At 62.7% G+C, this 57383-nt stretch carries 49 protein-coding genes and 3 pseudogenes (2 of these 52 cut by a window edge); 29 read left to right on the top strand and 23 right to left on the bottom strand.

The features are described 5' to 3' along the window. Both NKH97_RS00560 and NKH97_RS00555 read right to left on the bottom strand, forming a co-directional pair. Positions 1–628, bottom strand: partial view of a dimethylarginine dimethylaminohydrolase family protein gene (locus tag NKH97_RS00560; protein ID WP_352795218.1) — the 5' portion only. Its footprint begins 305 nt before the window's first position; 628 of the gene's 933 nt are visible here — the first part of the coding sequence; its start codon is at positions 626–628; its stop codon lies beyond the left edge, outside the window. Further along, a complete protein-coding gene (locus tag NKH97_RS00555) occupies positions 625–2244 on the bottom strand; it encodes a zinc-binding metallopeptidase family protein (protein WP_352795217.1) in 1620 nt (539 codons plus the stop codon). The genes NKH97_RS00560 and NKH97_RS00555 overlap by 4 nt, the downstream gene beginning before the upstream one ends. 84 nt (positions 2245–2328) lie before the next feature. On the opposite strand from NKH97_RS00555, the gene NKH97_RS00550 reads away from it, so the two are divergent. From NKH97_RS00550 to NKH97_RS00530, 5 genes are all read left to right on the top strand, one after another. After that, entirely contained in the window at positions 2329–3225 is an 897-nt protein-coding gene (locus NKH97_RS00550) for a LysR substrate-binding domain-containing protein (RefSeq protein WP_352609861.1), read from the top strand. Between the two features lie 119 nt (positions 3226–3344). Then, complete coding sequence (locus tag NKH97_RS00545) at positions 3345–4439, top strand: ABC transporter ATP-binding protein (protein ID WP_352795216.1); 1095 nt, start codon at positions 3345–3347, stop codon at positions 4437–4439. A 68-nt stretch (positions 4440–4507) separates the two neighbouring features. After that, a complete protein-coding gene (locus NKH97_RS00540) occupies positions 4508–5623 on the top strand; it encodes an ABC transporter substrate-binding protein (protein WP_023812803.1) in 1116 nt (371 codons plus the stop codon). A gap of 25 nt (positions 5624–5648) precedes the next feature. Further along, a complete protein-coding gene (locus NKH97_RS00535; protein ID WP_352795215.1) occupies positions 5649–6482 on the top strand; it encodes an ABC transporter permease in 834 nt (277 codons plus the stop codon). Beyond that, positions 6482–7288, top strand: a complete 807-nt coding sequence (locus tag NKH97_RS00530; RefSeq protein WP_023812805.1) for an ABC transporter permease — start codon at positions 6482–6484, stop codon at positions 7286–7288. The genes NKH97_RS00535 and NKH97_RS00530 overlap by 1 nt, the downstream gene beginning before the upstream one ends. Here NKH97_RS00530 and NKH97_RS00525 read toward each other — a convergent pair. Continuing rightward, positions 7285–8070: a 2-keto-4-pentenoate hydratase gene (locus tag NKH97_RS00525; RefSeq protein WP_128302998.1), complete on the bottom strand. Its 786-nt coding sequence runs from the start codon at positions 8068–8070 to the stop codon at positions 7285–7287. The genes NKH97_RS00530 and NKH97_RS00525 overlap by 4 nt on opposite strands. Positions 8071–8360: 290 nt before the next feature. Here NKH97_RS00525 and NKH97_RS00520 point away from each other — a divergent pair, with 290 nt between their 5' ends. From NKH97_RS00520 to NKH97_RS00480, 9 genes are all read left to right on the top strand, one after another. Further along, positions 8361–8768, top strand: coding sequence for a DUF3168 domain-containing protein (locus tag NKH97_RS00520; protein WP_352774673.1), 408 nt, complete (start codon positions 8361–8363; stop codon positions 8766–8768). Between the two features lie 175 nt (positions 8769–8943). Continuing rightward, positions 8944–9246 (top strand): hypothetical protein, encoded by a 303-nt coding sequence (locus NKH97_RS00515; RefSeq protein ID WP_013532640.1) that lies wholly within the window; start codon positions 8944–8946, stop codon positions 9244–9246. A 118-nt stretch (positions 9247–9364) separates the two neighbouring features. Beyond that, entirely contained in the window at positions 9365–10030 is a 666-nt protein-coding gene (locus NKH97_RS00510) for a response regulator transcription factor (RefSeq protein WP_023812809.1), read from the top strand. Continuing rightward, the gene (locus NKH97_RS00505) at positions 10014–11447 is read left to right on the top strand and encodes an ATP-binding protein (RefSeq protein WP_352795214.1); all 1434 of its coding nucleotides are present in this window, start codon (positions 10014–10016) and stop codon (positions 11445–11447) included. The genes NKH97_RS00510 and NKH97_RS00505 overlap by 17 nt, the downstream gene beginning before the upstream one ends. Before the next feature lie 186 nt (positions 11448–11633). Next, positions 11634–12071, top strand: a complete 438-nt coding sequence (locus tag NKH97_RS00500) for an RT0821/Lpp0805 family surface protein (RefSeq protein ID WP_352795213.1) — start codon at positions 11634–11636, stop codon at positions 12069–12071. A 93-nt stretch (positions 12072–12164) separates the two neighbouring features. Beyond that, complete coding sequence (gene ccmI / locus NKH97_RS00495) at positions 12165–13304, top strand: c-type cytochrome biogenesis protein CcmI (RefSeq protein WP_352730674.1); 1140 nt, start codon at positions 12165–12167, stop codon at positions 13302–13304. Positions 13305–13312: 8 nt separating this feature from the next. Beyond that, on the top strand, positions 13313–13756 hold the full coding sequence (gene ccmE / locus NKH97_RS00490; RefSeq protein WP_127292579.1) for a cytochrome c maturation protein CcmE: 444 nt from the start codon (positions 13313–13315) through the stop codon (positions 13754–13756). A gap of 32 nt (positions 13757–13788) precedes the next feature. Beyond that, positions 13789–15780 carry a heme lyase CcmF/NrfE family subunit gene (locus NKH97_RS00485; protein ID WP_352795212.1) on the top strand — a complete coding sequence of 664 codons (1992 nt, stop codon included), beginning with the start codon at positions 13789–13791 and terminating at the stop codon, positions 15778–15780. Beyond that, on the top strand, positions 15777–16241 hold the full coding sequence (locus tag NKH97_RS00480) for a cytochrome c-type biogenesis protein (protein ID WP_352795211.1): 465 nt from the start codon (positions 15777–15779) through the stop codon (positions 16239–16241). The genes NKH97_RS00485 and NKH97_RS00480 overlap by 4 nt, the downstream gene beginning before the upstream one ends. Here the strand turns inward: NKH97_RS00480 and NKH97_RS00475 are convergent. Together NKH97_RS00475 and NKH97_RS00470 are read right to left on the bottom strand one after the other, a co-directional pair. Further along, complete coding sequence (locus tag NKH97_RS00475; protein ID WP_352441298.1) at positions 16238–16546, bottom strand: type II toxin-antitoxin system RelE/ParE family toxin; 309 nt, start codon at positions 16544–16546, stop codon at positions 16238–16240. The genes NKH97_RS00480 and NKH97_RS00475 overlap by 4 nt on opposite strands. Further along, positions 16543–16812, bottom strand: coding sequence for a CopG family ribbon-helix-helix protein (locus tag NKH97_RS00470; RefSeq protein WP_352550655.1), 270 nt, complete (start codon positions 16810–16812; stop codon positions 16543–16545). The genes NKH97_RS00475 and NKH97_RS00470 overlap by 4 nt, the downstream gene beginning before the upstream one ends. Positions 16813–17009: 197 nt before the next feature. Here NKH97_RS00470 and NKH97_RS00465 point away from each other — a divergent pair, with 197 nt between their 5' ends. From NKH97_RS00465 to NKH97_RS00450, 4 genes are all read left to right on the top strand, one after another. Beyond that, positions 17010–18563, top strand: a complete 1554-nt coding sequence (locus NKH97_RS00465; protein ID WP_352795210.1) for a Do family serine endopeptidase — start codon at positions 17010–17012, stop codon at positions 18561–18563. 350 nt (positions 18564–18913) lie between these two features. Then, positions 18914–19588: a response regulator transcription factor gene (locus NKH97_RS00460; RefSeq protein WP_023812818.1), complete on the top strand. Its 675-nt coding sequence runs from the start codon at positions 18914–18916 to the stop codon at positions 19586–19588. 7 nt (positions 19589–19595) lie between these two features. Then, positions 19596–21074, top strand: a complete 1479-nt coding sequence (locus tag NKH97_RS00455) for a sensor histidine kinase (RefSeq protein ID WP_352795209.1) — start codon at positions 19596–19598, stop codon at positions 21072–21074. Continuing rightward, the gene (locus NKH97_RS00450; protein WP_352795208.1) at positions 21074–24034 is read left to right on the top strand and encodes a bifunctional [glutamine synthetase] adenylyltransferase/[glutamine synthetase]-adenylyl-L-tyrosine phosphorylase; all 2961 of its coding nucleotides are present in this window, start codon (positions 21074–21076) and stop codon (positions 24032–24034) included. The genes NKH97_RS00455 and NKH97_RS00450 overlap by 1 nt, the downstream gene beginning before the upstream one ends. 484 nt (positions 24035–24518) lie before the next feature. Here NKH97_RS00450 and NKH97_RS00445 read toward each other — a convergent pair whose 3' ends face one another. The 3 genes from NKH97_RS00445 to pepN form a co-directional block, all read right to left on the bottom strand. Then, entirely contained in the window at positions 24519–24779 is a 261-nt protein-coding gene (locus NKH97_RS00445) for a type II toxin-antitoxin system prevent-host-death family antitoxin (protein ID WP_023812822.1), read from the bottom strand. 108 nt (positions 24780–24887) lie between these two features. Continuing rightward, complete coding sequence (locus tag NKH97_RS00440; RefSeq protein WP_352793813.1) at positions 24888–27209, bottom strand: PAS domain-containing sensor histidine kinase; 2322 nt, start codon at positions 27207–27209, stop codon at positions 24888–24890. Positions 27210–27384: 175 nt separating this feature from the next. Next, positions 27385–30030 carry an aminopeptidase N gene (gene pepN, locus NKH97_RS00435; RefSeq protein ID WP_352795207.1) on the bottom strand — a complete coding sequence of 882 codons (2646 nt, stop codon included), beginning with the start codon at positions 30028–30030 and terminating at the stop codon, positions 27385–27387. A 156-nt stretch (positions 30031–30186) separates the two neighbouring features. Here pepN and NKH97_RS00430 point away from each other — a divergent pair, with 156 nt between their 5' ends. Both NKH97_RS00430 and NKH97_RS00425 read left to right on the top strand, forming a co-directional pair. Next, on the top strand, positions 30187–32493 hold the full coding sequence (locus NKH97_RS00430; protein WP_352795206.1) for a xanthine dehydrogenase family protein molybdopterin-binding subunit: 2307 nt from the start codon (positions 30187–30189) through the stop codon (positions 32491–32493). Beyond that, a complete protein-coding gene (locus NKH97_RS00425) occupies positions 32490–33467 on the top strand; it encodes a DMT family transporter (protein ID WP_352441290.1) in 978 nt (325 codons plus the stop codon). The genes NKH97_RS00430 and NKH97_RS00425 overlap by 4 nt, the downstream gene beginning before the upstream one ends. Here the strand turns inward: NKH97_RS00425 and NKH97_RS00420 are convergent, their stop codons facing one another. Then, a complete protein-coding gene (locus NKH97_RS00420) occupies positions 33468–34280 on the bottom strand; it encodes a helix-turn-helix domain-containing protein (protein WP_023812827.1) in 813 nt (270 codons plus the stop codon). A 92-nt stretch (positions 34281–34372) separates the two neighbouring features. After that, positions 34373–35242: a uracil-DNA glycosylase gene (locus tag NKH97_RS00415; protein ID WP_352630804.1), complete on the bottom strand. Its 870-nt coding sequence runs from the start codon at positions 35240–35242 to the stop codon at positions 34373–34375. Positions 35243–35428: 186 nt separating this feature from the next. Here NKH97_RS00415 and NKH97_RS00410 point away from each other — a divergent pair. Next, positions 35429–36775, top strand: a pseudogene (locus NKH97_RS00410) (IS3 family transposase). 114 nt (positions 36776–36889) lie between these two features. Here the strand turns inward: NKH97_RS00410 and NKH97_RS00405 are convergent. After that, positions 36890–37534, bottom strand: coding sequence for a hypothetical protein (locus NKH97_RS00405; RefSeq protein ID WP_352441286.1), 645 nt, complete (start codon positions 37532–37534; stop codon positions 36890–36892). Between the two features lie 10 nt (positions 37535–37544). On the opposite strand from NKH97_RS00405, the gene NKH97_RS00400 reads away from it, so the two are divergent. The 3 genes from NKH97_RS00400 (at position 37545) to NKH97_RS00390 (ending at position 40163) form a co-directional block, all read left to right on the top strand. Beyond that, a complete protein-coding gene (locus tag NKH97_RS00400) occupies positions 37545–37691 on the top strand; it encodes a hypothetical protein (protein WP_155930595.1) in 147 nt (48 codons plus the stop codon). Between the two features lie 63 nt (positions 37692–37754). Continuing rightward, on the top strand, positions 37755–39434 hold the full coding sequence (locus NKH97_RS00395; RefSeq protein WP_352441285.1) for an electron transfer flavoprotein-ubiquinone oxidoreductase: 1680 nt from the start codon (positions 37755–37757) through the stop codon (positions 39432–39434). Between the two features lie 129 nt (positions 39435–39563). Continuing rightward, positions 39564–40163, top strand: a complete 600-nt coding sequence (locus NKH97_RS00390; RefSeq protein WP_023812834.1) for a DUF922 domain-containing protein — start codon at positions 39564–39566, stop codon at positions 40161–40163. Positions 40164–40167: 4 nt separating this feature from the next. On the opposite strand, the gene NKH97_RS00385 is transcribed toward NKH97_RS00390, so the two are convergent. The 5 genes from NKH97_RS00385 to NKH97_RS00365 all read right to left on the bottom strand — a co-directional run bounded on the left by NKH97_RS00385 (position 40168) and on the right by NKH97_RS00365 (position 43825). Next, entirely contained in the window at positions 40168–41214 is a 1047-nt protein-coding gene (locus NKH97_RS00385) for an endonuclease/exonuclease/phosphatase family protein (RefSeq protein ID WP_352441284.1), read from the bottom strand. A 70-nt stretch (positions 41215–41284) separates the two neighbouring features. Then, the gene (locus NKH97_RS00380; protein WP_245273264.1) at positions 41285–42748 is read right to left on the bottom strand and encodes an AMP nucleosidase; all 1464 of its coding nucleotides are present in this window, start codon (positions 42746–42748) and stop codon (positions 41285–41287) included. 116 nt (positions 42749–42864) lie between these two features. Further along, positions 42865–43059 (bottom strand): hypothetical protein, encoded by a 195-nt coding sequence (locus NKH97_RS00375; RefSeq protein WP_127292634.1) that lies wholly within the window; start codon positions 43057–43059, stop codon positions 42865–42867. 40 nt (positions 43060–43099) lie between these two features. Then, positions 43100–43258: a hypothetical protein gene (locus NKH97_RS00370; RefSeq protein ID WP_352441283.1), complete on the bottom strand. Its 159-nt coding sequence runs from the start codon at positions 43256–43258 to the stop codon at positions 43100–43102. A gap of 225 nt (positions 43259–43483) precedes the next feature. Beyond that, positions 43484–43825, bottom strand: a complete 342-nt coding sequence (locus NKH97_RS00365; protein ID WP_352441282.1) for a DUF2147 domain-containing protein — start codon at positions 43823–43825, stop codon at positions 43484–43486. Between the two features lie 448 nt (positions 43826–44273). On the opposite strand from NKH97_RS00365, the gene NKH97_RS00360 reads away from it, so the two are divergent. Continuing rightward, positions 44274–44540 (top strand): SEL1-like repeat protein, encoded by a 267-nt coding sequence (locus NKH97_RS00360; RefSeq protein ID WP_013532614.1) that lies wholly within the window; start codon positions 44274–44276, stop codon positions 44538–44540. 393 nt (positions 44541–44933) lie between these two features. After that, positions 44934–46056: pseudogene (locus NKH97_RS00355) on the top strand (ABC transporter substrate-binding protein). Between the two features lie 75 nt (positions 46057–46131). Here the strand turns inward: NKH97_RS00355 and NKH97_RS00350 are convergent. The 6 genes from NKH97_RS00350 to NKH97_RS00325 all read right to left on the bottom strand — a co-directional run bounded on the left by NKH97_RS00350 (position 46132) and on the right by NKH97_RS00325 (position 52811). Beyond that, entirely contained in the window at positions 46132–48114 is a 1983-nt protein-coding gene (locus NKH97_RS00350; RefSeq protein WP_352441281.1) for an acetyl/propionyl/methylcrotonyl-CoA carboxylase subunit alpha, read from the bottom strand. A gap of 286 nt (positions 48115–48400) precedes the next feature. Continuing rightward, the gene (locus NKH97_RS00345) at positions 48401–48769 is read right to left on the bottom strand and encodes a hypothetical protein (protein ID WP_352441363.1); all 369 of its coding nucleotides are present in this window, start codon (positions 48767–48769) and stop codon (positions 48401–48403) included. Positions 48770–48964: 195 nt separating this feature from the next. Then, positions 48965–50572, bottom strand: coding sequence for a carboxyl transferase domain-containing protein (locus NKH97_RS00340; RefSeq protein WP_352441280.1), 1608 nt, complete (start codon positions 50570–50572; stop codon positions 48965–48967). 2 nt (positions 50573–50574) lie between these two features. Next, on the bottom strand, positions 50575–51738 hold the full coding sequence (locus tag NKH97_RS00335) for an isovaleryl-CoA dehydrogenase (protein ID WP_128303019.1): 1164 nt from the start codon (positions 51736–51738) through the stop codon (positions 50575–50577). A gap of 67 nt (positions 51739–51805) precedes the next feature. Further along, on the bottom strand, positions 51806–52456 hold the full coding sequence (locus NKH97_RS00330) for a TetR/AcrR family transcriptional regulator (RefSeq protein WP_128303020.1): 651 nt from the start codon (positions 52454–52456) through the stop codon (positions 51806–51808). Between the two features lie 70 nt (positions 52457–52526). Next, complete coding sequence (locus NKH97_RS00325) at positions 52527–52811, bottom strand: acylphosphatase (protein WP_128303021.1); 285 nt, start codon at positions 52809–52811, stop codon at positions 52527–52529. Between the two features lie 163 nt (positions 52812–52974). On the opposite strand from NKH97_RS00325, the gene NKH97_RS00320 reads away from it, so the two are divergent. Next, positions 52975–53967, top strand: coding sequence for a bifunctional helix-turn-helix transcriptional regulator/GNAT family N-acetyltransferase (locus NKH97_RS00320; protein WP_352441279.1), 993 nt, complete (start codon positions 52975–52977; stop codon positions 53965–53967). Positions 53968–54003: 36 nt separating this feature from the next. Here the strand turns inward: NKH97_RS00320 and NKH97_RS00315 are convergent, their stop codons facing one another. Beyond that, the gene (locus NKH97_RS00315; protein ID WP_352795205.1) at positions 54004–55116 is read right to left on the bottom strand and encodes a pyridoxal phosphate-dependent aminotransferase; all 1113 of its coding nucleotides are present in this window, start codon (positions 55114–55116) and stop codon (positions 54004–54006) included. A 118-nt stretch (positions 55117–55234) separates the two neighbouring features. Between NKH97_RS00315 and NKH97_RS00310 the strand changes: the two genes are divergently transcribed. Both NKH97_RS00310 and NKH97_RS00305 read left to right on the top strand, forming a co-directional pair. Continuing rightward, positions 55235–56908 (top strand): tetratricopeptide repeat-containing sulfotransferase family protein, encoded by a 1674-nt coding sequence (locus NKH97_RS00310; protein ID WP_352441277.1) that lies wholly within the window; start codon positions 55235–55237, stop codon positions 56906–56908. A 200-nt stretch (positions 56909–57108) separates the two neighbouring features. Further along, positions 57109–57383, top strand: a pseudogene (locus NKH97_RS00305) (IS1182 family transposase) (its annotated part continues 779 nt past the right edge of the window); the annotation flags it as partial.

Below are 57383 nucleotides of genomic sequence, written 5' to 3'. Positions count from 1 at the left end.
CCATCAGGTCGATATGAACATAATACTCGTCGATGAAGGCGATGCGGGTTTCCCAACCTTCCCTATCGAACCAGGCCTGCACCTGGCGAGCACCTTCCTCCTGCGTGCGGGCGGCGCCGCAGCCGATCAGCACGACGCCATCCTCGATGACGTTGAAGTCGCCACCCTCGAAGGTGCCGGCGGTGACCATGTCGTAGATCGGGATGCCGAGCTTTTCATAGGTGCGGATGGCGGCATAGTTCTCACCGCGCCGCCACCAGTTAGCCATCGCGGTGATGAAGGCGCCATAAGGCGTCATGACACTGGAATCACGGGAATAGACCTGCATTGGCAGCTCCGGCGTCGGTTCGTGCCAGTGGATGTTGACACCAAAATGCTCGTAGGCGGCGACCAGGTCCTTGTGCTGCGCCTGCGCGATCTGGACGTTGCAGGGCGCCTCGCGCAGATGCTTTCGCGACAGCGAGCTGGTCGACAGATGGCGCAGGAAATTGGGCGAACCGAGCAGGACGTCGGTCAGCACGTCGGTCTCGTTGGCGAAGCCCCAGGCGGTCAGCGGCTTGGTGCCGCCGGCGGGGTTCCGGCGCTGCAGCGAAAACGGCTCGGCGACGATGCGGTCATGAACGGTCATGGGATGCTCCTCGTGAGGTGACTTGGGGGTGTCTGATTGCTCGGTATCCACCAGTCGCGTCCACGCGCAGTGGTGACATATTCAGGCCAACGAAATCCAATCGGCGGCTCGTAGTCGCAGAGCGGCGCGATCCAGTTCGAGCCGCCTATGCCGCCGCCGGTGCGGGCGACGAATTCATTCATCGCCGCATCGCGGGCGGTTTTGTCCTCGAGCAGGCGAAGGGCGGCGAGCGCGATCGTGCGGGAGGCGCAGGCCACCATCGGGTCGATGGTGGCGGGAATACCGCCCAACGCATTCATCACCCATGACGGATAGGGATAGCCGGTCTCCGAACGCAGCGCCGGGCGGGCGACATAGAAGCGCGCCGTCGGCGCATGCCACGACATGTCGGTGTAATCGTCGGAGGTCGAGTTGACTTGCGAGGGCGGCAGGTCGCGGCGCAGGATCGCTTCCGCCGCCTGCGGCTCGATCAAGCGCTCCAACTCTTCGATGAACGGCTCGTCGCTCGCCATGCGCCCGGCATTGACCTGTATTTCGCGCGCGACTGCCTTGGCGTCCTCGTCCCAGCGCGGCGGCCCGACCGTCGACAGTGCTTCATAGGCGATTTCGGCCATTACATGATTGGTAAGTCCCGGCCGTGACTTCGACACCCAATGCCGCTCGGTGCGGCAACCACTCATCGCTGCCGCCGCCTCGGCATTGCGGTCGAGCACCGCGGTGACCTGCTCGGCCATGGCAAGCGTCGGCACGCGGATCATGTACTGGATCTCGGCCAGCCCCGCCGGCAAATTGTCGGCGGTTGCTTGTCCCGCCGTCAGGATCGCTTCGCTGATCGACCAGCCGCCCTGATGCGGCAGCATGGAATCGCGCAGAGCCTTGGAGGCCATGTACATCATCAACAATGCGTCGTTGGCGCCGGGGGCGCGCGCCGCCGAATGTGCTTGCGGAATGGGTGCAGCACCCGCAGCCAGCGCCCAGCGCTCCGGTTGGTCGCAGATGAAGCGATAGACCATCGCGTAGGCCGCGCCGCAATGTGTGTCCCAGCGCGCCGTGTTGCAGAGCGGCAGCATGTAGAACGGGTGAAAGGAGATCATGCCGGCAAGGCCGTCATAATAGCCCTTGGCGGCATGGATCGGCTTTGACCCGCGCACCTTTTCCGCCGGCTCGCCGGTGAAGCGCAGCGTGCCTGATATGCCGTGGCGCTGCATCGCCGCCTTGGTCGCCAGCAGCCCGCCGAGGCTCGAAATGCCCAGCCCGGAATGCGGGTCGGTGTGGCCGCCGGCCTGGTTGCCAAGTCCCCGGCGCGGACGCTCGACCGTAGCGGCATCCTGGCAATTGCCCGGCACCGCGTCGTATTCGGCGTACATGCCGATGGTCGGGCCGGGGCCGTTGGTCCAATGCGCGCAGAAGGCGGTCGGCATGCCGCCGGAACCTTCTTCGACGGAAAAGCCTTCGAGTTTCAGTCGCTCGACATACCAGGCGGCGGATTGATACTCCCGCCACGCGGTCTCGCCGTAATCGAAGATGGTGCGTGTCCACGCGGACAACAACGGCTGGATGCCGTCGAGACAGGCAAGGGCGGTTGCTTGCGCCGAGGTGGCCACCGGTTTCTCCATGGCATGAGAAGAAAGCAGTGAAGCGGTTCGCTAAAAAGTGATATGTTTTCCCGGTTCGTGCAAATTCGGTTCACCTGAGGCTCCTTGCGTATACCATCGACACAAGCGCTGCGCGCGCTCGACAGCTTCGCCCGGCACGGCAGCGTCTGGCGCGCCGCCGACGAGTTGCACCTGACCCGCAGCGCTGTTAGCCATCAGCTTCGCCTGCTGGAGCGCGACCTCGGCTTCGACCTGCTCGAACGCATCGGCAAGGGCGTGGCGCTGACGCCGCGCGGCCAGCGCTATGCCAGCGACGTGCGCAAGGCGCTGACCGTTCTGGGCGATGCGGTGACGCGTGATGCCGGCACCGGCGTCGGCGGCTCGTTCGCCGTCAGTTGCACGCCCGGCTTCGCCTCGCTGTTCTTGTGCACCCATATCGGCGAGTTCCGGCAGATGTATCCCGACGTGGCGCTGCGCATCCTGACGCCGCGCCGGCTCGACGATGTCAGCAACGCCGACGCCGATGCCTTCATTGCGTTCGGTGTCGGCAATTGGCCGAACCGGGCGGTCGAACCGCTCTGCGAAATCTCGTTCACGCCGCTCTGCAGCCCGACGCTGCTCAACAAGATCGGCGGCTTTTCCCGGCCGTCGGACGTGCTGCGCGCCAACCTGCTGCATCTCGATGACACCGAGGATTGGGCGCGCTGGCTGGCGTTGTCCAAGGTGGAAAACCCCGACATTGAGGGCGGCATCTTCTTTTCGGACATGAACCTCGTCTTCTCGGCGGCGATTGCCGGCCAGGGCATCGCCATGGGCGACGAACTGACCAGCCGGCGGGCGCTGAGCGAGGGCCGGTTGGTCAGGCCGTTCGATATAGCGATCAAGTCGCCGCGCTCCTATTTCCTGGTCTCCGAACATGCCAAGGCTTCGCATCCGGTTCTGGAAGCGTTCACGGGATGGCTGCGGTCGAAACTCCAGGAGAACCGCATTCTGCCGTATTGAGGGCAGTTGGCGACATCTCGCCATAGATGAATGGAATTTGCCGATCACGCGAAAACTATTCGGTTGCGGTGAGCCGGCACCCTGCCTACGATTTCGACAAGCGTTAGGGAAAGGGCAGTATGCAGCAACCCGGCCGTGCCGCAGAGATCAAGGCAATCGGGATCGGCAAGAGCTTCGGCTCGTTCCGTGCGCTGGACAATCTGTCGCTCGATATCGGCCGTGGCGAGTTCCTGACCCTTCTCGGGCCGTCCGGTTCGGGCAAGACCACCTTCCTGATGATCCTTGCCGGCTTCGTGCAGCCAACCGAGGGCAGGCTGCTCAGCGACGGCGTCGACATCACCGACCGGCCGGCCGAGCAGCGCGCCGCCGGCATGGTGTTCCAAGGCTACGCGCTGTTCCCGCATATGAGCGTCGAAGCCAACATCGCCTTCCCACTCAAGGTGCGCAAGAAATCGGCCGTCGACATCAAGCGCCGTGTCGGCGAGATGATCGAGCGCGTCGGCCTCAAGGGCCACGAGAAAAAACTGCCGGCGCAACTGTCGGGCGGCCAGCAGCAGCGCGTGGCGCTGGCCCGTGCGCTGGTGTTCGAACCGGGCGTACTGTTGCTCGATGAGCCGTTTTCCGCGCTCGACAAGGGTCTGCGCGGCCAGATGCAGGCCGAAATGAAGCGGCTGCACCAGGAGACCGGCACCACCTTCGTCTTCGTCACCCACGACCAGAGCGAGGCGCTGGCGCTGTCGTCGCGCGTCGCCATCTTCAACCATGGCAAGCTGCTGCAGGTCGGAGCGCCCGACGAGGTCTACGACCGGCCGGACAACCGCTTCGTCGCCGAATTCCTCGGCGAGATCAACATGCTGCCCCTAAAGGGGGTCAAGCCCGCCGGCAATGGCTCGACTGGCCTGTGCGAAGACCGCGCGGTCAGCATGGGCTGCAAGGCCGAACTCGTGCGCGGCGATGCCATCCTGGCGATCCGGCCCGAATACATGTCGATATCGGGCGAGGCGGCAGATGGTGAGAATGGCATCGCCGCAACCGCCACCAACTCCACCTATCTCGGCGCGGCAACGCGGCTCGACCTGACAACGCGGCAAGGCGCCAAGGTCACGGTCTCGGTGCCGAACGAGGTGGCTGCCGCGGCCTTGAGCAAGGGCAACTCCGTCTGGCTCACCTGGCCGGCGGAAAAGGGTTTCCTCCTTCCGCATGGAGGGCAATGACGAACGGTGTGGCGAGATATCGCAGCACCGTTTTCCGGCACTATCAACAACAAAAAAGGGGAACTGACATGACACATGACACCAAGAAACAAGCCATCGAGAGCCTGTCCGCCAGGGCAGGTCGCGGCGAGATCTCGCGCCGGCAGTTCACACAGTTGGCGGCACTCGTGCTGGCCGGCACGCCGATGCTGCTGCGCTCGACAGGTGCCTTTGCGCAGGCCAAGGAACTTGTGCTGGTCAACTGGGGTGGCGATGCCATCACCGCCTACGATGCCGCCTATGGCCAGGCTTTCACCAAGGACACCGGCATCACCGTCAAGATGGACGGTTCGGGTCCGACCGAAGGCGCCATCGCCGCGCAGTTCAAGAGCGGCGCGCCGACCTGGGATCTCGTCGACGTAGACCCGTTCTCGGCCATCACGCTCGGCGCCCAAGGGGCTCTCGAGCCGATCGATTACAACATCGTCGACAAGAAGAAGATGCGGCCCGGCTTTGGTTGGGAATACGCCGCCTCGACCTATTTCTTCTCCTATGTCATCGCCTATGATTCCGAGAAGTACGGCAAGGACGCGCCGACCGGCATGGCCGATTTCTTCGACGTGAAGAAATTCCCCGGCAAGCGCTCGCTCTACAAATGGGGCGTGTCGAGCTGGGAAGCAGCCCTGCTGGCCGACGGCATCGCGCCTGCCTCGCTCTACCCGCTCGACCTCAAGCGCGCCCATGACAAGATCGCCGCCTTCAAGGAAAACGTCGTTGCCTATTGGGGCGGCGGCGCCGAAAGCCAGAGCGTGCTGCTCAATGGCGAGGCCTCGATGGCGATCGTCTGGTCGACCCGTGCCTCGCTGATCGAGCAGGATTCGGGCGGCAAGATCAAGTTCATCTGGGACCAGGGCCTGATCTCGCCCGGCGCGCTGGCCGTGCTCAAGGGCAACCCCGGCGGCAAGGACGCTGCGATGAAGTTCATCGCCAGTGCTCAGGACCCTGAAAAGCAGCTGGTCATGTTCGACAAGCTCGGCCAAGGTCCTGCAAACCCGGCGGCAGACGCGCTGATCCCGGCCGACAAGAAGCGCATCAACCCGGTCGATCCCGAGAACATGAAGAAGCAGATCGCGCTCGACATGGACTGGTACGCCAAGAATTACGGGCCGGCGCTCGACGAATACACCAAGATCATCTCGGCCTGATCAGGGCCGGGGTAATCGGGTCGAAATGAGATCCTATCTCTCCGACAGGATGGGCGCGGCGCTGTTGATGGCGCCGCTGCTCCTGTTTCTTGTCCTGACCTATGCCTGGCCGTTCCTCGGCGTCGTCAAATGGAGCTTTACACTGCCGACGCCCGGCCTCGGCCAGTATGAGGCGCTGCTCACCGACGATCTCGTGCAGTCGGTGTTCATCCGCACGCTGCGCATCGCGGCGGTCGTCACTGTCGTTTCGGTGGCAGCTGCCTACGCCATCACCGTCGTCTGGGTGCGTGGAACCCCGGCACAGCGCCTGATCGCCGAGTTCTGCATTCTCGTCCCCTTCTGGATTTCCGTGCTGACCCGTGCTTTCGGCTGGGTGGCGCTGCTCTCCAATCGCGGACTCATCAACACCTGGCTGCAGGCGATCGGCTTCATTTCCGAACCGTTGGCACTGGTGCGCAACGAATTCGGCGTCATCGTCGGCATGACGCACTTCCTCATTCCGTTCGCCGTCTTCCCGCTGGCGTCGGCCATGCGCAGCGTCGACGACCGCGTGCTTTTAGCTGCGCGTGGCCTCGGTTCCAGCCGCATGCGCACCTTCTGGACGGTGTTCGTGCCGATGACGCGCTCCGGCATCATCGGCGCGGCGATGATCGTGTTCGTCTTCTCGCTCGGCTTCTTCGTCACGCCGGCGATCCTTGGTGGCGGCCGCAGCGTCATGATCGCCGAACTGATCTATCTCAGGATCTTCCAGAGCCCGGACTGGGGTCTGGGTGCAGCGATCAGCGTCGTGCTGGTGCTGTTCGTCGGCGCGCTGATGGCGCTTTTGTTCCGCTATGTCAGACCGAAGCAGTTGATCTGATGCCGACCTACCGCCCCGGTCCTGTCTCGCTGATCATCGCCGCCTTCGTGGCGCTGTTCCTGCTGATGCCGCTGCTCGCCGTCATCCCGGTGTCGCTGACGCCGAGCCGCATGCTGGCTATGCCGTCGGGCGAACTGTCGCTGCGCCACTACCGGGCGCTGGTCGAGGACCCGCGCTGGCTCCAATCGATCCTGCTCTCAATCCGTATCGGTGTCGTCAGCAGCGCCTTTTCAACCGTGCTCGCGCTGTGCTTCAGCCTTGGCGTCTGGATGTTCCAGCCGCGCTTTACCGCAGCCCTGGTCGGCTTCGTCCTGCTGCCGATGGTGGTGCCGCCGGTGGTCTCGGCGATCACGCTCTACTTCCTGCTGACCTCGATCTCGGGCTTCAGCGCGTTCTTCGGCTACGACACCTGGCTTGGCGTCGCCATGGCGCATTCGGTGATGACCGTGCCCTTCGCCACGGTGCTGATGCTGGTCTCGCTCAGCCAGCTCGACCGCCGCATCGACCTTGCCGCGCGGGGCTTAGGCGCCACTGTGTGGGAGCGCGCCACCCGCATCATCATGCCCAACATCAAGTTCGGCATCATTACCGCGGCGCTTCTCTCCTTCGTGCTGTCCTGGGAAGAAATCGGCGTCACCCTGTTCATCACCTCGGTCAACGCCATCACGCTGCCCAGGCTGATGTGGATGGGCCTGCGCGACAACATCGACCCAGCGATCGCCGCGCTCTCGGTGATCCTGATCATCATCACCGTTCTGGTGCTGGCGGTGCGCAGTTTCGTGGCCAGGCAGCGTGGGGGCTATTAGACAAACCGCACGGAGACGCTGCCGAACCTGCCCAAATCGCCAATGACTTCGTCGCCGGCCTCGACCCCAATCGGCGTCACGCAGGTACCTGTAATCACCACCTGTCCCGGTTGGAGCGCTATGCCCAGGCCCGACAGCTCGTTGACGATCCAGGTGAGCGCGATGCGAGGATCGCCCAACACGGCTGCTCCCGATCCGCTATGTTGCGGCCTTCCGGAAACGGAGGCGACCACGGGGTGCTTTGCAAGGTCCACGTCTCGCCAGTCGTCCGCCGCCTCGCCGATGACAAACAGATTGGCGCAGGCATTGTCCGCAATGAGTTGCGGCGCCCCGACGGCGCAAAAATCGTCATAGCGTGAGTCCGGAATTTCGATCGCCGGGTGCAAGGTCGCCACGGCTTCCATCACCTCGGCGATTTCATAGGGTGCCGGACGAGGCGGCAGCTCGCGGCCGAAGCGGAAAGCGAACTCGATCTCGGCCACGCGCATCTTGCTCGTCGCCAGGGAAACGGTCCCGCCGACCTCCACCGCTTTTTCGGCCAGGAGACGTCCGGCCATCGGGCCGTCGACGTTGATGTGCCTTTGTCCGGCCAGACTGGTGGCGGCAATCTTCCAGCCGAAAAGAGGGGCCACCGAGCGATCCATGACGTGCGACTGGATAGCGTAACCTTCGATCCGTGTTTGTGGGCGCAACGCCTCAGGTATGGCGTCGAGACGGGTGCCCTTGTCCCAGTGGCCTACCAACAGCCGCGACGCAGCCCTGGTCTTTTCTGCATCGAGCATCATCAGCTTCCGAAATGGCTTCGTGGATCAAAAACGGCAAGGAACATTGCGTCATGCGACCTTGTATGGAGCGAGAATATGTGACCAGGAATCGAGAGTCCATGTTCACAGCTCGGTGCCCGCGGACGATGGTGTTGGCAAAGTCGCCCTTTCGAGATCATCAGCATCCATCATTCCGATGACGAATCGCCATCGCCTCCGCGCGTCGAATGGCTATATCTGTCAGAACACGCAGAACGCGGGCTTCCGAAAAGCAATAGTCGGCAGCGCAGGAACCGGAGGAAAAGACGATGACCGCGCCAGGCGATTTACAGCAGGCACTGTTTCTCAGGCTGAAAAGCGATGCATCGCTATCGGCCTTGCTGGGCGGCGCCGGACTGCTCGAACGGCCAACCGACAATGCCGCTTTTCCGTACGTGACCTGCGGCCAGACCTCCGCTTTCGACTGGGATACGAGCACCGAGAACACCGACGATCAGTTGATTACGCTGCATGTCTGGTCGAAAGCCCATGGCGACGCGGAAACGCTTGCCATCATGGCCGCCATCCAGGCGCGCCTTGCCGACGCAGCATTGGTGATCGGCCCTCGCGGCCAGACACGACTGTCGCTGGAATTTGCCGAAGCCCGCCATGACGAGGATCTGCTCGTGCATCACGGGCTGCTGCGTTTTCGCGCGATGACGCAGGAAAATGCCTGATGCGCTTTCAATATGGTCAAAACGGGGTCTAGACTGGGCTTTCGCGGGATTTCACCTGTTCGAGGCGGTGAAATTCCAGGTTGATTGTCTCGCGTTGCAGGGTTGTGGCGAGGATGTTTTCAGCGGCGTTCACCGTTCATTTCACGTTCAGCACCGATGCGTTACAACGCCGGTCATGAAAACGCTTCGCTCCCACTTCCGAACCGCGACACTGGCGCTTTGTGCTGCCGGGCTGTTCGCGTCGCAGGCGATGGCGATGCCGGTCATCGCGCCGCCCGACCTGGCCAGTCCGATCGTACTGGCGGCGTCCGATTGCTACGCCATCGGCCAACAGGTGGCCGAACAGAATGGCGGAACGCTGGCCAAGGCCTCGCAGTCGACGCGCGGCGGCCAGCCGGTCTGTGTCATCGTCGTGCTCGTTCCGGGCAAGGACGGACAACGTCCGCGCCGTTCCGAAATCGTCGTTCCGCTGAACTGATCCAATCAACCTTAGGCTACGTTTCCCAGGCCGCCGGAATCGGCCTATATCTGCCCCAGTCTTCAATCTGACAAAGCTCTTCAACAGGTAAAGCTCTTCAACAGGTATCGAACTCCGCATGCGTGTACTCGTCGTCGAAGATGACAAGGATCTCAATCGGCAGATATCGGATGCGCTGGTCGATGCCGGCTATGTCGTCGACCGTGCCTTCGACGGCGAGGAAGGCCATTTCCTTGGCGACACCGAGCCCTACGACGCCGTCGTGCTCGATATCGGCCTGCCGCAGATGGACGGCATCAGCGTGGTCGAGCGTTGGCGACGCGGCGGCCGCAAGATGCCGGTGCTGATCCTGACGGCGCGCGACCGCTGGAGCGACAAGGTCTCCGGCATCGATGCCGGCGCCGACGACTACGTCACCAAGCCGTTCCACATCGAGGAGGTGCTGGCGAGGTTACGGGCTCTGATCCGGCGCGCTGCCGGCCATGCCTCGTCCGAACTGACCTGCGGGCCGCTGCGCCTCGACACCAAGGCCTCCAAGGCCGATGTCGACGGCGTGCCGCTGAAACTGACGTCGCACGAATTCCGCCTGCTTGCCTATCTGATGCACCATATGGGCGAAGTCGTTTCGCGGACCGAACTGGTCGAGCATCTCTACGATCAGGATTTCGACCGCGATTCCAACACCATCGAGGTGTTTGTCGGGCGGCTGCGCAAGAAGATGGGCATCGACATGATCGAAACCGTGCGCGGCATGGGCTACCGCATGCGTGAGCCGGAGGCGTAACTCGGAACCGCTCAAACCAACCGCAAGGGCGCCGCTTTCGCTTCGTTTGTGGCCGCGTTCGCTGACGTTCCGCGTCATCGCCTTTTCCACGGTCTGGGCGATCGTGACGCTCGTTGTCATCTTCACGTTGATAACCACGCTCTACCGCCAGGCCAGCGAACGCGGCTTCGACAGCCTGCTTTCGGCGCATCTGTTCAACCTGATCGGTTCGATCGGCATCTCCGACAGCGGGGCGCTGACCGGCGCGCCAGACCTCGGCGACCTTCGGTTCTCGGAGCCGAATTCGGGCTGGTACTGGTCGGTCGAGCCCGCTTCGGAGGGCGTGCATGGCGATCTCCACTCGTCGTCGATGACCACGACGATCCCGTCACCGAGCGTTGCCGAGGTGCCGTTCAACACCAGCTTCCAGCGCAGCTACGCAGCCGAAGGCATCGACGGCGAGCAACTCGAAGTTTTCGAGAGCGAATTCGTTCTCGACGCCAAGAACCGGGCCGCGCGTTTCCGGGTCATGGGCAACCAGAGCGAACTCGAACAGGAAATCGCTACCTTCCAGCGCCGCCTGCTGACCTATCTCAGCCTGTTCGGCGTCGGCATGATCGCCATCAACGCGATCGCCATCCTGCTCGGCCTGCAGCCGCTGCGCCGGGTCAGGAACGCGCTTGCCATGGTGCGCGAGGGCACCGCGCAGAGGCTCGACGGCCAGTTCCCAGCCGAGATCGAACCGCTTGCCAACGAAACCAATGCCTTGATCGAAAACAACAGGCGCATCGTCGAACGGTCGCGAACACAGGTCGGCAATCTCGCCCATTCGCTGAAGACGCCGCTGGCGGTGCTGCTCAACGAGGGCCGCGCGCTCGGCGGTGCCAAGGGGCAGCTGATCGCCGAACAGGCCGCTTCCATGCAGAAGCAGGTCGAACACTATCTCCAGCGCGCCCGCGTCGCGGCACAACGCGACAGCGTCGTCTTCCGCACGCCGGTGATGCCGCTGGTGCAGCGCATGGTGCGGGTTCTGCAGAAGCTCAATCCGCAGACAAATCTGTCGCTGTCGCTGCCGGCAACCGAGATCGTCTTCGCCGGCGAGCGCGAGGACCTTGAGGAACTGTTGGGCAATCTTCTTGAAAACGCGATGAAATGGGCAAAGAGCGCGGTGCAGGTTTCGGTCGTGCCCTTGACCGGCAAGGACGACCCGGCCGGCCTGTTCGAGATCAGCATAGAGGATGACGGTCCCGGCATTCCGGAGGACAAGGCGCGCGAGGCGCTGAAGCGAGGACGGCGTCTGGACGAGACAAAGCCCGGAACAGGTCTGGGGCTGGCCATTGTCGCAGACCTTGTCAACGAGTATGGAGGCGTTCTGGCGCTCGAACGGTCCGGTATGGGCGGATTGAAGGCGGTGGTGCGATTGCGGAGCCTTCAGTGATGTTCACTAGGGCCAATCGACATAGAGGGACGGGAGATGTTATTGGGCGGCATGTCGATTGGTCCTGCAGCGGCCAGCGGCCAAATTTCCGACAAATATCAATACTATGGCCACGCCAACTTCTCCGATGACGCGGCCCCCGGCGCATCCATGGCAGGCTCCCACTCAAGAAAATCGGTTGTTGGCATGAAGATTCGCGTCGCTCTCGTTTCCGCATTGCTGGCCGTTTCCGGCTGCACCACCTTGAGCGGCAAGGGTCCAACCGTGGCAGTGACACCGGCCTCGACACCTCCTTCCAGCGGCAAGGTGACCACGACGATCATTTCGGCGATGGGCGGCGGCCTAATCAGCGGGGCGATCGGCAACGGCCTCAGCGAGACCGAGAAGCGCAGCGCGCTCGAGGCTGAATACAAGGCGCTAGAATATACGACCAGCGGCCAGAAGGTGACGTGGAAGGGCGCCCAGGCTTCGCGCTACGGCGAGGTGGTTCCGGCCCAGCCCTACCGCGTCGGTTCGCAGGACTGCCGCCAGTACACGCAGACGGTTTTTTCCGGCGGCGCCGGGGTCACGGCGCGTGGAACCGCTTGCCGCAACGCCGATGGCAGCTGGACGCCGCTGACCTGACGACCGTCTGCCGACGATTGGCGGCTGGCGTCGTCAAAGCGTCGCAGCATGCATCTGTTGGCACGGCAGAGCTCTGCCGGTATTGGAAGAACCATGCTGTTCTGGGTCATAGCCGCCATTCTCACGCTGGGTGCAAGCCTGGCGGTGCTGCTGCCGCTGGCCGCCAGCGCCAAGGGCGCGTCGTCGAGCGGCGAACATGATCTCGAAGTCTATCGGGACCAATTGTCCGAACTTGACCGCGACACCGCGCGTGGCTTGATCCAGCCGGCCGAAGCCGCCGAGGCCCGCGCCGAGATCGCTCGCCGCATCCTTCGCCTTGACAATGCGGGTACCGCCGGCGGCGCAAACCCTGGCCGAGCGTCGATCACGGCAAGGCTGGTGGCAACCGTAGCCGTGCTGGCGGTGCCGCTGGTCAGTTGGGGGCTCTATGTCAAGCTTGGCTCCCCTGACCTGCCGTCGCAACCGCTCAGCGAGCGGTTGGCCAAGAATCCCGCCGACAGTTCGGTCGACGAGCTGGTGGCGCGGGCCGAAGCCCATCTGGCCGCCAATCCCACTGACGGCAGGGGCTGGGACGTGCTGGCACCGGTCTATCTGCGCATGCAGCGCTTTTCCGACGCGGCAGGAGCCTATCGCAACGCCATTCGGCTCGATGGCGACAGCGCCGTTCGCCAAGCCGGTCTCGGCGAGGCGATCGCCAGCGCGGCAGGCGGCATTGTCTCGGCCGATGCCCAGGATGCTTTCGAAGCAGCCCTGAAGCTCGATCCGGCCAATGCGAAGGCCAGCTTCTACCTGGCCATGGCATTGGCGCAGGAGGGTCGCGCCAAGGAAGCGACCACGGCATGGCAGGCGATGCTGGGCAGATTGCCGCCGGATTCGCCATGGCGCGGTGCCGTCGAGCAGGCGCTCGCCAAATCCGGAGGCTCCGACGTCGCTTCCGGCGGCGCCACCAATGGTCCCGATGCCGGCGATGTCGACGCCGCATCCTCGATGTCGCCGCAGGACCGGGAGACCATGATCAATACGATGGTCGCCGGCCTCGACGACAAACTGCGGCAAAATCCGCGCGACCCGGAAGGATGGATGCGGCTCGTTCGTTCCTATGTCGTGCTCGGCAAGGCCGATCAGGCGCGTGAGGCGCTCGGTCGCGCCATTGCCGTCTTTGGAGCCGACAGTGACCAGGCGAAGAAATTCACTGCCTTTGCCGCTTCGCTTGGGCTTGCGGCGACGGAGTAGAACAAGACATGACGCGCAAGCAGAAACGATTGTCGGTGATCGCGGGCGGGCTGGTCTTCCTGGGTGCCGCGACGGGGCTGACTTTTTACGCGCTTGGCCAGAAGGCCTCCTATTTCTACATGCCGGCCGATCTCACCACCGCCAGTGTCCAGCCTGGGCAGCGCATCCGGTTGGGTGGGTTGGTCGAAAAAGGCACGATCCAGCGCGGGCAGGGGGCCACGGTCGGCTTTTCGGTGACCGACACGCACAAATCGGTCAAGGTCACCTACACCGGCATCCTGCCCGACCTTTTTCGCGAAGAGCAGGGCGTCATCACCGAGGGTACTTTCGGCCCGGACGGGGTTTTTGTTGCCGATAGCGTGCTGGCCAAGCATGATGAGCGCTACATGCCCAAGGAGGTTGCGGACGGCCTCAAGGCCAAGGGCGTCTGGCAGGAGAACAAGAGTGAATAGCTCCGGCAGGAGAGCGACAATGGATCACGGGCATGGTTGAAACGGGACATTTCGCCCTCGTCCTGGCGTTTGCGCTTTCGCTGGTGCAGACGGTGGTGCCGCTGTTTGGCGCGCGCCTGAACAACCAGCGCCTCATGGCCGTCGGCGGTCCGGTCGCAGTGACCGGCTTTGCCTTGACGGCGCTGTCCTTCGTAGCGTTGGCGAGTGCCTATGCAAGCTCCGATTTCTCGGTGGCAAGCGTGTGGGAAAACTCGCATTCCTTGCAGCCGTTGATCTACAAGATCACCGGAACCTGGGGCAATCATGAAGGCTCGATGCTGCTTTGGGTGTTGATCCTGACCTTCTTCGGCGCGCTCGTCGCCGCTTTCGGCTCCAACCTGCCGGCGACGCTGCGCGCCAATGTGCTTGCGGTGCAAGGCGCCATCGGCGCCGCCTTCTTCCTGTTCATCCTGGCGACGTCCAATCCGTTCATCCGGCTCAATCCGGCGCCGATCGAAGGCCGCGATCTGAACCCGATCCTGCAGGATCTCGGCCTCGCCATCCACCCGCCTTTCCTCTATCTCGGCTATGTCGGCTTCTCGATCTGTTTTTCCTTCTCGGTTGCCGCTCTCATCGAAGGCCGCATCGACGCGTCCTGGGCGCGCTGGGTGCGGCCGTGGACGCTGGTCGCCTGGATGTTCCTGACCGGCGGCATCGCCATGGGATCGTACTGGGCCTACTACGAACTCGGTTGGGGCGGTTTCTGGTTCTGGGATCCGGTCGAGAACGCCTCCTTCATGCCGTGGCTGGCGGGGACCGCGCTGCTCCATTCGGCCATCGTCATGGAAAAGCGCTCGGCGCTGAAGATCTGGACGCTGCTGCTCGCCATCCTGACCTTTTCGCTGTCGCTGCTCGGCACCTTCCTCGTGCGTTCAGGCGTGCTGACCTCTGTGCACGCCTTTGCCACCGATCCGACGCGCGGCGTGTTTATCCTGTGCATACTGACGCTGTTTATCGGCGGCTCACTGGCGCTGTTTGCGCTGCGCGCTTCCCGGCTGACGACCGGCGGCCTGTTCCAACCGATTTCCCGAGAAGGGGCGCTGGTCCTCAACAATCTGTTCCTGACGACGGCGACGGCGACCGTCCTCGTGGGCACACTCTACCCGCTCGCCGTCGAAGCCTTTTCAGCCGACAAGATCTCGGTCGGCGCGCCGTTCTTCAATCTCACCTTCGGACCGCTGATGGTGCCGCTGCTGCTCGTGGTTCCGTTCGGGCCTTTGCTGGCCTGGAAGCGCGGCGATGTCTTCGCCGTCGCGCAGCGCCTTATGGTGGCCTTTGCAGCGGCGCTGCTGGCGACGCTGGTCACCGTTCTGTTCATCGACGGCGCCTCGGTGTTCGCAGCCCTGGGCGTTGGCCTTGCCGTCTGGCTGATCCTTGGCGCGCTCACCGACCTCGCCGTCAAATCCGGCTTTCGGACCGCCGCAACGGGGATCATGGTCAGGCGCTTGCTCGGCCTGCCGCGCTCGGTCTTCGGCACCGCCTTCGCTCACCTTGGCCTCGGCCTGACCACGCTCGGCATCGTCGGCACACTTTGCTTCGGCACCGAGAAGATCCTGTCGATGCATGCCGGTGAGACCGTCGAACTGTCCGGCCATACGCTGCGTTTCGTCGGGCTTTATCCGGCCCAGGGACCGAATTACAGCGAGGATCTCGGCCGCTTCGAACTGATCGGCGTCAGCGGCAGCCCTGTTGGCGAAATCAGCTCCGCCAAACGGTTTTATCCGGTGCGGCAGATGACGACGACGGAATCGGGCATCAGGACGATTGGTTTCTCGCAGCTCTACATCTCGCTCGGCGACGAGGGCAATGACGGTTCCGTCGTCGTCCGTCTGTGGTGGAAGCCGCTGGTGACGTTGATCTGGGGCGGCGGCCTGATGATGATGGCGGGCGCGGCGATGTCGCTGATGGACCGGCGCCTGCGCGTCGGCGCGCCGTCGCGGCGGCGCAAGCAGGCGAGCGCGGTGCCATCCGCGACCCTGCCATGAACGCGCGGCTTTCGCTGACCTCCATTGTCCTGCTGCTGGCGCTGTTCTTTGCCGGCACGGCCCTGGCGGTGAAGCCTGACGAGGTGCTGCCTGATCCGACGCTGGAGGCGCGGGCGCGGGCGCTGTCGGAAGGCTTGCGCTGCATGGTCTGCCAGAACCAGTCGATCGACGAATCCGATGCCGACCTTGCCCGCGACCTGCGCGTCCTTGTGCGTCAGCGCCTCGTCGCCGGCGACACCGACCAGCAGGTGATGGATTACGTCGTGTCGCGCTATGGCGAGTTCGTGCTGCTGAAGCCGCGTTTCGACCTGCGCAATGCGTTGCTATGGGGCACGCCCGTCCTGCTGTTGCTGGTGGGAGGCGGTTTCATCGTGCTGACCGCGCGGTCGCGCCGCGTGCTGGCGACCAATGCGTTGACCACTGAGGAACAGGCGGCGCTGGACAAGATACTAGGCAATTAGCTCGGCCATTCCTCCGAGGGCCAGTCCCGCGACGTGTGAATGACGCGCAGGATAGCGACGCTCTGACGGCTAGCGATCGGGCGCAACTCATAGGCAATGATGTAGGGCAGGCGGTCGATGAGCTTCTCATATGTGCCTGTCACTTGGCCTGGGCGGCCCGTCGCCATCTCACCAAGGCCCTGGCCCATTTCACGAATACGATCCGCCAGGCGTCGGGCGGCAGCAGGATTGTCCTGAGCGATAAAGGCAACTTGCTGCTTAAAATCGTCCAGCGCTTCTCGCGACCAGGCGACGAACCGCTTCACGCCTTGCCCAAGCGCCTAGCTTCCGCCGATTCGATGACTGCGTCGATTTCCGCCATCGCATCGTCGTGAGGCACGACACGGCCAGCCGCCGCATCTTCCATGCCGCGTTTGATGCCTTCAATGATATCGAGTTCGCGATCGACGTAGGCCGAGACCGCCTCGGCGGCGAGGAACGATTTGCTACGCCGGGTGTCGGTGGCGATCCGCTCCAGCTTCAGCTTGGTTTCGGAAGAGACCCGGATGGTCATGGTGGTGCTTGCTGTCATTTATGAAAGCCTTGTGCTGAGTTGTGTACAAGATAGCACATTGGACATCGCAGCCAAGGGGGATTGTGCGTCCCCTGACTCCCAAACATTACCAAAGTTTCATGTGTCGGAAATGGCGCTGTAATGTGTGCCGCTCTAATTCTCCTTTCCTGAGGATGCCGACCAAGCAGCGTCCGTTGAAAGAGGATAAGAAATCCATGAATATTGCCCCCAATTCATATTCCGTCACCCGCAAGCGTCTCATGGCTGCCGTCGCATCTGTCGCCGTGGCCGGTGCGATCGGCGTTGGCGCGCTGACCAGCGGAACCAGCCCTGTTCTGGCCGATGCCGTGCGCGTCGAGGCGCCGCAGGTGCCGGGCTTCGCCGATGTCGTCGAGCGCGTTTCTCCCGCCGTTGTCAGCGTCAAGGTCAAGGCCAAGATCAGCCCGGCCGCCGATGATGGCTCCGACCCGTCCGACGATCAGGATGGCATGAACAACCTGCCCAACAATCCACAGCTGCGCCGCTTCTTCAAGGAATTCCATGGCTTTGGTGACCAGGACGGCCAGGGTGGCGGCAACAGGCGCTTCAGCCACCGCGACCGCAACAACGACCAGCCGCGGCCGGTTGCCCAGGGCTCGGGCTTCTTCATCTCGGATGACGGCTATCTCGTCACCAACAATCACGTTGTTTCGGAAGGCTCGGCCTTCACCGTGGTGATGCATGACGGCAAGGAACTCGACGCCAAGCTGGTCGGCACCGACCCGCGCACCGATCTCGCCGTGCTTAAGGTCGACGGCGTCGGCAAGTTTACCTATGTCGACTTCGCCGATGACTCCAAGGTTCGCGTCGGCGACTGGGTGGTGGCCGTCGGCAATCCGTTCGGCCTTGGTGGAACCGTCACCGCCGGCATCGTGTCCGCCCGCGGCCGTGACATCGGCGCTGGCCCTTATGACGACTTCATCCAGATCGACGCATCGGTCAACCGCGGCAATTCTGGCGGTCCGACCTTCAACCTCAACGGGCAGGTCGTCGGCATCAACACCGCGATCTTCTCGCCGTCCGGCGGCAGCGTCGGCATCGCCTTCGACATTCCCGCTTCGACCGCCAAGCAGGTCGTTCAGGACCTGATGAAGAGCGGTTCCGTGCAGCGCGGCTGGCTCGGTGTGGAAATCCAGCCGGTCACCTCCGACATCGCTGAGTCGCTTGGTCTGAAGTCCAACAACGGCGCACTGGTTTCCAGTGCCCAGGACGATGGTCCCGGCAAGAAGGCGGGCATCACGGCCGGTGACGTGATCACCCAGGTCGACGGCAAGGATGTCGCTTCGCCGAAGGAACTGGCCCGGCTGATCGGCGCCTATTCGCCTGGCAAGTCGGTCGACGTCACCGTGTGGCGCGACGGCAAGAGCCAGACGGTCAAGGTCGATCTCGGCAAACTGCCCTCGAACGACAAGCAGGCCTCTGTCGACCAGCAGCAGCCCGCCGCCCCGGCCAAGCCCGACACGCTGGCCGATCTCGGCCTGACCGTTACCAAGTCTGAAAACGGCAAGGGACTGGTGGTGACCGATGTCGATCCCGACAGCGACGCCGCCGATCGCGGCATCCAGCCGGGCGACGTCATCACGTCAGTCAATTCGACCGAAGTGAACGGCACCGAAGACGTCACCAAGGCGATGACCGAAGCAGTCAAATCCGGCCGCAAGGCAGTGCTGATGCAGATCACCCGCGACGACACCAATCGGTTCGTCGCGCTGCCCGTCGCCAAAGGCTGAGGTCGGTCCCGGAGCGTTCTCTCGGCCTTTCCAGGTGGGTGAGGGCGTTCCGGCGGCAGGTTGGACTTTTCCAGTGCGGCAGTTTCAATACCCCGAGCCGCCGTGCGGGAAAGCATGGAGGAGCGCGCGTTAGTCAGTCATCGCGCCTTCCCCCGGCGGCAGCGGGCTTCCCATCGTCCGCTGCCGCACACTTTCAAAAGCGCTTCCGCGATCCGATGCAAACGACATCGGCGGCGAGCAGCTTTATCGCGCACGGCTTCGGGCAATCTTGATCGCGGTGCGCTTTGGCAAAGGCCACAATGCAGATGTCTGCCACTCAACCTTCCGGCGAAATCGCGTATAACAGCCCTATGAAGATTCTCGTCATAGAAGACGATCGCGAGGCTGCGGATTACTTGCAGAAAGCCTTTGCCGAGGCCGGTCACACCGCTCATGTCGCCGGTGACGGCGAAACCGGCTTTGCGCTCGCCGACGCCGGCGACTACGACGTGATGGTGATCGACCGGATGATGCCGCGTCGCGACGGCCTGTCGGTCATTGCCGGTCTCCGGTCCAGGGGCAACACGACGCCGGTGCTGATCCTGTCGGCGCTCGGCGAGGTCGATGATAGGGTCACGGGGCTGCGCGCCGGCGGCGACGACTACCTGACGAAACCCTATGCCTTCTCCGAGCTTCTCGCCCGCGTTGAGGTTCTGAACCGTCGCGCCAGCGCCAAGGAAGCCGAAACCGTCTACCGCGTCGGCGATCTCGAACTCGACAGGCTGTCGCATTCGGTCCGCCGTGCGTCACGCGAGATAACGCTGCAGCCGCGTGAATTCCGCTTGCTCGAATATCTGATGCGGCATGCCGGCCAGGTGGTGACACGCACCATGCTGCTGGAAAATGTCTGGGACTACCATTTCGATCCGCAGACCAATGTCATCGACGTTCATGTCTCCCGGCTGCGCGGCAAGATCGAGAAGGGCTTCGACAAGCCCATCCTGCATACGGTTCGCGGCGCCGGCTATATGCTGAAGAGCGGCTAGCTGCGGCATGGCTCTTTCCGTGCCAGCCATCATGAAGACGACGGCAGCCCGGCTTTCGGCGCTCTACTTCCTGCTCTTCGCGCTGTGCGCGGTGGCACTCGTCTTCTACATGACGTCGCTGTCGGCGCGAATGCTGACCGCGCAGACGCAGGAGACCATCAATGACGAAGTGCTCGGCCTTGCCCGCGCCTACCAGCGCGGTGGCCTGCCGATCCTGGTGCGCGTGGTGGAACAGCGCTCGCGCCAGCCCGGCGCCAACCTTTACCTGATCGCCGACGCCAACGGCCAAATCCTGACCGGCAATGTGCAGAGCCTGGAGCCGGGCGTTCTCGAGAACGAAGGCTGGACCAGCAGTCCGTTCTCTTATCAGCGCTTTGGCGAGGGAGAGCTCGAGCGCCTGCGCAACCTTCCCGCCGAGCAGGGTACCACCACCCAATCCGAGCAGAACGATGCGCAGGCGCAGGGCGAAAAGGGCCACAACGCCATTGCGCTGGTGCTGCGGCTGCCGAACCAGATGATCATGCTGGTCGGCCGCGACCTTGGCGAGCCGGAGCGGTTTCGTGCGGTCATCCGCCGTGCGCTGATGCTGGCGCTCGGCATGATGGGACTGGGCGGATTGCTGATCTGGTTTTTTGTCGGCCGCGCCGCGCTGAAGCGCATCGACAGCGTGTCGGAAGCCAGCCGCCGCATTATGGGCGGCGATCTGTCGGGCAGGCTGCCGGTGACGGGGGTTGGCGATGAGTTCGACCGGCTCTCCGAAAATCTCAATGCCATGCTGGCCAGGATCGCCGCGCTGAATGAAGGCTTGAAGCAGGTTTCCGACAACATCGCGCATGATCTGAAGACGCCGCTGACCCGGCTGCGCAACCGGGCCGAAGCGACGCTTTCGGGCAAGCAAAAGGCTACCGACTACCGGCAGGCGCTGGAAGGCACCATTGCCGAGTCAGACCAGTTGATAAAAACCTTCAACGCCATCCTGATGATCTCCCGGCTGGAGGCTGGCTACTCCTCGGAGAACACCAACCGCGTCGATCTGGCGGAGGCCGTGCGCGATGTCGTCGAACTCTACGAGCCGGTGGCGGAAGAGGCAGGCGTGTCACTGGAAGCAGACGCGCGCGAGGCGGCGTCCGTCGACGGCAACCGCGAACTGATCGGCCAGGCGCTGTCGAACATCGTCGACAACGCCATCAAATATTCCACCGGCGCCAATGCCCAGCCGGCGGTGCGCGTCACGCTCGAGCGAACCGGTGCGGACGTTCGCCTGTCCGTTGCCGACAATGGACACGGCATTCCCGACGATGGCGACCGCGCCCGCGCCACGGAACGTTTCGTGCGGCTGGAGAAGAGCCGTTCGCAGCCGGGTTCCGGTCTTGGCCTCAGCCTCGCCAAGGCGGTCATGACATTCCACAATGGCCGGCTTGAACTCTTGCCTGGCAATCCTGGACTATCCGTGGTCATGAGTTTCCCGGCTCGGGAGGATCACTGATGAGCACTGCAGCGAAGCGGGTGGAGACTGGATGGCTGCTGAAGCCGGCTGCCAAGCTTGCTCCGCTCGACAAGGACCGTGCGCGGTTGGAACTGGCCGAGATCGCTTCCGCCGCGCGCGAAGAAGGACTGACGCGGCTGGCCAAGTTCCTGGCAGGCAAAGGGGAGGGCCAGGATTTCCTTGCCGCCGTCTTCGATCTGTCGCCGTTCCTGCGTGATACCGCACGTCGCCGGCCGCAAATCCTGGATGCGCTGTTCGAGCAGACGATCGAGGCTCGGCTGAAAGCGATCGGCGCCGCCATCGACCAGGCGCATTTGGCGGAGACCTTTTCGGAAACCGGCCTGATGATGGAGCTGCGCCAGTGGAAGGCGGAGGCGCATTTCCTGATCGCGCTGGCCGATCTTGCCGGCGGGGCCGAAACGGCGCTGACGGTCCGGCGATTGAGCGATCTTGCAGACGCCTGCGCCCGTGCGGCTGTCGACTTCCTGCTGCGTGACGCGCATGGCCAGGGCAAACTCCAACTGCCGGATGTCGGCAATCCGTCGAAACAGTCGGGCTGGATCCTGCTCGGCATGGGCAAGCTCGGCGCGTATGAGCTGAATTTTTCCTCCGACATCGATCTGGTGGTTTTCTTCGATCCGGAAGCGCCCGCCGTCGTCGATCCGCTCGACGCCACCGAGTTGTTTTCGAGGCTGACGCGCCGCCTGGTGCGCATCCTGCAGGACCGCACCGAACACGGTTATGTCTTCCGCACCGATCTGAGACTGCGCCCAGACCCCGGTTCGACACCGCTGGCGATCCCGGTCGAGGCGGCATTGCGCTACTATGAGGCACGCGGCCAGAACTGGGAGCGCGCCGCGATGATCAAGGCACGCCCGGTGGCAGGCGATCTGGCCGCGGGTGCGGCCTTCCTCAAGGAGTTGCAGCCCTATATCTGGCGCAAATACATGGACTACGCGGCGATTGCCGACGTCCATTCGATCAAGCGCCAGATCCACGCCCACAAGGGCCATGGCGAGATTGCGGTCAAAGGCCACAACGTCAAGCTTGGCCGCGGCGGCATTCGAGAGATCGAGTTCTTCGTCCAGACCCAGCAGCTCATCGCCGGCGGACGCTTCCCTGAACTGCGTGGCCGCGAGACCGTGCCGATGCTCGGTGAGCTTGCGACCCGCGGCTGGATCACCACCGAGGCGCGCGATGCGCTTGCCCGCCAGTACTGGTTCCTGCGCCGCGTCGAACATGCCGTGCAGATGGTTGCCGACGAGCAGACGCACACACTGCCGGAAGATGATGAAGGCCTGGAGCGCATCGCCCGCATGCTCGCCTTTGCCGACGCTTCTGCCTTTTCCCAAGCGTTCCGTGCCTCGCTGCAGCAGGTCGAACGCCACTACGCGGCACTGTTCGAAACAGCACCCGAACTATCGACCGGCATCGGCAACCTGGTCTTCACCGGCGATGTCGACGATCCCGATACGCTGCAGACCTTGCACGGGCTCGGCTTTCAGCGGCCAAGCGACATCTGCCGCGTCATCCGTGGCTGGCATTTCGGCCGCTATCGCCTCACCCAGTCGGCGGAGGCACGCGAGCGGCTGACGGAACTGACGCCGGCGCTGCTGCGCGCCTTCGGCCAGACGCGCCGGGCCGACGAAGCTCTGATGCGCTTCGACGAGTTTCTCGCCGGCCTGCCGGCTGGCATCCAGCTGTTCTCCCTGCTGCAGTCCAATCCTGCCCTGCTGAAGCTTCTGGCGACGATCATGGGGGCCGCCCCCCGGCTGGCGGCGATCATCACCCGCAGGCCGCATGTCTTCGATGGTTTGCTCGACCCGGCCTTGCTCACCGAACTACCGGACCGCGCCTATCTGTCGGCGCGACTTTCCGCCTTCGTCGAGGGCGACCGACTTTACGAGGATGTGCTCGACCGGCTGCGCATTTTTGCCTCCGAGCAGAAATTCCTGATTGGTGTCCGGCTGCTCGCCGGCTCGATCGATCCGGCGCGGGCCGGCCGCGCCTTTTCCGATCTGGCGGATCTCACCATCGAGGCTGCGTTGAAGGCGGTGACGGCCGAATTCGCGGCACGCCACGGCACCATTGCCGGCGGCGTGGTTTCGCTGCTCGGCATGGGCAAGCTCGGCAGCCGCGAGTTGACTGCCGGATCGGATGTCGACCTGATCCTGCTCTACGACCACGCGCCGGATGCCGAAGAGTCCAACGGTGACAAGCCGCTGGCGCCTTCGCATTACTACACCCGCATGACGCAAAGGCTGATCGCGGCGGTGTCGGCGCCGACGGCGGAGGGCGTGCTCTACGAACTCGACCTGCGCCTGCGGCCGTCCGGCAACAAGGGGCCGGTGGCCACCCATATCGATGCCTTCAAGAAATACCAGCGCCAGGAGGCCTGGACCTGGGAGCACATGGCGCTGGCCCGCGCCCGCGCCATTGCCGGCGACGCCAGCCTGTGCGGCGAGGTTGAAGCGGAAGTGGCGACGGTGCTTGGACAGCCGCGCGACGCCGCCAAGGTGATGGCCGAGGCTGCGGACATGCGGGCCATGATCGAGAAGGAAAAGCCGCCGCGCGATCTCTGGGACATCAAGCTTATTCCCGGAGGATTGATCGATCTGGAATTCATCGCCCAGGTGGCCGTCATCACCGGGCAGGTCGAGACCGGGCGCCGCGCCACCGGCACCGCCGAGATCCTGTCGCGCCTTGCATCGGGCTTCGCCGATGCCGGGATAAGGCAGGAGCTTGGCGATGCCTACGCGCTCTATCTTGCACTGACCCAGATGACGCGGCTGTGCCTCACCGGAGCCTTCGAGCGCGACGACGTTCCGCCGGGGCTTTCGGATCTGCTTCTGGCGGTGACCGACTTGCCGGATTTCGGTGTGCTGGAAGCACACCTCAAGGAGACGTCGCAGAAGGTCAGGAAGGACTTTGATCTTTTGTTTCGTTCGGGATCACCGTGAAGCGATCGTCCCTTGGAATTGAAGACGTTTCGTGTTTTCCAGTCTCATGCAGCTACTCTGTTCGCCGAATCTGCCGGAGCGCGCGGCGTGCGTGAGCCTGCAAAATTCTCTCCCGCAGATAGGCGTAGAAGCGCGGCGGCAGCATACCATAGTCGAATCGGGACGGTTTGCTTCCCGCGATGGGCCTGAGATCGGGACCCGGCCAGAGGAAGTCATTGGTTTCGGTCACGACGATCCATGACGGCGTGTCATCGAGGCCGAGATGGGCTTTGAGTGGCGCAGGTATTTCTACTGCATCGGCAGGATCAGCCGGTGGCGAGTGTGTGACCGGAACGACCGTATGACTTCACGGCCCTCCACGACCCGGCGCGCGGCGACAATGGCGCATGGTCGGTTTTTGCGACCTTCTTCGGCACCCTTTCGTGTTCTCTCACCCAGAGGTAAGAATAGGAAATCACCAGACCCGGGATAGGTTTGGGCAGGCTCACGGTGTCCAGTCTTTGAGCATCGCATCGAGCCCGGCATATTCGCTCGGTACGGCGCTTTCGGCGATGGCGTTCAGCGTCTCATCATCCAGTTCTTCCGCGTTACGGGCGACTCGTCCCTTGACCAACACCTCGAACATCGCCGCCGACAGGAGTACCGTGTGGGTCCGGCCATTCTTTGTGATTGCGACCGGCGCACGCTGGGCAGCGTCCTGAAAACGCCCGACATTCTGCTGGAATTCTGTTGAAGTCACTCGCATGACAAAGTCTACCTTTCTTATCTAAGGTGGATAAAATAGATAACTTTGTCAAAGCGTTTCACCTCGCGTCCATGAGGTGGGATCAGGCCTGGGATGGTGATAAAATATTCACGCTGCAACCTTGATCGCCGGCACGGCCCTCTTCACCGGAATGCGCACCGACACGATCGTGCCGACACCTTCGCTCGACCGGATCTTCAGCGCGCCGCCCTGAAGCTCGGCCAGCGAACGTGAGATGGCAAGGCCAAGGCCAGACCCGGCATGGCTCTTGGAGAACTGGTTCTGCACCTGCTCGAAGGGCCGTCCTAGCTTGCCGAGCGCCTCCTTGGGGATGCCGCAGCCATTGTCCTCGATCGTCAGCACCAACGCGCCGGATGTGTTGCGGGCCCTGACCGATATGTGGCCGCCCTGGCCGGTGAACTTCACCGCATTGGACAAAAGGTTGATGACGATCTGCTTGATCGCGCGGCGATCGGCGACCAGCGTCAGCGCATCGGCAATGCGCGTTTCCACGGTGATGGCCTTTTGCGCCGCCTGCAGCGAAACGACGCGTACGGTTTCGCTGATCAGCGGGCCAAGATCGATCTCTTCCCGGTCCAGCGAAAACTGGCCGGCCTCGATCTTGGACATGTCGAGAATGTCGTTGATGACGCCCAGGAGATATTTGCCGCTGCTGTTGATGTCGGTGGCATATTCTTCGTAGCGCTCCGATCCGAGCGGGCCGAACAGCCCTTGTTCCATCAGTTCGGAGAAGCCGATGATCGCGTTCAGCGGCGTGCGCAACTCATGCGACATGTTGGCCAGGAATTCGGATTTGGCCCGGTTCGCCGCTTCGGCCCGTTCGGTTTCCTTCATGTATTTGCGGTTGAGGTCGACCAGTTCGCGCGAGCGCTCCTCTTCGGCCCGCCGCGCGAGGCTGAGATCATGGATCGTTGCCATCAGCCGGCGCTCGCTGTCGACCAGCTTCTCCTGGTGCAGCTTGATCTGGGTGATGTCGGAGCCGACCGAGACGATGCCGCCGTCCCGGGTCTTCAGTTCGTTGACCTGCAGCCAGCGGCCATCGGCCAGCTGCCGCTCGAAAGTGGCGCCGCCCTGCAGACCGCTGGTGTGGGCAAGCCGCCGTTCGGAAGCAAAGGCCAGCATGCGTTCTTCCAGCGCCGCGCGCGCGGTGCCCGGCATCACGTCGCGGTCCGAAAGCCCGTTGTCCTGCTGGTATTTGGAATTGCACATGATCAGGCGCTGCGTCGAATCCCACAGCACGAAGGATTCGTTGATGTTCTCGATCGCCGTTCTGAGGCGAAGGTCGGCAGCCTCGGAACGCAGCGCCAGATGACGCTGTTCGGTGACGTCGACGGCAATTCCGATCAGCTGGATCTCCGGGGCTTCCGGATCGATGACCTGCGCCCGTGCGCGCATCCAGATCCATTGGCCGTCGGCGTGGCGCATGCGGAACACCTGGTCGATGTGGTCGATCTCGCGTGCGACGATTCTGTTGGCGAGCTCGAACAGGTCGCCGTCCTCGGGATGGATGATCTGATCGACCTCGCCGAAGGACAGCATCGTGTCGCAGGGTTTGTAGCCGAGCATGTCGTACATCGAGCGCGACCAGTACATCTTGCCGCGCACCATGTCCCAGTCCCACAGGCCGCAGCGGCCGCGAACCAGCGCCATGTCGATGCGCTGATGCGCTTCGAGGTAGATGCGGTCGGCCGCCTGCGCACGCGCGGCCTGGCCGAAATAGGCATAGAGGATGACGATCAGCACGCCGGCCGTCAGCACGAACAGGGTGACGTTCAGCGAAACGGTCTTGCGCCAGGCATCGAAAACCGCGTCCTGTGGCACCAGGGCCGCCGATGCGCCCTTTCCGCCATCCGCCAGGCTGACCGCCGCGTACCAGTCCCGTCCGTCGATGTTGACGTCCATGACGCCGGCACGATCGCCGAACATGAACAAGGGCTGGCCGCCCTCGACGAGGCCGTCCAGCGAATGGCCCTGCCATGGCATCGAGCGCGGCGTCACCGCGACGATCTTGAAAGCGCTGTCGGTGATGACAAGCACATGGCTGCGGCCCATCGCGCCCTGACGGCTGGTGGTCTCCAGCAGATCCTGTATGGCGCCGGGCACTGTTTCCGAGGTGGTGGCGAGCGAACTGGCCAGCTGGCCCGCCGCCAGCGTCAGGATCGCCTTGGCATTGCGCTCGACATCGTCGCGCTCGTTCATCAGTGACAGCACGCGCAGCGCTGCGATGACGATCAGGAAGGTGATGATGAGGGCGGGTATTGATCGGCGCAGCAGCGGCTCGGCGGCCAGAAGCCGCCGGTAGGCCGGTTCGGCGATGAGCCGCGTATTCCCGGCAAGACCGTCGCCGCGCGTCTCGCGATGCGCAAAAACCGTCCCTCCGGGCGCGCCCCACGCGTCCGCCTTCGCCATAAATGGCACTCCCCGAATTTGCCTATGCTGCTTGGCGATCCGGCAAACGCCGCACATCCGAATCGTCAGTAAAGAATCAAAGGTGATTCGCCTTGTCCAGTGGTCCGGCGAAAAAAGATTAAAAATCGACTAAAATAACGCCGAAACGGCCCAATGTCTCTTGCCGGGCGCCCGCTTATGCCAGCGTACGCTCGACAATATCCCGCAGATCCGCCGATAAGTTTTCGGCGCCGGCGATCGACAGCAGCGCTTCCCTGGCCTTGGCTTGCCGCAAAGGTTCGAGCGAACGCCACGATCTGAGCGCCGTCGCCAGCCTGGCTGCCACTTGCGGGTTGCCCTTTTCAACCTCGAGCACAGTCTGAGCAAAGAACCAGTAGCCTTCGCCGTCAGCACGATGGAAGCCGGTCTGGTTGGCGCTGGAGAAGGTGCCGATCAGCGAGCGAACTCGATTCGGATTGCCCATCGAGAAGGCCGGGTGGTTGGTCAGGGCCTTCACGGTGTCGACGGTTTGCGGCCCCGGAACGCTGGCCTGGATCTGGAACCATTTGTCCATGACCAGCGGGTCGGACCCATAGGTCGTCTCGAAAGCCGCCAGCGCCTCGACCGCCTCGGGCGAACCGTGGTGACGATGCGCGAGCACGGCAAGTGCTGCCGCGCGGTCGGTCATGTTGGTCGCCGACTGGAAATGCCCGGCGGCGAGTGCTGCTCCACCCGGCTGCAGCGACAGATAATCCAGCAAGGTGTTGCGCAAGGCGCGTCGTCCGGCGCTCGCCGCGTCGAGGCTGAACGCTTCTCTGTCGGCAAGGCTGCGGTAGAGGCCCGAAAAAACGTCCCGGTTCGCAGTGCCGATCGCCAGCGCCAGTGCCTCGCGAGCCGCATAGATGGCATCGGGGTCGATGTTCCTGCCGATGTCGCGGGCGATGTCGGCTTCGCCGGGCAATGCCAGCGCCAGTGCTCGATAGGCCGGCTCCAGCGTCTCGTCACCGGCGATGCTGCCGGCGAGTTCGATCAGCCGCGGTGCAAAGGCCGGCTGCTTGCCGCCGAGGACCTCGCGGAAGGCTGATATCAGTGCATCGGTCAGCAATGTGTTGAAGGCCTGCCAGCGCGAGAAGGCGTCGCTGTCATGGCGGGCGAGAAAGAACTGGTCGTCGGCTTTCTGCTCGACGGACAATGTCACCGGCGCCGAAAAGCCGCGGTTGAGCGACACGGCCGGGCGCTCGGTGACGCCTGAAAACCGCACCATGTGGCGGCGCTTGCGGATATGGACGACGCCGTCCTCGACGCTGGCGCCTTCGACGCCGCTATACGGCACAGGCTTGCCGCCGGCGCCGATCAGGCCGAAAGCCAGCGGGATGTGCATCAGCCGCTTGCGGCTTTCGGACGGTGTCGGCGGCACCGACTGCTCGATTTCGAGCGTGAATTCTTGCGCGGCCGGATTGTGCGTCGAACTGATCGTCAGGTTCGGCGTGCCTGCCTGATGATACCAGAGCGCGAACTGCGACAGGTCGCGGCCGGACGCATCCTCGAACACCTTGATGAAATCCTCGATCGTCGCCGCGTCACCGTCGTGTCGCTCGAAATAGAGGTCCATGCCGGCGCGAAAGACGTCGGCACCGAGAATTGTGCGGATCATGCGCACCACTTCGGAGCCCTTCTCGTAGACCGTCGCCGTGTAGAAATTGTTGATTTCGCGGTAGCGGCGCGGCCGCACCGGATGCGCCAGCGGACCTTGGTCCTCGGGAAACTGGTGGGCGCGCAAGGTGCGCACTTCGGCGATGCGCTTGACCGCGCGCGAACGCTGGTCGGCAGAGAATTCGTGATCGCGGAAAACCGTCAGGCCTTCCTTCAGGCAGAGCTGGAACCAGTCGCGGCAAGTGATTCTGTTGCCTGTCCAATTGTGGAAATACTCATGCGCGATGATCGCCTCGATATTGGCGAAATCGGCGTCCGTCGCGGTCTCCCGGTCGGCCAGCACATATTTGTCGTTGAAGATGTTAAGGCCCTTGTTCTCCATCGCGCCCATGTTGAAGTCGGACACGGCGACGATGTTGAAGACGTCGAGATCGTATTCGCGGCCGAACGCCTCCTCGTCCCATTTCATCGACCGCTTCAGAGCATCCATCGCGTAGCCGGCCAGCTTCTCCTTGCCGGGCTCGACATAGATGCCGAGTTCGATCGTGCGGCCCGATAGCGTGACGAAACTGTCCGCAACCTGGCCGAGATTGCCGGCCACCAATGCGAACAGATAGGACGGCTTGGGGAAAGGGTCGTGCCACACGGCATAGTGCCAGCCGTCGCCGAGGTCGCCCCTGTCGACCGGGTTGCCGTTGGACAGGAGCAGCGGCGCTTCGTCACGTATTGCCTCTATGCGCACCGTGTAGACGGACAGGATGTCGGGACGATCGAGGAAATAGGTGATGCGGCGAAAGCCCTCGGCTTCGCATTGCGTGCAGTAGACATGGCTCGAGCGGTAGAGGCCCATCAGGGCTTCATTGCCGGCCGGCGCCACCTCGGTCTCTATGAGCAACTGGAAGCGACGCGCCGCCGGCGGCTTGAAGATGGTCAGTTGATCGGGCGTCGCCAGCAGATCCGCCGGCTTTACCTTCTTGCCGTCGATCTCTATGCGCTTGAGGGTCAGCCCGTCGCCGTCGAGCACCAGCGGTGCCGACACGGAGACGTCGTCACGACGCTCTATCGTGAGCACGGCGGTGACACGCGTTGCGTCTGGCGAAAGGCGGAAGGTAAGGTCGGTTTTCGGAATGAGGTAGTCGTTGGGGCGATAGTCTTCGAGTTTGAAGACCTGGCCGGTGTCCGTGCGCATTCCGTGGGTTTTCCTGTCGATTGCGTTGGCGGCGGATTGTGTCCGCTGGTCCAAGAAATTTGAAGTCCGCGCTCTTTACACGAAACCGCCCCTCGACAAAACTGAGGCAATGCCTATTTCAGGCGTTCCTTCTCCTGTCATCATCACGAGGCATCCATGACCGTCGTCACACCGAAATTCGGCATGGGCGCATCCGTGCTGCGGCGCGAGGATGCCGCCTTCATCCAGGGCCAGGGCCGCTATACCGACGACATCCAGCCGGCTGGCGTCCTGCATGGCTATGTCCTGCGCTCGCCGGTCGCCAAGGCCAGCTTCACCATCGGTTCGACCGAGGCGGCGAAGGCAGCACCTGGCGTCCATCTGGTGCTGACCGGCAAGGATCTTGCCCATCTCGGCGATCTGAAATCCGGCGTCATGCAGGAACAGCCGGACGGCACCAAGGCTCCGACGCGCGACATCCCGATCCTGTGCCGCGACCGCGTCAACTATGTCGGCGATGCCGTTGCCTTCGTCGTCGCCGACAGCCGAGCCTTGGCGCAGGATGCCGCCGAACTGATCGATGTCGACTATGACGGCGAAGATGCGGCCTCCGGGACGGCAACGGCATTGGCCGAAGGCACGCCGCTGGTCTGGCCGGAGCTTGGTTCCAACCGCGCCTTCAGCTACCACATGGGCGACAAGAAAAAGACCGAAGCGGCTTTCGCCAAGGCCGCCCATGTCACCCGCATCGAGTTCGTCAACAACCGGCTGGTGTGCAACTACATGGAGCCGCGCTCCGCGATCGGCGAATGGAACGTCGAGGAGAAGCGCTTCGTGCTGACCACCGGGTCGCAAGGCGTGCACTCCATGCAGTATATCCTGGCCAGCGTGTTCAAGATCAAGAAGGACCAGCTGCGCGTCATCACGCCTGATGTCGGCGGTGGTTTCGGGCCGAAGAGCTTCGTCTACCGCGAATATCCGCTGGTGCTGGAAGCGGCAAAGCGGCTTGGCCGCCCGGTGAAATGGGCCGGCGACCGCACGGAACACTTCCTGACCGACGCGCAAGGGCGCGACAATTTCGTCACGGCCGAGATGGCGCTGGACAAGGACGGCCGCTTTCTCGGCATGAAGGTGGACCTGCTCGCCAACATCGGCGCCTATATCTCGCAATACGGTCCGTTCATCCCCTATATCGGCGTCACCATGTCGACCGGTGTCTATGATATCCAGGCGCTCGACGTCTCGGTGACCGGCCTCTACACCAACACCTGCCCGGTCGATGCCTATCGCGGTGCCGGCCGTCCGGAAGCAGCGTTCCTGCTGGAAAAGCTCGTCGACGCCTGCGCGCACGATCTCGGCCTGCCTGTCGAGGAGATCCGCCGCCGCAACTTCATCCGTCCGGAGCAGTTTCCCTACCGGACGCAGACCGGTCGCCTTTACGACAATGGTGAATTCGAAGGCCATATGGAGCGCGCCATCGAGCAATCCGAATGGAAAGCGTTTCCTGAGCGGCTGGCGCAATCGAAGGTCGGTGGAAAAATCCGCGGCCTCGGCATGGCGACCTATATCGAGGCCTGTGCCTTTCCGGGCTCGGAGCCGGCCTTCGTCGAACTCAATGGCGACGGCACGGTGACGCTGAAGATCGGCACCCAGACCAACGGGCAGGGGCACGCCACCGCCTATGCGCAGTTCCTGTCGGAAAAGCTCAATCTCGACATCGACAAGATCCATGTCCGCCAGGGCGACACCGACGAATTGAAGGCCGGCGGTGGCACTGGCGGCTCGCGCTCCATTCCGCTGGGGGGTGTATCGGCTTCCCGCGCGGGCGAGGATCTGGCCAACAAGATCAAGCGCATCGCAGCCGACGAACTGGAGGCTTCTGCCGGCGACATCGAATTGTCCGACGGCATTGCCCGCATCGTCGGCACCGATCGCTCGATCGATTTTTCCGCCATCGCCAAGGCCGCCAAGACATCAGACGATCTCAAGGGCTTTGGCGAGTTCGTGCAGGACGAATGCACCTATCCCAACGGCACCCATATCTGCGAGGTCGAGATCGATCCCGACACCGGCGCGACCGAGATCGTCCGCTACACCATCGTCGACGATTTCGGCGTCACCGTGAACCCGATCCTGCTCGCCGGCCAGGTGCATGGCGGCGTCGTGCAAGGCATCGGCCAGGCACTGACCGAAGACACTATCTATGGCGAGGATGGACAGCTTTTGACGGCGAGCTTCATGGATTACGCCATGCCGCGCGCCGACAATTTCCCGTTCTTCCATTTCGAGACCCGCAACGTGCCTTCGACCACCAATGCACTCGGCATCAAAGGCGCGGGCGAGGCCGGCACCATCGGCTCGACGCCGGCGGCACTCAATGCGGTGACCGACGCGCTCTGGCGCGCTTACGGCGTCAAGCACATCGACATGCCGGCAACGCCGGCGCGTATCTGGGCGGCGATCCGAGAAGCGTCGGGAGCGTGACAGCAGGCCCCGGCAGCCCCCCGGCCACAGCCAGCGATGATGCCGGCGGGCACGACACGCTTACCGGCATCATGCTCAAGATCGTGTCGGTGGCGGTCTTCGTCGGCATGCAGACCTGTATCAAAGCCGCAGGCACGATTCCGGCCGGCCAGATTGTCTTCTTCCGCTCTTTTTTCGCCATCTTCCCGATCATCGCCTTCCTGGCTTTCAGGAAAGAACTCGGCACTGCCTTCACCACCAGGCGTCCGTTCAACCACATCGCCCGCGGCCTGGTCGGCGTCTGCGCCATGGGGCTCGGCTTTTTTGCGTTGACCCGACTGCCGCTGCCGGAAGCGATCACGCTGAACTACGCGCAGCCGCTGCTGGTGGTGGTGTTCAGCTCCATCTTCCTCGGCGAGGCCATCCGTGTCTATCGCTGGAGTGCGGTCGCGGTCGGTCTTGTCGGCGTGCTGATCATCTCATGGCCGGAACTGACGCTGCTGAGTTCCGACGAGGCGCTCGACGATCAGGAAGTGCTTGGCGTCATGGCCGCTCTTGTCGCGGCGGCGATCTCGGCCGTCGCCATGCTCTTGGTGCGCAATCTCGTGCAAAGCGAGCGCACAGCGACCATCGTGCTGTGGTTTTCGGTGACGGCAAGCGTCATGTCGCTGCTGTCGCTGCCATTCGGCTGGCAGGCGCTGACGCCGCTCCAGGCAGCTCTCCTTGTTGCCGCCGGCTTCTGCGGCGGCCTCGGCCAGATCCTGATGACGGCGGCCTATCGCCATGCCGAGGCCTCGGTGGTGGCGCCGTTCGAATACACCTCGATGATCCTCGGCGTCGTCGTCGGCTATCTCGTCTTCGGCGACGTCGCCACGCTCCATATGCTTGTCGGCGGCCTGATCGTCGTCGCCGCCGGCATCTTCATCATCTGGCGCGAACGCCAGCTTGGCCTGGAGCGCACCCGCACGCGCAAGGCGTCTTTGCCTGAAGGGTGATTACGACAGCTCGGCTCGCTCCTTCGCCAACCGAACCAGCACTGTCCTCGTCTGTTCATCGGCGGGGAAAAACGATTCGATCGCCAGTTCCGAAAGCGTCACGTCGAGCGGCGTGCCGAAGACAGTGATGGTGCTGATGAACGACAGCACCTGATCGCCATGCGCCAGCCTGAGCGGATGCACGATGGCATTCGGCTCGACGGACACCGGCCGGCTGCCTTTCAAGCCGGACGGGTAACTGCGCAATTCGCGCTCCAATTCGACCAGCACAGGGTCACCGCTCGCGTCGTTCTGGTGTTTCAGGCGCTCGAGCAGATGCGTTCGCCATTCCTGAAGGTTGACGATGCGCGGTGCGATGCCGCCGGGATGCAGGCTGAGGCGAAGCACGTTGACCGGCGGCGTCAGCAGCGAAGCCTCGCTGACATCGTCAAGGAAGGGTGCAATGGCGGCATTGGCCGAAACCAGGTTCCAGTGGCGGTCGACGGCGAGTGCCGGGAAAGGCTCGTGGCCTTTGAGGACGATCTCGACGGCCGCCATCGCCGGCGCCAGCGTCGTGTCGGTCAGGGAGCGTTCGCCGAAGCTGGGCGCAAAACCGGCGGCGAGCAGCAATTGATTGCGTTGCCTCAGCGGTATCGACAATTGCTCGGCCAGATGCAGCACCATGTCGCGCGAGGGCGCGGCGCGGCCGCTTTCGACGAAGCTCAGATGCCGCTGCGAGATCTCGGCCTCCATGGCGAGGTCGAGCTGCGACATGCGGCGGCGGGTGCGCCATTCGCGAATGAGGCTGCCGGCGGACGTTTGGGGTGTTGTCATGAGGCATGATTAGGTCGAGAGCAGACGTATTTCAATTACCTCGGAGGTTATCGGTACGGCATCCATGTCGGAGATTGGCTACTCGCCAAGCCTCAGCCAACTTCCCGCAGCTTTGCCTTCACCTCGAGAAAATCCCGCCACGCCAGCTTCTTGTGCGCGGGCGTTCGCAAGAGATAGGCCGGGTGCAGCGTGGGCATTGCCGGAATGGCGATGCCGGATGCCGTCGTGTGAACGCGCCAATTGCCGCGCAGCCGCAATATGCCCTCCGAGGTGTTGAGCAAGGTCTTGGCTGACGGGCCGCCAAGGTTGATCAGCACCTTGGGATTGACCAGTTCGATCTGCCGCTCGATGAAGGGCCGGCAGATCTCGGTTTCGTGCGGCGTCGGCGTGCGATTGCCCGGCGGCCGCCAGGGAATGACATTGGCGATATAGACTGAAGTGCGGTCGAGTCCGATCGCCGCCAGCATGCGGTCGAGCAGCCGGCCCGATCGGCCGACGAAGGGCAGGCCCTCGATGTCCTCATCGCGGCCGGGTGCCTCGCCGACCAGCATGACGGCGGCTTCCGGGTTGCCGTCGGCGAACACCAAGCTCTTGGCGGTGGCCTTGAGATTGCAGCCGTCGAACGCCGCCATGTGCTGGCGAAGCTCGTCAAGCGTTGTTGCCGTCGTTGCCAATTGGCGGGCAAGTGCTGCCTGAATTTCGTCGGGAACCGTGGCCGACGGTGCGCGCAAAACAGGTGGCGCATTTGGCCTGTCGCCCCCTTCGGGGCGATTTGTCGAACGCTGCTGTGCGGCGGTGTCACCCGAAGGCGCTGCGGTCGGCGCGCGCTCCATCGGCTTTGGCGAGACCTCGGTGAACCGGTTCACCGGCTGCTCTTCGAGCGCCTCGTCGACACCAACGCTGGCATAAAAGGCCAGCAGGTCGGCGATATCAGGTCTGTTGGTTGGGGAAGCGGCAGTCATCGATTCACATTCGTCCGCGTGGCGGCAATTTGCAAGGCTGGCAGTTTCTCTACCAGGGCAACGAACCCGGGTTAACGGGTTCCTTCGGAGCCTTTCGCCGGCGCGTTGGCTGACGGAGCATCAAACGAAAAACCCGCCTGTGTGAAATGACCCCCGAAAGTTGGACATCCACCTTCCGGGGTTTTCATGTCCAAACACAGCGAGAGTTTGAAGCGCACTGTTGTTGATCGTTATTTGAGTGGTGAAGAGAGCTATGCGAGCGCCGGTGCAGCCGACGGCGTAGATGCTGCGACGGTGCGCAAATGGGTTGCGAGCTATCAAGCGCACGGGGTTGCCGGCCTCGCTCGCAAGCTCAGCCACTATGACGGCGAGTTCAAGCTGTCGGTTCTGCACCGGATGTGGGAGGATGGACTGTCCTGCCGACAGACGGCCGCGCTGTTCAATATCCGCAACGCCGGCTGCCTTCCGGACTGGGAGAGGCGCTACGAAGCCGGTGGGATAGAGGCGCTCGCGCCGCGCCGCAGAGGAAGGCCGCGATCGATGTCAGACCAGCCGTCGCCTGGCGAGCCGCCCGTGGCGCAGAGTGATGAGACCAAGAGCCGCGAAGAGCTGCTTGCGGAACTGAACCATCTGCGCATGGAGAACGCCTACCTAAAAAAACTGGAGGCCTTAACGCAGGGACACGCGCCCAAAAAGCGCAAGCTGTCCAAGCGTTAAGGCTGCTCTATCCGCTCGATGGTCTGCTCAAACTGGCAGGGCTTTCCCGCAGCACGTTCTACTATCGACAGAAGGCGTCCCGCGTCGACCGCCATGCTGGTCTCAAGGAGAAGATCAGAGCCGTCTTCGACAGCCACAAGGGCCGCTACGGTTATCGCCGGGTGGCTGCTGCACTGCGCCGGCTCGGTCATGTCGTCAATCACAAGGCGGTGCAGTGTCGGATGGTGGAGATGGGATTGAAGTCGCTGGTCAGGCCGAAGAAGTATCGCTCCTACAAAGGCGGCATCGGAAGGACGGCTCCCGATCTCATTCAACGCCAGTTCAACGCTGACAGCGCCAACCATAAATGGGTGACCGATGTGACGGAGTTCAACCTGGCGGGCGACAAACTCTATCTCTCACCGGTCATGGACCTTTATAACGGCGAGATCATCGCCTTCGAGACCGCAAGGCGACCGCTCTTCAAGCTGGTGGAAAATATGCTCGCCAGAGCGCTGGACCGGCTCGACCAAACCCAACGGCCCATCCTACACTCCGATCAGGGATGGCAGTATCAGACGCCTGCCTACCAGCGCAGGCTCCAGGCACGAGGCATTGCCCAGAGCATGTCACGCAAAGGCAATTGCCTCGACAACGCACCTATCGAGAGCTTCTTCGCAGCTCTTCTACCCCAATACCTTCGAGAACGTTCAGAGCCTCAAGGCCAGCATCGAGGATTACATCCACTACTACAATCATGATCGCATCAAACTGAAACTGAAAGGGCTGAGCCCTGTGCAATACAGAACCCAGCCCTTAAATCTGCCGCCACCTTAAACTGTCCAACTTTAAGGGGTCAGTTCAGTGCGGCGGGTCACTGGCGCAAATCAGCACCATAGGCAAAAATGTACCATAGCTGAGGTCACCGAGTCAAGAAAAAATTCCTATCGTCTATCCCGTCGGTATGCGCGGATCCTGCACCAGATAGAAGGTCCAGCGCGGCGTGTAGTCGGTCATCAGGAATTCGAACCTGGCGGTTTTCAACGGGTCGACCTTGCCATTCCGGAACAGCAGCCGGTCATAGGGTTCGAAATCGCGATCGAAATCGGCGAAATTGCTCGACAAAATATTGTCCGGCGTCTTGTTGCGCTGGTCGAAGGAAAGCCCGTCGCCGAACACGCTCGGCTGGTTCAGGATCTCCTGCAATTCGAACTGGAATTCGACCCAGGCCTGGCCGCTATTGTTGAGCACCTCGATGCGCATATACATCATGCCGTTGGCGAATTCGCCGGCCTTGCCGAAGGCCTGGATCGGCTTTGTCGTGCGGATCGTCAGCGTCACCGGCGTTGACGAATTCAGCTCTTCGGTGATGACGAACGGATCGTCCTTCGTTCCGATGCCCGAGGCGCCGGTGATGCGGAAGCCGCCAAGCTCGTCGGAGAAGGAGTAGGCGCCTGCCGCCCAGACCTTCACTTCGTCGGCGGCAGCGTGATGCGGCGCCAGCATCAGAAGGGCCAAAACGAGCGCCCGGCGGATCCGGCCGGGCGGGAAAAGAAAGCGCGTCGATGAAAAGCCGGCTGGCCCAGGAATGCGCATGGCGTGAAGTATGGCCGATAAGCAAGCCGTCGAACAATTAAAAACGCGCGCCTCGCAGGCAATGCCGGGCGAAAAGCAGTCTTCCAGCCTCGCAATGCGCGACTTTTTGGCCAAAACGGCATTGTCACGTATGCGCCGGTTTCCTGTCGTCAATTGATGCGCTATGCAGCGCGGGAGCCAGCAAGATACCCGAATGGGATAAGCCAGTGCGGAGGGGTTGATGAGCGACATCGAACGCGAAAGCATGGAATTCGACGTGGTTATCGTCGGCGCCGGACCGGCGGGCCTCGCCGCCGCGATCCGCCTCAAGCAGGTCAATCCCGAGCTTTCGGTCGTCGTCCTCGAGAAGGGCGGTGAGGTCGGCGCCCATATTCTCTCCGGCGCCGTTGTCGATCCGATCGGCATCGACCGGCTCTTGCCGGGCTGGCGCGATGAGGACGGCCATCCCTTCAAGACGCCGGTCACATCAGACCATTTCCTGGTCCTTGGCCCTGCCGGCTCGTTTCGCCTGCCCAACATGCTGATGCCGCCGCTGATGAACAATCACGGCAACTACATCGTCTCGCTCGGCAATGTCTGCCGCTGGCTGGCGACCAAGGCCGAAGCGCTCGGCGTCGAAATCTATCCGGGCTTTGCCGCTGCCGGCCTGCTCTACAATGAGCAAGGCGCCGTCACCGGTGTCGTCACCGGCGACATGGGCATCGAGAAGGACGGAACGCACGGTCCGGGCTTCGCACCCGGCATGGCGCTGATGGGCAAATATGTGCTGATCGGGGAGGGCGCTCGCGGCTCGCTCGCCAAGCAACTGATCGCCAGATACAAGCTTTCCGATGGCCGCGAACCGGGCAAATACGGCATCGGCCTGAAGGAACTCTGGCAGGTCAAGCCGGAGAACCACCGTCCGGGGCTGGTCCAGCATTCCTTCGGCTGGCCGCTTGACTTGAAGACCGGCGGCGGCTCGTTCCTCTACCATCTCGAGGACAATCAGGTGGCGGTCGGCTTCGTCCTCCACCTCAATTACAAGAACCCCTATCTGTCGCCGTTCGAGGAATTCCAGCGCTTCAAGACCCATCCGGCGATCAGCGGGACTTTCGACGGCGCCAAGCGCCTCGGCTATGGCGCGCGCGCCATCACCGAGGGCGGCTGGCAGTCGGTGCCGAAACTGTCCTTCCCCGGTGGTGCGCTGATGGGATGTGCGGCGGGCTTCGTCAACGTGCCGCGCATCAAGGGCTCGCACAATGCCGTGCTGTCCGGCATGCTGGCGGCCGAGCATGTCGCAGAGGCGATCGGTGCCGGGCGCGCCAACGACGAACTCGCTTCCTACGAGGAAGCCTGGCGCGCGACCGACATCGGCAAGGATTTGAAGAAGGTGCGCAACGTCAAGCCGCTGTGGTCGCGCTTCGGCACCATCGTCGGTGTCGGCCTCGGCGGCCTCGACATGTGGTTGAACACGCTGTTCGGTGTCTCGCCCTTCGGCACGCTGAAGCATGGCAAGGCCGACTATGCGACGCTCGAGCCTGCCGCCCAGCACAAGAAGATCGCCTATCCGAAGCCCGATGGCGTGCTGACCTTCGACAGGCTGTCCTCGGTGTTCCTGTCCAACACCAATCACGAGGAAAACGAGCCGGTCCACCTGCTTGTGGGCGACATGGAACTGCAGAAGCGGTCCGAGCACGATGTCTTTGCGGGCCCCTCGACGCGCTACTGTCCGGCCGGGGTTTACGAGTGGGTCGACAAGGATGGCAATGCCGCCGCCGATCCCACGGCCAAGGATGTGCGCTTCGTCATCAACGCGCAGAACTGCGTCCACTGCAAGACATGCGACATCAAGGACCCGAACCAGAACATCAACTGGGTGCCGCCGCAAGGCGGAGAAGGCCCGGTCTACCAGGGCATGTAGGCCCGCGCCGGCCACAGCGTGCAAAGACCCCGACGACGGCTCGGGGTCTCCCGTGGCATGTGAAACATTAGGACTGTTGAAACTGCCGCACGCTTATGGTTCCATTCCTTGACGATAAGGAGATGGCCAATGCGCCTGGCGGTTCTGGCATGCCTTGTGGCGATCGGTGCGCTGTTCGGTTTGGCTTCGGCGGCCTCGGCCGGCACCAGGGTGGTGGTTAAGACGCGGACCTACGACATCACCGGGAACACGGGGCTGGCGCTGATGCAGGCTATGGACCGCAAGGGGCCGAAGCACGGCTTCATGACGCATGCCATCGCGCTGACCGGCTACGCGGTGGATTGGGACCTTGACACCAGCCAGGACAATGGCGTTTGCCGCTTGCGGCGTGCCAACGGCACGCTCAATCTCTTCTATACGTTTCCGCGTGTCGCCTCGGCCACCACTCCGACGCTCCGGAAGCGCTGGACGCGGTTCTTCGCCGGCGTCCGCGCCCATGAGGAAACCCATGGCCGCATCGCCAGGGAGATGATGCGGGCCACGGAAAGATCGATCTCCGGCCTCAGGATTGCCGACGACCGGTTCTGCTACAAGACACGTCGCGAGGCACAGCGACGTATCAAGGCCACCAATGCCGCATATGAGGCCAAGCAGCTCGCTTTCGATGCGCGCGAGCATCGCGATGGCGGCCATGTCCAGCATCTCGTCATCGCTTTGGTCAGGCCCTGATCCTTCAGCCTGGCGTCTTGCCGGTCTGGCTTATGGCCGCGGTCGCGGTTTCATGTTCGTCGAGCGGCTTTTGCTGGTTCAGCCTGAGTGAGAACTCCACCATGACCGGGAGGTGATCCGAGCCCGTGTCCTCCAGCCGTGTCGCGGAATGGATGGTCACGCCGCCCTTGCTGAAAACCTGGTCGATCGGCAGGCCGGCGAAGCGCCGCAGCAAGTCCGGCAGCTTGATGTGGATCCAGGTCGGGCCGGCGGACGGCATCACGGTCAGCCCGCCAAGCGCCGCGACCCGCCGCACGGCGGCACTCCACGGCGCGGCATTGCAGTCGCCCGCCATGATGGCCGTCTCGCCGAGCGCGGAAAGCGGCTCCGTCAACTCGCCGATCTGCCAGTACTGCTCGCGTGGCCACGGCCAACTGAGATGGATCGCGGCGACATCGACGTCGATGCCGCCGAAGTCGACGGTCGCTGTCGCCATGGCGCCGCGCCTTTCGCAACGCGCCTCGGTGTCGGCGGCAAAGGGCCGCCGCGAGAGCAGCGCGACGCCGAATATGCCGTTGGGATAAGGACAGAGGATCCGGTATGGATAGGCGCTGCTGATATAGCCAAGCTCGGTCGCCCACATCGCCGATACCTCGTCCAGGGTGATCACGTCGGGATTGGTCCGGCCGATCAGCGACAGCACCTTCTTCGGCGTCGGATTGTCGTAGCGCAGGTTCATCTGCAGCAGCTTGTAGATCGCGCGGTCTTCGTTCTTGGCTTCATAGGCGGCCTGAACCGGCCACAGGCGGGAGAAGGACAGCGACCCGGAAGTGGTGGCGAAGGCCGCCACGGCAAAAAGCAGTGCCACGGCCGCCTGCAGGCGAAATGTCGTGGCCAGCAGCGGCAGTGCGCAAAGCGCCATCAGCACGGCAAGGTGGACGCGGAAATGCGAGAAGGAATCGAAGGCGGGATGCAGCGTTCCGAAAAACCCGGCCACCAGCGCGATCGAACAGGCCAGCATTGCCAGGAATGCAACCGAAATCAGCAATGTCCCGACGCTCGCTCTCTCCATGCCGCCTGCTTATCGGCAGAAATGCGGCCCAATCAAGATGAGAAATGCCTACGCGATGCGTGGTATCGGCCTACTGGAACGCCGTTTCCGAAAAACTTCTGAGCTTGCGCGAATGCAACCGCTCCATCGGCATTTCCGCGAGCTTCTCCATCGCCCTGATGCCGATGGTCAGGTGCTGCGCCACCTGGCGCTTGTAGAATTCGGTCGCCATGCCGGGCAGCTTCAACTCGCCATGCAGCGGTTTGTCCGAAACGCACAGCAGCGTGCCGTAGGGAACGCGGAAGCGGAAGCCATTGGCGGCGATGGTCGCCGATTCCATGTCGAGTGCGATGGCGCGAGATTGCGACAGACGCTGGACCGGGCCACGCTGGTCGCGCAGTTCCCAGTTGCGATTGTCGATGGTGGCGACGGTGCCCGTGCGCATGATGCGCTTCAGGTCGTAGCCGGTAAGGCCGGTGACTTCGGCGACGGCTTCCTGCAACGCCACCTGGATCTCGGCCAGCGGCGGGATCGGCACCCAGACCGGAAGATCGTCGTCCAGCACATGGTCCTCGCGCACATAGGCATGCGCCAGCACATAGTCGCCCAGCGCTTGGGTGTTGCGCAGGCCGGCACAGTGGCCGAGCATCACCCAGGCATGCGGCCTCAGCACCGCAATATGGTCGGTGATGGTCTTGGCGTTGGAAGGCCCGACGCCGATATTCACCATGGTGATGCCGCCATGTCCCGATTTCTTCAGGTGATAGGCCGGCATCTGTGGCAGGCGGGGAACTGCGACGCCTTCACTGGGCGCGCTTTGCCCGCCCTTGGTGATGACATTGCCCGGCTCGACGAACTCCGTGTATCCGCCGCCGCCATTGGCCATCAGGTCGCGGGCGCGGGCGACGAATTCGTCGATGTAGAACTGATAGTTGGTGAACAGCACGAAGTTCTGGAAATGCTGCGGCGTGGTCGCCGTATAGTGCGACAGCCGGTGCAGCGAATAATCGATGCGCTGCGCCGTGAACGGCGCCAGAGGCCTCGGCTCGCCAAAGGCGACTTCGAAGGTGCCGTTGGCGATCTGGTCGTCGGTGCCATCGAGATCCGGCACGTCGAACAGGTCGCGGATCGGCCGCTTGATGCGCTCTGCCGTCGCGCCGTCGACATGGGTGCCTTCAAGGAAGGCGAAATGCAGCGGGATGGGTGTGGTCGATTCCGACACCGTGACCGCAACCCCATGATTGCGCATGATCAGGCGCAACTGCTCGACGAGGTAGCTTTCGAACAGGCCCGGCTGGGTGATGGTGGTGGAAAAATGCCCAGGCGTCGGCATATGGCCATAGGCCTGGCGCGAGTCGATCTGGGTGAATGAGTTGGTGGTGACGCCGATCTCCGGATAGAAGGCCCGGTAGCGCTTGCCATTGTCGCCGCCTGCTGCCGCCAGCTCTGCGAAGGAATCACGCAGGAACTTGGTGTTGCGGTCGTAAAGCGCCTGCAGTGCCTTGACGGCCTTTTCGGCGCTATCAAAGCTTTGCCGGCCAAAAGGCTCCGGCATGACGACAGATTCGATGGCTTGTGGGTAGATTCGCTTTTCCATGGCTCAATATAGAGACTTGGATCGGCACTTGGGAGGGGTGTCGCGACCGAAGGCGGCCAAAGCGCCGTTTTTCTTCAACCGCGCTGCAGGCTGACCAGGAGCACAAAGCCGACGCCGGACTTCTTCAGGGCAGGTGCGTCGATCGTCGAGCCGGCATCGGAGCGCATCATCGGCACGGCCAGAACCGGAGCGGCCAGAACCGCCAGGATAAGCGCCGCCCGCGGCAGAAGCCGAAGGGTCTTGAGAGCGTTGGCGGCGATGCGGTTCATGGTGTTTCAGCTTTTCTTTTCGAGGTCTTGGTTTCTTTGTTCAGTTGCGAAGATGGGTGGGGCAGGCGAGGCGGCAGGTTCCGGAACTGGCTTCGTCCCAGGCGCGGGCCGGACGGCCCGCTTCGGCGACGAGGATGGCGAAGAACATCCCAAACAGGCTCACCAGCAGGCAGACGATGGTGAAGCGGCGAGAAAGCATTGGGTCGGTCTCCTTCAACACGCCGGAGAATGCCCTGATGCAACTGAACCGGCTCTGATGCCGGCGTTCATCTGCGGTTCAAGATGATTGACGGGGTTTCGACGGCGCCGGCGTCGGTTTGGATAGCCGCCGGCGGGTATCGAGCATCACCGGCGCAGGATGTGTCGACAAAACGAAAACGGGGCCCGTCGAGGCCCCGTCATCATGTCGTAAGGGTGCGGTCGATCAGAGCTTGTGCCAGGTCTGGCTCTTGCAGATCAGTCCGCCCAGCACGCAGCCGCTCATCTTGAGAGAGCTGCCCGACAATGTCGCCTTGCCCGAATAGGTCTTGTCGTTTGCCGGATCGGTGATGTTGCCGGCATATTTGTTGTCGCCCGTCGCCTTGAGCGAGCCGATGGTCTTGCCGGCATATTTCCCGGACTTGAGGGTGATGGAAAACGAGCCGCCGCCGGCGATGGCCGCGGTTTCGCCGGCCTGCGTCTTCCAATTGCCTTCGATCGGATCGGCCCATGCCGCACCCGGCACGATCAATGTGGCCGCAAGGGCCAGGCTCAGTTTTCGAAACATGTCTTCCTCCCTGTGGATGTCCGGCCGGATGCTCCGCCTCGCCGGTCTGCCGCTTACGCAAACGTAAGCTAATCCAGCTCCCGGCAAAACAAAAGCGGTGCCGTAGCGGAAGACTTTCGGATTTTGAAGCCACCTGAAAGCGCCTCCTCGACGACGAAATGAAACGATCGGCGCATCGCCTTTGTCTGCCGTGGTTAGCGAAGTCTTGCCCCCGCGTGAGAAAACTTTCGTCAAATTTGACGCAAGCAGGCTGAATTGCTGGGTTTGTATCCTTAACGAATTTCGGCGTTTACCTCTTGTTTTAGCTTTGTTTTCCTCAAATTAAGCACGCCATTTAACGACGGATTCAAGCCTGCACGGCATTCTCGAAAGCATCGGAAGAGCAGCCGGCAAGACGAAAGAAGGCAGCTCTCGGGAGCCTGACAGGGCCGGAAAACAGGGGATTGAAATGGCACGTTTTGAAATGCTTGAAGCAGGTTTCGGCGCCATGGGAGCAACTGCCCAGGCCGACATCCTTTTCGAATTGGGCATGATGTATGCGACCGGCCGCGATTGCGAGACCGATGTCGTTGCCGCCCACAAATGGTTCAACATCGCCGCAATCAAGGGCTCGGCCCGCGCCGCCGAGCTGCGCTCGGAACTGTCGGCCGCCATGTCGAAGGTCGAGATCGCCACGGCGCTTCGCGAAGCCCGCGAATGGATGACCATGCACTGAAATCTGCCAATCGCAGAGAGGTCCATCGAAGACAGGGAAGCTCCGGGATCAAGGCCGCACAGACGGCCAGACCCGGCGAAATCGAAGGCCGCGCAAGACGGTCACGAAGGCAAGAGAAAGAACGCGGCAGGCAGCAAGGCTCAGCTGTGCGCGACACGGGGAAGGCGAGCGGGATTCTTAGGCGCGAGAGCGCCCGGAGATTGCTCGACGGACAAAAAAGCCACGACCAGCCGGAACAAGGCTGGCGTGGCTTTTTGCGTTGATGACGTCTTGCAGGCCCAATCGAGCGGCGCCAATGCGCCTAGACAGGCCGAATGAAGGATGAAATTGTCCGGCCTCTCTGGAAGAAGCGGGGCCGGGGCGGCCGCGCGTGAGTGGAGGAGTTCTACAACAATGAAAAAATTGAGTATTCTAAACGCGGCCATATTCGGCCTGATGATGAGCACGCCGGTCGCATTCGCCGACGACATCACCTTTGCGGTGATCGGCCCGATGACCGGACAGCTCGCCACCATCGGCGATCAGTTCAAGCAGGGCGCACAGGCCGCTGCCGACGCGATCAACGCCGCTGGCGGCATCAACGGGTCGGATGATCAAGCTTGATATCGAAGACGACCAGTGCGATCCCAAGCAGGCCGTGTCGGTTGCCAACCGCGTCGTCGCCGATGGCGTCAAGTTCATCGACGGCCATGCCTGCTCGGGTTCGAGCATTCCGGCCTCGGCCGTCTATGCCGAAGCCGGCGCCTTGATGATGAGCCCGGCCTCGTCAAACCCGGTGCTGACCGATGCGGCAGCCAAGGCCGGCTGGCCGACGATCATGCGCCTATACACGCGTGACGATGCGCAGGGCGCCTTCATCGGCCCATGGATCGCCAAGAAGTTTGCCGGCAAGAATGTCGTCGTCCTGCACGACAAGAGCGCCTACGGACAGGGCGTGGCTGACGCCGTCAGGGCAACGATGAATGCCGGCGGCCTCAAGGAGGTCTACTATGACGGCATCAACGCTGGCGAGAAGGACTATTCGGCTCTCGTCACCAAGCTCAAGGACTTGAAAGCCGACGTCGTCTATTTCGGCGGCTACCATCCTGAAGCTGGCCTGATCCTGCGTCAATCGGCGGAACAGAACCTGAAGTTCCAGCTGATCATGCCGGACTCCATCGCCTCGCCGGAATTCTGGCAGGTCGCTGGCCCGGCCGGCGAGGGCACCATGTTCGTCTTCCCGTCGGATCCGCAGGCAAAGCCGGAAGCCAAGGCTGCCGTCGAGAAGATCAAGGCCGGCGGTTTCGTGCCGGAGGGCTTCACGCTGTTCTCATACGCCACCATCCAGGCATTCGCCGAAGGCATCAAGCGTGCCGGCAGCGACGACCCGGCCAAGGTTGCCGAAGCGTTGAAGAACGGCACGCCGATCAGCACCGTTGTCGGTGATGTCACCTTCGACGAGAAGGGCGATCTCAAGAATGCCAGCTACGACATCAACCAGTGGCATGACGGCAAATACGCGCCGATCGCGCAGTAATCGCCGACTTGGCGACCAAGTAGCGTAGAGAAATGGCCGGGTCCGTCCCGGCCATTTCTTTTTACCTTCGAACCGTCAGCTGGCTACAGCGGTCGAGGCGGCTTGTTCCCCGACGAACCGCACCAGCACCGTCCCGTCGGTCACCTGCGCGCCCTCGGTGGCGATCTCAGCGATCACGCCGTCATGCGGCGCGGCGATGGTGTGCTCCATCTTCATCGCCTCCAGGATCAGCAGCGGCTGGCCCTTGATCACCGTATCGCCTTTTCCCACGCGCACCAGCTTGACCAATCCCGGCATCGGCGCACGCAGGCTGCCGGCGCTTGCCGCCGCCTCATCGGCCCGTGCCAACGGGTCCGACACGGCGAAGGTGTAGCCAACGGCGCCTTCGAACACGGTGATGTGGCCGGGCCAGCGGGCAAGGCGCGGCGCGGCGCGAAAATCATGCGAATTGGTGTCGTCATAGGGCTTCTCCAGCGCGACCTGGAAGCGCCCATCCGGCCGCACCGAAACCTTCGCCGCGATATCGTCTTCACCGAACTTCAGCCATGTGCGTCGCGCCACGCTGTGGAAATGGGCATAACCGGCAAGCGACGACCACGGATCGTCTGACAACGGCGATGCTCCGGCCCCCGAGGCTGCGACTGCGGCCGCGGCTATGGTTTCTCCGCTCGGCGGCGGGACGATCGTCAAAGCCGCCTGGTGTCTGCCAATCAGGCTGGTGTCGACGTCGCCTGCGGCGAAATCCGGATCGGCGGCGAGAGCGGCAAGAAAGGCGGTGTTGACGGTCGAGCCGGCGATCTCGGTCCGGGATAGCGCCGCGCCAAGCGCTTCCAGAGCCGCCTGGCGGTCCGTGGCGTGGACGACCAGCTTGGCGATCATCGGATCGTAGTACGGCGAGATGGCGTCACCCGCCCGCACGCCGGTCTCGATGCGCATCGTGGCGCCTTGCGGGGCCGCGTCTGGAAATCTCAGATGATGCAGCGTGCCCGTTGCCGGCAGAAAACCTTTTGCCGCGTCCTCGGCATAGATGCGCGCCTCGAAGGCATGGCCGGTAAGCGCGATCTCGCTTTGCGTCTTCGGCAGCTTTTCGCCGCTGGCGACCCGCAACTGCCACTCGACCAGATCGGTGCCGGTCACCATTTCGGTGACGGGGTGCTCGACCTGCAGACGGGTGTTCATCTCCATGAACCAGAAGCGGTCGGCTTTCAGGCCTTGCGAGGCATCGACGATGAACTCGATGGTGCCGGCGCCTGAATAATTGATCGCCTTGGCGGCCTTCACCGCCGCATCCGTCATCGCCTTGCGCAAAGCCTCGGTCATGCCGGGCGCGGGCGATTCCTCGATCACCTTCTGGTGGCGGCGCTGCGCCGAGCAGTCGCGCTCGTAGAGGTGCACGGCGTTGCCGAAATTGTCGCCGAACACCTGCACTTCGATATGGCGCGGCTTGTCGACATATTTTTCGACCAGCACACGGTCGTCGCCGAACGCAGCTTTCGCCTCGCGCCGCGCGCTGGACAACGCTTCGGAAAACTCATCGGGATGCTCGACCCGGCGCATACCCTTGCCGCCGCCGCCAGCGCGTGCCTTGATCAGCACGGGATAGCCGATCTCGCGTGCCTTGGAGGCAAGTAGCACGATCTCCTGCGCCTCGCCATGGTAGCCCGGAACGACCGGAACGCCGGCTTTTTCCATCAGACGCTTGGCCGCGTCCTTCAGCCCCATGGCACGGATCGAGGCCGCCGACGGGCCGATGAAAATGAGCCCCGCCGCCGTCACCTGGTCGACGAAATCGGGATTTTCCGACAGGAAGCCGTAGCCGGGATGAATGGCTTGTGCGCCGGTAGTCAAGGCCGCGGCGATGATCTTATCACCGCGCAGATAGCTTTCGCCGACGCGCGAGGGGCCGATATGCACCGCCTCGTCGGCCATCTCGACATGCAGGGATCTCGCGTCGGCATCCGAATAGACGGCGACAGTGCGCACACCCAGTTTCCGAGCCGTGCGGATGACACGACAGGCGATCTCGCCGCGATTGGCAATCAGGATCTTGGCAAACATGGAGCCTCCGCATGTAAGGCTCGCAGTCCATGGGAAGCAGGGCGCTTCAACACCCCCCTCTGTCCTGCCGGACATCTCCCCCGCAAGGAGGGAGATTGGCAGCTTTGCCCTCGCTGCGAACTTTCAATGTTGGAATTTGGCGAAAGCGATAGCGACAGTCGATCTCCCCCAATGCGGGGGAGACGTCCGGCAGGACAGAGGGGGGTACTGTCCAGCGAGCCATTCCAGCCCTCGGCGTAGACCTCTCCCTTACCAAGGGAGTGCTCTACCTTGCGGTCGGTAGTATCTATTTCGATGACGAAATTGCGCAGCCGCCACTCGCGGTCTTGAGCTTCCACCGTGTCAAGCCGGCCTGGCAATTGCGCAGCGCCGTCTCTTCCGCCGCCTTCTGGGACGGCGCGTCGAGCTTCGTCCCGCAGACAATGTAGAGGTCGACGACACGCGAATAAAAGGTTGTGGCGTAAGCCGAATGGCCGCTCGCCGCGACGTAGCCCTTGTAGGCAACGTTGCATTCGCCCGAACCCAAGGTCGGCGGAAAACGCACGTCTCCCTTGCGTCCCGCGAGCGATTCCGCCGAGCCGATGCCGGTCGCGGTTAATATTAGAAATACTGAAAGTATCGAAGCAGCCGTTCCCTGGCAATATTTCAGTTTCATTTCCAGCCCGTCCCCATCGCCCCATACTGGATAAGCAGTATCGAATATTTTGCCTCGCCGCCAGTTCACTGTTTGAGATTCGAAGCCGCCTATGCTGATGAATCGGTTGGTCCATACAGTTCAGCCTTTTCGCACGGCAGCAACGGCCTGCCGGTATAGTTCCGCCGTTTGTCCGTCGAAGTTGACCGTCCATTCTCACATCCGAAACACGCCGAAGCGCGTGTCCTCGATTTCGGCGTTGAGCGCGGCGGACAGGCTGAGCGCCAGCACGTCGCGGGTCTTCGCAGGGTCGATGATGCCGTCGTCCCAGAGGCGTGCGGACGAATAGAGCGGATGGCCCTCATGCTCGTATTTCATCAGGATCGGCTTCTTGAATTTCGCCTCTTCCTCGGCGCTCCATTCCCCGCCCTTGCGCTCGATGCCTTCGCGCTTGACCATGGCAAGCACCGTTGCTGCTTGCTCGCCGCCCATCACCGAGATGCGGGCGTTCGGCCACATCCACAGGAAGCGCGGCGAATAGGCGCGGCCGCACATGCCATAATTGCCGGCGCCGAACGAACCGCCGATGATGACGGTCACTTTCGGCACGCGGGCGGTGGCGACCGCCATCACCAGCTTGGCGCCGTCCTTGGCGATGCCGCCTGCTTCATATTTTCGACCGACCATGAAGCCGGTGATGTTTTGCAGGAAGACCAATGGGATCTTGCGCTGGCAGCACAGTTCGATGAAGTGCGCGCCCTTCACAGCACTTTCGGAAAACAGCACGCCGTTGTTGGCGATGATGCCGACCGGCATGCCATGGAGATGGGCAAAGCCGGTGATCAGCGTGGTGCCGTAATTCTGCTTGAACTCGTCGAATTCGGAACCGTCGACGATGCGCGCAATCACCTCGCGTGCGTCATAGGGCTGGCGCAGGTCGGTCGGCACGATGCCGTAGAGTTCATCCGCCGGATGAAGCGGCGGAATCGATCTCTGTAAGTTTAGGCTTACAGTCTTGTTCCGATTCAGGTTTTTGACGATGCGGCGACAGATGGCGAGCGCATGGTCGTCGTCCAGCGCATAGTGGTCGGCAACACCGGAGAGCCTGGTGTGCACATCGGCGCCGCCAAGATCCTCGGCACTGACATCCTCTCCGGTTGCCGCTTTCACCAGCGGCGGACCGCCGAGGAAGATGGTTGCCTGGTTGCGCACCATGATCGTTTCGTCCGACATCGCCGGCACATAGGCGCCGCCCGCCGTGCAGGAACCCATGACGCAGGCGATCTGCGGAATGCCTGATGCCGACATATTGGCCTGGTTGTAGAAGATGCGGCCGAAATGCTCCCGGTCGGGAAACACCTCGTCCTGATTGGGCAGGTTGGCGCCGCCGCTGTCGACGAGGTAGATGCAAGGCAAATTGTTCTGCAGCGCGATCTCCTGCGCGCGCAGATGCTTCTTCACCGTCAGCGGATAGTAGGTGCCGCCCTTCACCGTGGCGTCGTTGACGACGACCATGACCTCGGTGCCTTCGACGCGGCCGATGCCGGCGATCATTCCGGCCGAAGAGATCTCCTCGCCATACATCGACCATGCCGCGAACTGGCCGATCTCGAGGAAGGGCGAGCCGGTGTCGAGCAACTGGGCCAGGCGCTCCCGCGGCAACAGCTTGCCGCGCGAAACATGCCGCTCGCGCGCCTCATCCGAGCCCCCGCGCTCGACGGTGCCCGCCTTCTCCGCAATGTCGGCGACCAGCGCCCGCATGCGCTCGGCATTGGCGCGGAATGCTTCGGAGGAAGGGGAGATCTGGGTTTGCAATGTGGCCATACCTACACCCCCTCCGCCATGATCTCGCGGCCGATCAGCCAGCGGCGGATTTCGCTGGTGCCGGCGCCGATCTCATAGAGCTTGGCGTCGCGAAGCAGGCGGCCGGTCGGATAGTCGTTGATGTAGCCATTGCCGCCAAGCAGCTGGATGGCGTCGAGCGCCATCAGCGTCGCCTTCTCGGCGGCAAACAGCACGCAGCCGGCGGCGTCCTTGCGTGTCGTCTGGCCGCGGTCGCAGGCTGCGGCGACGGCATAGACATAGGCGCGCGCGGCGTTCATCGTCGTGTACATGTCGGCCAACTTGCCTTGCACCAGCTGGAACTCGCCGATCGCCTGGCCGAACTGCTTGCGCTCGTGCACATAGGGGACCGCCACGTCGAGGCACGCCGCCATAAGGCCGATCGGGCCGCCGGCGAGCACCGTGCGCTCATAATCGAGGCCAGACATCAGCACCTCGACGCCGCGCCCTTCCTCATGCAGCACATTGTCGAAGGGCACCTCGACATCCCTGAACACCAGTTCGCCGGTGTTGGAGCCGCGCATGCCGAGCTTGTCGAGCTTTTGCGCCACGGAAAACCCGGCAAAAGCCTTCTCGACGATGAAAGCGGTGATGCCGCGCGATTTCAGGTCCGGGTCGGTCTTGGCGTAGACGACCAGGGTCTCGGCGTCAGGCCCGTTGGTGATCCACATCTTGGTGCCGTTGAGCACGTAGCGGTCGTTGCGCTTTTCGGCGCGCAGCTTGAGCGAGACGACGTCCGAGCCGGCGCCGGATTCCGACATCGCCAGCGCGCCGACACGCTCGCCCGAGCACAGTGGCGGCAGGAATTTTTCCTTCTGCGCCGTCGTCGCCCAGCGGTTGATCTGGTTGACGCAGAGATTGGAGTGGGCGCCGTAGGAGAGGCCGACCGAGGCCGAAGCGCGCGAGATTTCCTCGACGGCGATCACATGCGCGAGATAACCCATGCCGCTGCCGCCGAAATCGGGGTTGGCGGTGATCCCAAGCAGGCCGAGCGCGCCGAGTTCGCCCCACAGATGCGCCGGGAATTCGTTCGAGCGATCGATGTCGGCGGCGATCGGCGCAATGCGATCCTGGGCGAAGCGCCGCACCATGTCGCGCAGCGCCTCGATCTCCTCGTCATGCCCGAAGCTGAGCGTGTTGGTGTACATTTTTCTCCTCCCTGCGCATGACCCCGAAAAATCGACTTTGATTTTCGGAAAGGGATCATGCGCGAAATCAAAATGCTGCAGCGTCCTTTGCGCGTCCGAAGGGACGCGCGGCGCTGTAGGCGTCGATCTTCGCGCCGACGAGCCGCATTGTCATTGAAAGATATGTCGTGGTCACTTCCGCGATGGACAGCCGTTCGCCCGGCCGAAACCAGACGATGACGCCGGTCATCATCTGGATCAGCGCCATGGCCGTCAGCCCGGTGTCGTCGATGCTGAAAGCGCCCGTCTCGTCGCCGTCGCGCAGGATGGCGCGCAACTCCTTCTCGTAAGCCGTGCGCATACGCAGTATCTGTGTCAGCCGTTCGGGCGACAGACTGCGCAATTCCATGTTCGACACATGCGTGGCGTGCCGTCGCTCGATATGAAAGGCGATGTGATTGCGCACATAGGCGGAGAGCAGTTGCGCCGGATCTCCATCCGCCGGCCGGGCTGCTTCCCATGCTGTGGCCAGACCTTCCATGTGCTCGCGCATCAGCGTGAACAGAAGCTCTTCCTTGGTTGGAAAGTAGCGGTAGAGCGCGGCTGCCTGGACGCCGACCTCGGCGGCCAACTGGCGCATCGACATCGCTTCGTAGCCAAGGCGCGCGATGAGGTTGACCGCCGCCTCACGGATGGTCGCTTCTGTCTTTTCGCCATCGGACCCAGCGGTGCGTGCCATGTCAGCTCCTCTGCGAAGCAATAATAAAACGAACGTTCAATTAATTCAAGACGCCAATCCAAACTCACCTTCATGCAACGATCCTGAACCCAACAGAGGCGTTTTCTGCCACCAACTCCTCGATGTCGACCTTGGAAACAGAAGCTCCGGCCGGCCCTTCCCAGAGGCGCTTGATCATTGTCGAGACCGCTTCATCAAGGCCTGCAATTTGCGTCGTTACGGCCCCATCCGCTTCATTGCAAACCCAGCCCGCAAGACCAAGGCCTGTGGCCTCATCCCGGGCCCATGCTCTGAAGCCGACGCCTTGCACATTGCCGTAGATGCGCGCCTGCACTTTCCTGCGATGACCAGTCATGAATCTCTCCAAGCCTGTCTCGTTAAAATCTGGTGCATGGCTCAGGGAATGCAACATGAGAGTTGCGCGCACGACGCAATAGCTGGGCCCTCTGGCTTTGAAATTTCATTGACTCAGTCCATTAATTTTGAAAAATGGAGCTGCCCTATTGGGAGTTGGCTGGATGTTGGACGAACGCAACGCATTGGTGGCCGATGTCAGGCGCTTCAATCGCTTCTACACGCGCACCGTCGGCCTTCTCGACGAGACGCTGACACAAAGTGCATTCACTTTGACCGAGGCGCGCGTGCTGTTCGAATTGGGTCACCGCAGCAACCCGGCTTCCGCCGAAATCGCGGGCGAGCGAGGTTTCCTGGCTGGGGCTTTTCGGCTGGAGAATGGCCCGGCGGCCTCTGAAATATCAAGACAGTTGCGTGTCGATGCCGCCTATCTGACGCGGATCCTGCGCAAGTTCGCGGGCCAGGGGCTGACCGAGGCCAGAACGGACCCGGCTGACCGGCGCCGAAGGGTCCTCTCGCTGACCTCACGAGGCGAGGCAGCGCTTGCCAGACTGCAAGCGGCGGCCGATCGGGACACGGCGCGGCTGATCGAAAGCGTCCCCGACGACAGGTTGCATGAACTGCGCAGCGCCTTGCGCAAGGCGGGGGAATTGCTGGGCGATCCCACCCGTGACAGCAGCGAGGTGACGTTGCGGCCGCATCGCGTCGGCGATGTCGGCTGGGTCGTGCAGCGCCAGGCCCAACTCTATGCCGAGGAATATGGCTGGACGATCGAGTTCGAGGCCATGCTCGCCGAGATCGGCGCCGATTTCATTCGCAATTTCGTGCCCGGCCGCGATTTCTGCTGGATCGCCGAGCGCGGTGGTGAGCCGGTCGGCGCGGTGTTCCTGGTTCATCAGGACGACGAAGTGGCCAAGCTGAGAATGCTGCATGTCGAGTCGCCGGCGCGCGGCCTCGGCATCGGCAAACGACTGGTCGCGGAATGCGTGAACCAGGCCCGGGCTTGCGGCTACGCCAAGCTGGTGCTGTGGACCAACGATATCCTCGTTGCGGCGCGCGCGATCTACGAACGTGCCGGCTTCAGGCTGGTCTCGCAGGAGCACCACCACAGCTTCGGCAAGGATCTGACCGGCCAGACCTGGGAAATGGATTTGTAGGCAGCTTTTGCTGCCGGTTTGCTTGCAGACGCGATTCTAGTTCCCCCGCGCCGTTGCCAGCGCGCCAGGCAACTCCTCGGCAAGAATATCGAGTTCGTGATCGAGACCGACGCTGACGCGGATACAGCGGTCGAGCCGTGGCACCATCGGTTTGCGGATGAACACGTCGCGCGACAGCAGGCCTTGCAGAACTTTCAGCGCGAAGGCGCCATCGCCGCAGCAATCGATGGTGACGAAATTGGTCGCCGACGCCAGTGGCTTCAACCCGTTCGCTTCGGCAATGCCGGCGATGCGTCGGCGGCCGGCCGCGACCCGCGCCACCACGCTTCTGAGATAGTCCTGGTCGGCGAGCGCCTCGACGCCGGCGATCTGCGCCATGCGGCTGACGCCATAATGGTTGCGGATCTTCTCGAAGTCGTGGATCACCTGGGCCTCGGCGATCGCATAGCCGCAGCGTATGCCCGCCAGCCCGTAAGCCTTCGAGAAGGTGCGCATGCGGATGACGTTTGGCCTGGAGATATCGATCGGCGGCAGCGCCGAGGCCGGCCCGAGTTCGCCATAGGCCTCGTCGAGCACAAGCATGGTGGTTTGCGGCAGCGCCTCGATGAAGCGGATGATCTCGCTCCCCTCCCACCAACTGCCCATTGGATTGTCCGGGTTGGAGAGATAGACCAGCGGGGCCTTGTCCTTGCGCACCGCCGCCAGCAGGCCATCCAGGCTTTCCCGGTCGTTCTCGTAAGGAACTGTCACCAGCCGCCCGCCGACACCGGCAATGTGGAAGTTGAAGGTCGGGTAAGCGCCGAGCGAGGTGACCACAGCATCGCCGGGCGCGACGTACATGCGTGCCACAAGGCTGAGCAGGCCATCTATGCCCTCGCCGACAACGACGTTCTCGGCTTCTAGGCCGTGATGGGCGGCAACCGCCAGCTTCAGATCGTGATTGTCGGGATCGCAATACATCCACATGTCGCCGGCGATCTCGGCCATCCGGGCGGTGACGCGCGGCGAGGGACCAAAGCTGCTCTCATTGGCGCCGATGCGGGCGCGGAAAGCGCGGCCACGCTCGCGCTCCTGCGCTTCGGGGCCGACAAACGGCACCGTCGAGGGAAGCGCTGCGATGAGCGGCATGAGGGGAGGGCGCTGGGGCATGGTGGAAGCTCGTTTGAAAAGGGCCTTCTTGCTAGCGCGCCGGATGGGTCGGTGCAAGTTGCCGCTGGGCAGATCCGTAACGCTGGATTCATCCGGCTCTTTTTGCTAGCGAGATATCATGAACAACCGTCTCCCGCCTGCTTGGTCAAAGCACATCAAGCCCGGGCCCACGCCGAAAGCGAAGGGGCCGATACTCAAGCCGACAGTGAGCCAAGGAAACGCTCAATCGCGAGCGCAGGCCGACGAAGCGCTGCTGAACCAGGCCTATGCCCTTCAGCAGGCCCAGCGGCTCGACGAGGCTCAGGACCTGTGCCTTCGGGTGCTGGCGCGCACGCCAAACCATCCGCTCGCTCTGTACATCCTGGGGACCCTGTACCAGCGTTACGATGACGAGATGGCCTTGCGATATTTCGCGCGGGCGGTCGGCGAGGAACCTAAAAACCCTTACTACCACCTCAGCCTCGGCGAGGCCTATGTGAAGGTCAGCGAATATTCGCCAGCCATCAAGCATATGCTGTATGCTTTGGAACTGCAGCCCAGACTTATCGAAGTGCTTTGTGCACTGGGGCGCGCCTACACCAAGTTTGACAAACCCGACATGGCTTTGCCGCTTTACGAGAAAGCGCTCAAGATCAACCGCGATCATCCCAAAGTGCGGGCGGGGCTGGCCAGCGCGCTCAGCGGCCTGGGGCGCATGGATGAGGCCGCCGCCTTTCTGAAAGAAGCAATCGGACGTCGCATCGACGTGCCGGCTGCCTACCACGACCTCGTACAGACGAAAAAATTCACCGAAGAGCCGGAGGAACTCCAATCCATCCTGCGTGAACTCGGCAATCCCAAGCTTGATCCGGACGGTGCTTACAAGCTCCATCACGCTGCCGGCAAGGTACTGAACGACCTCAAGCGCTACAGTGAGGCATTCGACCATTTCAATAGGGGGAAACGGGCCTCCGGCTACACCTTCGACATCAATCTGTATCGCCGCTGGATCGACTCCCTGATTGAAACCTTCACGCCGGACTTTCTGGCGGCCAGGGCCGGCTATGGAAATCCTTCCGAAGTGCCTGTGTTCGTGGTCGGTATGCCGCGGTCGGGCACAACGCTCACGGAACAGATCTGCGCCAGCCATCCCGATGTTCAAGGGGCAGGCGAGCTTAACAAATTAAGGCGGGTCGCCAATGCAATCGGCCTTAAAACCTCATCGGCCGGCGATTTGAGCCGGCCGGTCATGTCGGTCACGCAAGATCTGTCCAGAAAGTTGGCGGAAGAGCATCTGTCCTACCTTAGGGAGTGGGCGCCTGCCGCGCTTCGCGTGGTGGACAAGATGCCGCACAATTTTGAAATGATCGGCCTTATCGGCCTTCTCTTTCCCAACGCGCGCATCATTCATTGTCGCCGTGATGCCATCGACAATTGCGTCTCTTGCTTTGTCCAGAGCTTCAACAAAGGACACAGCTACAATACTGATTTGCGGATACTAGGTCTGTACTACCGCGAGTATGACCGACTGATGCGCCATTGGAACGAGGTTTTTCCAGGCCTTATCTTCGAAAATCGCTACGAAACGCTGGTCGAGGATCAGGAGGCGCAGTCACGCCGCCTCATAGATTACCTTGGGCTGCCCTGGGATGACGCCTGCCTGCGTTTTTTCGACAGGGATGGTTCGGTCAATACGCCCAGCCGCTGGCAGGTTCGCCAACCGATCTACAAATCGTCGGTCAAGCGCTGGAAGAATTATGAAAATGAGATTCAGACGCTGATTGATGCGTTGGGCGATCTAGCGGACAAATAATCCAATCCGAGCTGTGCGGGTGCATGCAATGCGCCCGCGACTTTCGCTGTTAATACCGAATCAATCAATTAAGACAGCGGGTTGCAGCACCGCATCCAATAGTCGCACAATGTCCTGAAAAAAACCCGGCGGTTGCCCGCCGGGTTGCAGACTGCTGACAAACCCCTAGCATTTGCTAGGGGTTTTTGATTCACTGGGTTATGTTGAAGCGACCCGCCCCTGAACAGACCGCACTCGAGATGGTGACGCTGGATCAGTTGGTTCCGGCTGATCACCGTTGCGCAAGATCGACCGTGTGATTGATTTCTCCTTCATCCACGAACTGACCGCGCCACTGTATTGCCCCTACAATGGCCGCCCGCCACTCGATCCGACGTTGATGTTCGAGGCGCTGTTCATCGGCTATCTGTTTGGAGTTCGCTCGGAACGGCAGCTGGTGCGCGAGATCGAGGTCATGTCGCCTATCGCTGGTTCC

Source organism: Mesorhizobium sp. M0870 (assembly GCF_040319775.1).
GTDB lineage: Bacteria > Pseudomonadota > Alphaproteobacteria > Rhizobiales > Rhizobiaceae > Mesorhizobium.
The sequence above is the reverse complement of the archived record's forward strand: the minus strand, read 5'-3'. Positions and strand labels throughout refer to the sequence as shown.

Bases quoted from the DNA above. Each gene is read 5' to 3' on its own strand.
- NKH97_RS00555 (WP_352795217.1), bottom strand. From the start codon at position 2,244: ATGGAGAAACCGGTGGCCACCTCGGCGCAAGCAACCGCCCTTGCCTGT.
- NKH97_RS00545 (WP_352795216.1), top strand. From the start codon at position 3,345: ATGCAGCAACCCGGCCGTGCCGCAGAGATCAAGGCAATCGGGATCGGC.
- NKH97_RS00540 (WP_023812803.1), top strand. From the start codon at position 4,508: ATGACACATGACACCAAGAAACAAGCCATCGAGAGCCTGTCCGCCAGG.
- NKH97_RS00535 (WP_352795215.1), top strand. From the start codon at position 5,649: ATGAGATCCTATCTCTCCGACAGGATGGGCGCGGCGCTGTTGATGGCG.
- NKH97_RS00530 (WP_023812805.1), top strand. From the start codon at position 6,482: ATGCCGACCTACCGCCCCGGTCCTGTCTCGCTGATCATCGCCGCCTTC.
- NKH97_RS00525 (WP_128302998.1), bottom strand. From the start codon at position 8,070: ATGCTCGATGCAGAAAAGACCAGGGCTGCGTCGCGGCTGTTGGTAGGC.
- NKH97_RS00520 (WP_352774673.1), top strand. From the start codon at position 8,361: ATGACCGCGCCAGGCGATTTACAGCAGGCACTGTTTCTCAGGCTGAAA.
- NKH97_RS00515 (WP_013532640.1), top strand. From the start codon at position 8,944: ATGAAAACGCTTCGCTCCCACTTCCGAACCGCGACACTGGCGCTTTGT.
- NKH97_RS00510 (WP_023812809.1), top strand. From the start codon at position 9,365: ATGCGTGTACTCGTCGTCGAAGATGACAAGGATCTCAATCGGCAGATA.
- NKH97_RS00500 (WP_352795213.1), top strand. From the start codon at position 11,634: ATGAAGATTCGCGTCGCTCTCGTTTCCGCATTGCTGGCCGTTTCCGGC.
- ccmI (WP_352730674.1), top strand. From the start codon at position 12,165: ATGCTGTTCTGGGTCATAGCCGCCATTCTCACGCTGGGTGCAAGCCTG.
- ccmE (WP_127292579.1), top strand. From the start codon at position 13,313: ATGACGCGCAAGCAGAAACGATTGTCGGTGATCGCGGGCGGGCTGGTC.
- NKH97_RS00485 (WP_352795212.1), top strand. From the start codon at position 13,789: ATGGTTGAAACGGGACATTTCGCCCTCGTCCTGGCGTTTGCGCTTTCG.
- NKH97_RS00480 (WP_352795211.1), top strand. From the start codon at position 15,777: ATGAACGCGCGGCTTTCGCTGACCTCCATTGTCCTGCTGCTGGCGCTG.
- NKH97_RS00470 (WP_352550655.1), bottom strand. From the start codon at position 16,812: ATGACAGCAAGCACCACCATGACCATCCGGGTCTCTTCCGAAACCAAG.
- NKH97_RS00465 (WP_352795210.1), top strand. From the start codon at position 17,010: ATGAATATTGCCCCCAATTCATATTCCGTCACCCGCAAGCGTCTCATG.
- NKH97_RS00460 (WP_023812818.1), top strand. From the start codon at position 18,914: ATGAAGATTCTCGTCATAGAAGACGATCGCGAGGCTGCGGATTACTTG.
- NKH97_RS00455 (WP_352795209.1), top strand. From the start codon at position 19,596: ATGGCTCTTTCCGTGCCAGCCATCATGAAGACGACGGCAGCCCGGCTT.
- NKH97_RS00450 (WP_352795208.1), top strand. From the start codon at position 21,074: ATGAGCACTGCAGCGAAGCGGGTGGAGACTGGATGGCTGCTGAAGCCG.
- NKH97_RS00445 (WP_023812822.1), bottom strand. From the start codon at position 24,779: ATGCGAGTGACTTCAACAGAATTCCAGCAGAATGTCGGGCGTTTTCAG.
- NKH97_RS00440 (WP_352793813.1), bottom strand. From the start codon at position 27,209: ATGGCGAAGGCGGACGCGTGGGGCGCGCCCGGAGGGACGGTTTTTGCG.
- pepN (WP_352795207.1), bottom strand. From the start codon at position 30,030: ATGCGCACGGACACCGGCCAGGTCTTCAAACTCGAAGACTATCGCCCC.
- NKH97_RS00430 (WP_352795206.1), top strand. From the start codon at position 30,187: ATGACCGTCGTCACACCGAAATTCGGCATGGGCGCATCCGTGCTGCGG.
- NKH97_RS00420 (WP_023812827.1), bottom strand. From the start codon at position 34,280: ATGACAACACCCCAAACGTCCGCCGGCAGCCTCATTCGCGAATGGCGC.
- NKH97_RS00415 (WP_352630804.1), bottom strand. From the start codon at position 35,242: ATGACTGCCGCTTCCCCAACCAACAGACCTGATATCGCCGACCTGCTG.
- NKH97_RS00405 (WP_352441286.1), bottom strand. From the start codon at position 37,534: ATGCGCATTCCTGGGCCAGCCGGCTTTTCATCGACGCGCTTTCTTTTC.
- NKH97_RS00400 (WP_155930595.1), top strand. From the start codon at position 37,545: ATGGCCGATAAGCAAGCCGTCGAACAATTAAAAACGCGCGCCTCGCAG.
- NKH97_RS00395 (WP_352441285.1), top strand. From the start codon at position 37,755: ATGAGCGACATCGAACGCGAAAGCATGGAATTCGACGTGGTTATCGTC.
- NKH97_RS00390 (WP_023812834.1), top strand. From the start codon at position 39,564: ATGCGCCTGGCGGTTCTGGCATGCCTTGTGGCGATCGGTGCGCTGTTC.
- NKH97_RS00385 (WP_352441284.1), bottom strand. From the start codon at position 41,214: ATGGAGAGAGCGAGCGTCGGGACATTGCTGATTTCGGTTGCATTCCTG.
- NKH97_RS00380 (WP_245273264.1), bottom strand. From the start codon at position 42,748: ATGCCGGAGCCTTTTGGCCGGCAAAGCTTTGATAGCGCCGAAAAGGCC.
- NKH97_RS00375 (WP_127292634.1), bottom strand. From the start codon at position 43,059: ATGAACCGCATCGCCGCCAACGCTCTCAAGACCCTTCGGCTTCTGCCG.
- NKH97_RS00370 (WP_352441283.1), bottom strand. From the start codon at position 43,258: ATGCTTTCTCGCCGCTTCACCATCGTCTGCCTGCTGGTGAGCCTGTTT.
- NKH97_RS00365 (WP_352441282.1), bottom strand. From the start codon at position 43,825: ATGTTTCGAAAACTGAGCCTGGCCCTTGCGGCCACATTGATCGTGCCG.
- NKH97_RS00360 (WP_013532614.1), top strand. From the start codon at position 44,274: ATGGCACGTTTTGAAATGCTTGAAGCAGGTTTCGGCGCCATGGGAGCA.
- NKH97_RS00350 (WP_352441281.1), bottom strand. From the start codon at position 48,114: ATGTTTGCCAAGATCCTGATTGCCAATCGCGGCGAGATCGCCTGTCGT.
- NKH97_RS00345 (WP_352441363.1), bottom strand. From the start codon at position 48,769: ATGAAACTGAAATATTGCCAGGGAACGGCTGCTTCGATACTTTCAGTA.
- NKH97_RS00340 (WP_352441280.1), bottom strand. From the start codon at position 50,572: ATGGCCACATTGCAAACCCAGATCTCCCCTTCCTCCGAAGCATTCCGC.
- NKH97_RS00335 (WP_128303019.1), bottom strand. From the start codon at position 51,738: ATGTACACCAACACGCTCAGCTTCGGGCATGACGAGGAGATCGAGGCG.
- NKH97_RS00330 (WP_128303020.1), bottom strand. From the start codon at position 52,456: ATGGCACGCACCGCTGGGTCCGATGGCGAAAAGACAGAAGCGACCATC.
- NKH97_RS00325 (WP_128303021.1), bottom strand. From the start codon at position 52,811: ATGACTGGTCATCGCAGGAAAGTGCAGGCGCGCATCTACGGCAATGTG.
- NKH97_RS00320 (WP_352441279.1), top strand. From the start codon at position 52,975: ATGTTGGACGAACGCAACGCATTGGTGGCCGATGTCAGGCGCTTCAAT.
- NKH97_RS00315 (WP_352795205.1), bottom strand. From the start codon at position 55,116: ATGCCCCAGCGCCCTCCCCTCATGCCGCTCATCGCAGCGCTTCCCTCG.
- NKH97_RS00310 (WP_352441277.1), top strand. From the start codon at position 55,235: ATGAACAACCGTCTCCCGCCTGCTTGGTCAAAGCACATCAAGCCCGGG.